This window comes from Sorangium sp. So ce204 (genome assembly GCF_051526795.1).
Classification (GTDB): Bacteria; Myxococcota_A; Polyangia; order Polyangiales; family Polyangiaceae; genus Sorangium; species Sorangium cellulosum_B.
In genome coordinates this window covers 6,414,034-6,471,704 of record NZ_CP150317.1, presented here as the reverse complement: position 1 = coordinate 6,471,704, position 57,671 = coordinate 6,414,034, and the positions used below count along the sequence as shown (strand labels likewise).

Below are 57,671 nucleotides of genomic sequence, written 5' to 3'. Positions count from 1 at the left end.
CCGCCTGCACCGGGCAGCTCGGCGATCCGTCCTCGGGCGCGGCTGTCGGCGAGACAGGCAGCGACGTTCCCCCGCCGCAGGCCGACGGGAGCTTGCCGTACGCGGCGCCCACGCCCGCCTCCGCGGCGCTGCGCGCCCGGACATGGCTGCTCACCCCGGAGGAGTACGGTCGCTCCGTCCGGGGCTTGCTCGGCGTGTCGATCGACATTTCGGACCCGGAGCCCGTGCCGGACAACGGCATCTATCCGAACATGTCCACCAGCGGGCTCGTCCGCGTGACCCTGGCCGAGCAGTACGCCGCCAAGGCCGAGGCCGCGGTGCTCGCGCTCAGCGAGCGGCAGCTCAGCGCGCTGATCCCGTGCGGCAAGGTCGACGCGACGTGCAAAACGGACTTCGTGCGCGCGGCGGTCAGCAAGGCGTTCCGGCGGCCCGCGACGGCGGAGGACCTGACCAGTTATGGCGAAGTGTTCGATCTCGCCGCCGAGTCCGGGGATCCGGCGCTGCCGTTCCGCTGGGTGCTGAAGGGCGTGCTGAGCTCCCCCTATTTCTTGTACCGGACCGAGATCGGCGCGCCGAGCGACGAGGCGAAAGCGGCGTTCCGGCTGACGGACCACGAGATCGCGACCTTCCTTTCGTACAGCGTGCTCGGCGAGCCGCCCTCTGCGACGCTGGTCGCCGCCGCCGATCGCGGCGAGCTGGCCGATCCCGCGCTGCTTCCCGGTCACATCGACCAGCTGCTCTCGACGCCGGGCGCCGCCGACCAGCTCGGTCACTTCCTCGTCCAGTGGTTGCGGCTGCACACGTTCGAGGCCGAGGTGGAGAAGTTCGAGGACGTGTTCCCCGGCTTCGCCGATGTGAAGGGGGCGATGTTCGCCGAGACGCAGAGCTTCCTCCGCGCGAACGGAGGCATGGAGGGCTCGATCGCGAGCCTGCTCACGGCGCCTGTACCCGAGGTCGATCCGGCGCTCTCCGCGTTTTACCGCAGCGACGCCTCGGGCGCGACGGACACCGCGCGGAGCGGCCTGCTCTCCCTCGGATCCGTGCTCTCGAAGACCGCCAAGCAGTACCTCACGTCCCCGACGCTCCGCGGCCTGTTCATCCGCGATCAGCTGCTGTGCCAGCACATCACGTTGCCCGACAACTTCACGCCGCCGCCGATCGAAGAGAGCGAGCTTCGCATGGCCCCGAAGACCACGCGCGAGCTGTACGATACACACGCCGCGCAGCCGGCCTGCCGGAGCTGCCACGCGTTGACCGACAACGTCGGCTACATGCTCGAGAATTTCGACGGGGCGGGCCGCTATCGGACGCTCGAGCAGTACAGGAGCCCGTCGCTCACCGAGCCCGTGGCCGCGCCGCAGCCGATCAACGCGGTGAGCCTGCTGCTCAACACCGACGTCGACGGCGAGTACGACAGCGCCGCCGGGCTGGGGGAGGCGCTGTCGCGCAGCAGCTGGGTCCGCGAGTGCGTGGCGCGGCAGGCCTTCCGCTTCTATTTCGGCCAGGTCGAGTCGGCGCGCGGTATTCCGCCGGTCGTGCGGGGCACGGCGGCGCTGGATCGCACCGGTCTCCTGCGCGACCTGCTCGTGGCGCTCCTCTCTTCGCCGAGCACGCTGGAGCGCGTGCGCGACTAGCTACGGCCATCGAGGATCGAACATGCCCAGGCCCTTCGACGTATCCAGACGAGACATCCTGAAGACGGCGGCCGGCGCCATCTTCCTGGCGCCGCTGCTGCGCCACCGCGAGGTCGAGGCGCAGACCGTCGTGCCCAAGCGGCTGGTGCTGATCTTCACGCCCGACTCGCACCCGCCCGAGTGGTGGCCGACCGGCAGCGGGTCGAGTTTCCAGCTCCAGGAGCCGCTCGCCGATTTCCGTGGCCTCGAGAGCAACATGCTGTTCTTGCGCCGGCTCGACCATGCCTGGACGGTCGGGAATCACCACGAGGCCGGCATGGCGCAGCTGTTCACGGGCGCGCGCTTCATCGACGAGAGCTCGCACCACGCGAACGGCCCCTCGCTCGATCAGATCCTGCTCAAGAGCTCCGACCTGCGCGGCGGCACGCCGATCGCGAGCATCCACCTGTGCGTCGCCGATCGCGGCGGCGCCGACAAGCGCCATATCATCTCGTACAGCGGCCCCGGCCAGCCCATGACCCACACGGCCGACCCCGCGCGCGCGTTCAGCACGATCTTCAGCGGCGTCACCTTCGACGGCGCCGCGCCGACGCCCGCGCCCGGCGGCATGTCGGACGCCGTCGCGGCCGCGAAGCGCAAGGCCGACCAGCGCATCCTCCAGATCAACACGGGCGAGCTCAAGACCATCCAGGGCTTCCTCGGCCAGGCCGAGCGCCAGAAGCTCGAGCTCCACGTGGAGGCGCTGTTCGAGCTCGAGAAGCGCATCGCGGGCATGGGCGGCGGCACGTCGGTCCCGGCCGGCGCGGCGTGCGAGCGCGCGGACACCTCCGGCTACAACGGCAGCACCAGCAACGCGACGACGATCACGCGCTGGGCGCAGATCCAGGCCGACATCATCGTGAGCGCGTTCACGTGCGATCGCACGCGGGTCGCGGACTACCACTTCAGCTTCTCCGGCGGCCACCACGAGGGCCTCCTCGGCTTCAGCCAGAGCTGGCACGACGTTGTCGCGCACGTCAGCCGCACGAACGACAGCGTCAGCGTCGGTGGTGAGTCGATGACAACGCGCCAGGCCTTCATGCTGTTCGATCGTTTCTGGGCGAGCCACATCGCGTACCTGGCGAAGCGGCTCGCGGGCATCCGCGAGGGCAGCGGCACGATGCTCGACAACACGATCCTGCTCTGGGGCGTCGAGAGCGGCACGAACCACAGCCACAACCCGCGGGACATGCAGTACCTGGTCATCGGCGGGAAGAACCTGGGCGTGAACGTGGGCCAGTACATCAACAACACCACCGCGCAGAGCTCGAACAAGCTGCTCACGTCCGTGATGAACGCGCTCGGCCACGCCGCGACCGGCATCGGCATCGAGCCGAACTGCGGACCGCTGCCGGGCTTCCTTGCCTGAAACCCGCTCGGGGGCGGCGCTCGCTCCAGACCGTCCTCTCTCGCGCGAGAAACCGGGAAGAATCCACCGGGGCCCCGTGTTCCATCGGCCATGGCGCGACGTGTGATGGGCTGGGTCCTGATTCTGTTCACGCTGGCCTTGGTGGGGTGCGATCATGCGACCAAGGCGGTCGCGCAGGCCGCGCTCGAGCGGCGAGGTCCCCTGTCGATCGTGCCGGGGGTGCTCGATCTCCGCTACGCCGAGAACCGCGACATGGCCTTCAGCCTGCTCCGGGGCATCCAGTCGCCGGCGAAGGTGGCGGTCCTCCTGGTGTGCTCGATGATCGTGCTCGGCGTGGTGCTCCTGGGCTGGTGGAGCAGCCGCCGCGCTTCGGTCACCGAGCAGGCCGGGTACGCGCTCATCGTCGCCGGCGCGCTCGGGAACGCGATCGATCGCGGCGTCCGCGGCTATGTCATCGACTTCATCCACCTTCACCGCTGGCCGGTGTTCAACGTCGCTGACATCGCCATCGTCGCGGGCGGGATCCTGCTCGGGATCGCCATGTTCCGGCGCGCGCGCCAAGAGCCGCGCGAGGCGTCCTGAGCTTCGCCTCGTGAGACCGTCTCGCCCAAGCATGCCTTGCCCGGCGCTCCCGCCGATGCAGGATCCACGCGCGGCTCCGAGCTGAACCCTCCGACACAGAGCTGCCCACCGAGGCACACGCGACCTTCCACGGTGCAGAAAACCCTCTCGATCCGTGGGATCCCCCGGCGTGGCCCACGCGTTTGCCATCCGCGCCCTTGAGAGGTGGCGCTCATGTTGAGATGCTTTGGGATGGCTGCTCGGCGTTCGACAACGAGTCTGCTCTGTACGAGCCCCAGCAGATGCCGATCTCCTGCGCGGCGCAGCCGGACAATCCATTCGCGGCGAAATGCCTGCGGGCCGTTGCCGCTCACTCCGGAGCGTTCGAGCTCGCCCTCGAGCTCTTCGGCGCGGCCACGCGTGAAGATGGTTTGTGCTCGTCCGCTGACGAGCCGTTCGCCGTCAAACAGGGATTCTCGTACCCCGACGTCACGGCGGTCGCGATCGCGGTCGACTGAGGTCGCGACCTCGAGCCAGCCTTCAGCGTATGGATCGGGCGACACCCTTCTGCGGCGTCTGACCCTCCGAGGACGTGCGCTGGATGCGCCGCGTCGGAGAAGTTCATGCGCAACAGGCCCGCGATCTGCGCTAGGTTGTGGCGGCGCGCGGAGGCGGGTCGATGGCACTGGGCAGGAGCATCCGGATCTATCTTGATGGCGGAGAAGTATCTGGTCTTCGCCATGCAGAGCTTGTGAACTGGACAGGGCAGGCGCTGCTCTGTCCGCGCAACCGAGTGGCTGAGCTAGCTCGCTGGGAGGCCGCCGTGCGGCGCCCGGGCGTCTACTTCTTGATCGGCGCCGAGAACATAACGCGGAGAGACGTTTACGTAGGTGAAGCCGAGGTCGCGGTGAGTCGCATCAAGCAACATTTGACAGGGCAGGAGTTCTGGCAAGAGGTTGTGATATTCACGAGCAAGGACGAGAACCTGACCAAGGCTCACATCAAGTATCTTGAGGCGCGCATCATCCAGCTGGCAAAGGCAGCCGGCCGCTATCGCCTCGACCAGAACGAAGCTGTGCCGGTCGTGCTGCCGCGCGCCGACAGGGACGCGATGGAGGAGTACCTCAACAACGCCAGGCTGTTGCTCGGTGCGCTCGGCCATCGTATCCTCGATCCTGTCGTCGACCAGCCGACCGGTGGAGACTACCGGAGCGTCCAGCTGTTCTACTCCGTGCGAGGAGCGAGCGCGACGGGCACCATCGCGGACGATGGCTTCGTGGTCTTTAAGGGCTCCACCGCGCTGGCGCAGGTCCACGAGAGTATTAGGCAAAGCGGCTATCTGGCGCTCAAGGAGGGCTTGATCAAGGACGGTAAGCTCATGAAGCGAGGGGACCTCCTCAAATTTACGTCCGATGTCCTGTTCTCAAGCGCAAGCGCGGCGGCCGCGGTCGTGTACGGGAACGCTGCCAACGGCCGCGTCTGCTGGAAGACCCAGGATGGCAAGACACTGAAAGAGCTGGAGGAGGAGCAGGCGGGCCGCATCTCCTCCGGTTCGATGTCCGATTTGTCCCAAGAAGATTAGCCGTCCGGTAGCGCCGCTGGGCTCAGTCGCAGAGCAGCTTCTTGAGCCCATCCGCGGTCTTGGCCTTGGCGCCCGCCAGGGCGGCGGAGGCGATCTGCTGCGTCTCCTTGGCCCTGGAGCAATCGTCAGGGCGGTTGGGCGCCTGCTCCAGCAAGGGGCCTAGCTTCTCCGTGGGACCTTTCGCGTGCTTCTTGATGCAGAGCACGGGCTCGCCTTCGTGAACATAGTACCGGCGCTGCGTGACGCTGCTCGTCGTCGCCGGCTCGTCCGGCGTACCCCTCGTCCCGTCGAAGGCCCAGGATCCATCGTCGTGCAGCGCGAAGACCAGCTGGCCCTGATCGTAGTAGAGCTGGTACGCCGACTCGCCGTGCCCCGCGTCGGCGGCCGCGATCTGCGCCTTCTGGATCGCGCCGTCCGCCTGGTACAACCGGAGCTCGCCGCGTCCCTCGCCGCCGGCGCACTCGAAGCGGAGCTCGCTTCGTGTCATGTCCTTGCGGGCCTGGATGTCCTGATACCGGGCCCTGATCTTCTGGGTCCGCGGATCGTCGAGGCTCACCTTGGAGCTACCGGCGGTGTCCGTGGCGGCCTGGGGTGCTGGCGCGGGCGCCGGCATTTCTGCGGCGGAGGTGCCGGCCGGGGGCGTGGTCGCGCCGGGCGCCGGAGCTCGGCCTGGCTCTGCAGGAGCCGTGGAGACGCACGCCGACGGGGTGGGAGAAGGCGGGCTACACCCGATGACGGCGGCGACCAGCAGGGTGATGGAGGATCGGCTCATGAGGACCCAGAACGCCTGGTGCGACCGTCCCATTCGGGGTCGGGTTACCCGCCCTTGCGTCGAAACTCCACGAAGAACCGCACCGGGCCGTCGGGGTCGACGTGGTGCAGCACCTCGGGGACGACGATCCCTGGGCTCTCCGGATCGAGGGAGAGCTCTCGACCGCCGAGCCCATCGATCCGGTAGCGGAGCCGCCCCGAGACCACGTGGATCACGCCCCATACGCCGGGCTTGGTGGAATGGTTCCTTCGCAGGCCGGAAGGGATCGTGGCCTCGTCGAACTCGGCCGTCCGACTGTACGCGATCAGCCCGTCGGGCATCTCGATCCGATCGCAGCGCACGCAGTCGAGCTCGGTGCCGAGCATCGATGCGCGGCCCTCGGACGTGACGACCCAGGGGCGCGAGAAGAACGGCGGCTTGTGCCGGACGTGCTGGCCATGTCCACAGCTCAGCTCGGCCACCCAGTCGTTCGCATCGTCCTGGTGGTAGCCTGTGATCGATCGGCGCATCGTCTCGATCTACTGACCGCCTTCTGGATGGTTTTCCACTCGATCTGCGCGCGGCGTGTCCGGAGCGAGCTGCGCCTGCGCCTGCGCTTGCGCATCGTCCACCTTCCGGTACACGCCGGATCGCGTCCTCGCTAGGATCACGCGCCCAGCAGCGCGCGCATCGCAGGCGCGATGACCTCCGCGACCGCGCGGCGGTGGGAGGCGGCCAGCGCCGCGCCGTCAGGGCGCCCGTGCGCGGCGAGGGCGTCGGCCTCGGCGTCCGGCGCCGTGGCGGCCGGAGGAGGCGAGGCGAGGGCCGCCTCGAAGGCCTCGGAGACCGCCCGGCGCACCGGCTCGCCGCCCGTCTGGAGCGCCCAGGCCACGAAGCGCCACGCGAGCTCGGCGTGCCGGGCCTCGTCCTCGGCGATCGTGGCAAGGGCGCTCCGGACCGCGGCGTCCGTGGCGAGCGAGAGCTGCTCGCTGGCTTGCAGGGCGGCGAGCGTCTCGCCGACGCAGCCCTCGCGGACGGCGCGCGCCGCGAGCTCGGGCAGGCCCGAGGCGACCTCGACCCGCCCGCCGAACGCGAACGGCGCCGGCGCGAGCGCCGCGCCGGCGTACGCGCTCGCCAGGCCGAAGCAGAGCGCCGCGTGGCGCACCTCGTCGCCCGCGGCCTCGTGCGCGGCAGCGAGCATGTCCGGGGGGGCCCCGACCGCCATCAGCTCCAGCGAGAACCGCGCGAAGGAGGCGACCGACGCGTGCTCGAGCAAGGCGTCGCGGAGCCATGCCTCGGCCAGCGCGGCGCGGGTCGACGGCGTCAGCGCCGCCACGTCCGAGCGCGCCGCGGCGCCCCACGCGCTCGCCGCTCGCCGCTCTGCCCGCGCAGTGCGCGCGCGCTCGCCCACGAGGAACGGGCGGCCTGTGCCGCCGCAGGTCGCGACGAACTCGTAGCAGCACTCGCTGCCTCGGAGGACGCCTTCACCGAGGCTCGTGTACCAGCACCCCGCGGGCGCACCCGGCGGCGAGCCCGGGACGGAGGAGCCGTAGGGGTCGAAGGTTGGGCACGTGCCCGCGGGTGAGCCGCCGATGCCGCCCTCGCCGGCAGCCCCCCCTTCGCCGGCAGCCCCCCCTTCGCCGGCAGCTCCCCCGACACCGCCCTGTCCTCCCTGTCCCGAGGGCCCCACGGCGACACAGATCGTTCCTTCCTCGGTCCACTGGACGCCGCCTGCCTGGATTGACGTGAAGCCATTGCCCCCTGGCCCGCCATCCCCGCCCATCCCTCCGCGTGCCCCCGAGCTCTCGTCGCCCGACGCGGGCCCACCGCCTCCGCCCGACGCGCGCTCCAGGGTGACGTCGCCGCCGCAGGCGGCGCCTCCAACAGCCACGTTGAGCGTCGCGGTGGCGAGGATCGCGCGTGTCAGCTGGTGAGCGAGCGCGATCCGAAATTGAGCCGGAGAAGAGGGGAGACTGGCCATGGTGCCAGAGAATAGCAGCATCCGTACCAGCGCAGGATCCGCGGGCGCAGCCTCTCAGCGCGGGATGCCCGGCACAGCATGGCACAGGCCTGGTCTGCATCGATTGCGCCGCTGGCGCGGCGAGCCCTCGCGGCGGCGAACGGCGGTCGCCGCTGGTATAGAGCCGCTCATGACCCTCCTCCGAGACGTCCTTTCAGCGCTCGAGTCGATCGCGCCGCTCCGGTTCGCGGAGCCCTGGGACAACATAGGCCTGCTCGCGGGCGACCCGGCGCGGCCCTCGTCGGCGGCGCTCCTCGCCATCGATTACACCCCCGAGGTCGCCCGGGAGGCGCGCGATCTCGGCTGCGATCTCGTCGTCGCCTACCATCCGCCCCTCTTCGAGGCCGTGAAGCGCGTGGTCGCGCCGAGCCCGATCTTCGCGGCCATCCGCGACGGCATCGCCCTCTACTCGCCCCACACCGCGCTCGACGTCGCCGAGGGGGGCACCAACGATGTCCTCGCCGACGCGCTCGGGATCTCGGCGGACCGCGCGCCGCTCCGGCGAGCGCCAGCCAAGGCGTGGCAGCACAAGCTGGTCGTCTTCGTCCCGGAGGATCACGCCGACGCCGTGGCCGACGCGCTCGCCGAGGCGGGCGCGGGCCGGATCGGCCGGTATTCGCGCTGCAGCTTCCGCACGCTGGGGACGGGCACGTTCTTCGGGGAGGAGGGCGCGAGCCCCACGGTCGGCGAGAAGGGCCGGCTCGAGCGCGTCGCCGAGGTGCGGCTGGAGATGGTCGTCCCCCGCGACCGGACCGCCGCGGTCGTGCAGGCGATGCGCGCCGCGCACCCGTACGAGGAGGTGGCGTTCGATCTCGTCGAGCTCGCCGCCGAGCCGCTCAGGGCCGGCATCGGGCGGATCGGACCGCTCGCGGGCGCTGCGCCGGTCTCCGAGCTGCTCGGCCGCATCAAGGAGGGCCTCGGGGTCGACGCGCTGCTCGTGGCCGGCCCCGAGCAGCGCGCCGTCTCCCGCGCGGCCACGTGCGCCGGCGCGGGCGGCGCGCTCCTCGAAGACGCCATCGCGCAGGGGGCGGAGCTCTACCTGACCGGCGAGCTGCGCCACCACGACGCGCTCCGCGCGGCGAGCGCGGGCGTCACCGTGGTGTGCGCGCTGCACTCGAACAGCGAGCGCGCCGCGCTGAAGCGCCTCGCCGAGCGCCTGCGCGCCGCGGTGCCGTCGCTGCGCGTCGCCCTCAGCGCGCGCGACCGGGATCCGTTCTCGATCCGCTGACGGCGCGCGGCGCTGCGCCGGGAGGGGGGCGGGGCGCGGAACACGCCAGGGCTCAGCGGCGCGCCCGGCTCACCGGGGTCCCTGGCTCCGTCGGGACCCACCGAGAACGGCGGTGCTGGCGAAGATGTGCAAAGCCGCTGGACGAAACAGCCCCCCGCGATCAGCTTGCCGGCCTTCATGCGCGACCACGGCACGCCACCCGCCCCCGATCTGCGCGCGGACGCTCTTGCGCCCTCGCCGCCCTCGCGCCGCGGCGCGGGCGTCTGGTCCACGCTCCGCGACGCGGTCCGCGGCGGCGAGCACGACTTCACCACCGGCTCCATCGACCGGGCGATCGCGCTGCTCGCGATCCCGATGGTCATGGAGATGCTCATGGAGTCGCTCTTCGTCGTGGTCGACGTCTTCTGGGTCTCGCGGCTCGGGGCCGACGCTGTCGCCGCCGTCGGGCTCACGGAGTCGCTCCTCGCGCTCGTCTACGCCATCGCGCTGGGCCTCGCTGTCGCCGCGTCCGCGACGGTCGCGCGGCGGGTCGGCGAGGGGCGCCACGAGGAGGCGGCCGCCATGGCGGGGCAGGCGATCGTGCTCGGCCTGCTCATCTCGCTGCCCATCTCGGCGGTCGGCGCCCTGCTCGCCCCGCGGCTGCTCGCGGCGATGGGGGCGACGCCCGGGGTGATCGCGATCGGCGCGCCGTTCGCCTCGATCATGCTGCTCGGCAACGCGACGATCCTGATGCTGTTCGTCATCAACGCGATCTTCCGCGGGGCGGGCGACGCGGCGCTGTCGATGCGGGTGCTCTGGCTCTCGAACGCGCTGAACATGGCGCTCGGCCCGTGCCTCATCTTCGGCCTCGGCCCGTTCCCGGAGCTCGGCGTGGCCGGCGCGGCGGTCGGGACGACCCTTGGCCGCGGGACCGGCGTCGCGCTGCAGGTCTTCTTCCTCACGCGCGGCAGCGGCCGGGTGAGGGTGCGAGCGCGGCACCTCGTCCCCGACCCGGGGGCGCTCGCGGCGTTGCTGCGGCTCTTCGCGAACGGCGCGCTGCAGAACGTCATCGCCATGGCGAGCTGGAGCGGCCTTGTGCGCATCATCGCGCCCTTCGGGAGCGCGGCGCTCGCCGGGTACACGATCGGGATGCGCGTCATCGTGTTCGCGATCCTGCCGGCGCTCGGGCTCTCGAACGCCGCCGCGACCCTCGTCGGGCAGAACCTTGGCGCGGGGCGCCCCGACCGGGCCGAGGCCGCCGTGTACCGCGCGGGCATCTGGACCACCGTCATGCTCGGCGCGGTGGGCGTCGTCTTCGCGGTGGGCGCCCGCGCCATCGTCGGCGCGTTCACGGACGACGCCGAGGTGCTCGGGTTCGGCACGCAGACGCTGCGGATCCTCTCGTGCGGGTTCCTGTTCTACGGCTTCGGCCTTGTGTTCACGCAGGCGTTCAACGGCGCCGGCGACACCTGGACGCCCACGCTGCTGAACTTCGTCTGCTTCTGGCTCTGGGAGATCCCGCTCGCCTGGGGCCTCTCGGGCGCCGCGGGGCTCGGCCCGGCGGGCGTGTTCGTCGCGATCGCGGTGGCGTTCTCGACGTTTGCCGTCGCGGGCGGGCTCGTGTTCCGCCGCGGCGCGTGGAAGCTGCGGCGCGTCTGAGGCGCCGCGGCGGGCGGCGGCGGGGTCGAGCGGGGCGGCGCCAGGCTATACTGAGCCATGGAAGCGCACCGCCTTGAGGCGACGGTTCGGCCGGATGGGACTCTGACGATCGAGGGGCTGCCGCTCGGCCCCGGGACGAGCGTGGAGGTGATCGTGCTCGTCAAGGAGCGGCCGCAGTCTTCGGCATACCCGCTGCAGGGAACGCCATACCGCTTTGACAATCCGTTCTCTCCGGCAGAGCCCGGAGGGTGGGAGGCGGAACGATGATCGTTCTGGATACCCACGTCTGGGTATGGTGGGTCCAGCGCGATGAGCGCCTCACCTCTGCCTGGGCGGAGTTGATACGGCGGAGCGAAGCGAATGGCCTCGGGGTGAGCGCGATCTCCTGCTGGGAGGTGGCGAAGCTCGTCGAGCGCGGACGGCTCGCGCTGCCGTGCGACATCGACGCCTGGCTCAGAGCTGCGCTGGCGTATCCCGGCGTGCTGCTCCTGCCGCTCACGCCGAGCATCGCAGCTGAATCGACCCGGTTGCCCGGCGAGTTCCACAGCGATCCTGCGGACCAGATCCTCGTGGCCACGGCTCGGATTCACGGCTGTCCTCTGCTCACCGCGGACGCGAAGATCCGCGCGTATCCGCATGTGAACCTCGCCGACGCATGTTAGGCGTGCGTCGACATTGAATCGCACGTCGAAGCGGTCGCCCGGCGCCGCTACCGCGCCGGCCGCGCGAGCCAGGCCTCGATGAGCTTCCGGGCGATGCTGAGCGGCGGCGGCAGGAGCGGCAGCGCGTCGCGGTGGAACCAGCGCGCGTCCTCGAGCTCGCGCGTGTCGACGCGGAGCTCGCCGCCGGCGTAGCGGGCGGTGAAGCCGACCATGATCTGGTGGGGGAAGGGCCACGGCTGGCTGCCGAAATAGACGATATCGGCGACGTCGACGCCCGTCTCCTCGTGGACCTCGCGCGCGACGCACGTCTCCAGCGTCTCGCCCGGCTCGACGAACCCGGCGACGAGGCCGTACATGCCCGCGGGGAACCGCGCCTGGCGCGTCATCAGGACGCGCGGGCCGTCCTCGACGAGCACGATCGTCGCCGGCGTGATCCGGGGGAAGTAGTTGCTCGCGCAGCGGAGGCAGCGTTTGACGCGCTCGTCCTGCCCGGCCTCGAGCGCGGCGCCGCACGCCGCGCAGTACTGGTGCGCCTTGTCCCAGTGCTGCACCTGGTACGCCGTGCCCGCGATCTCGAACAGCTCCGGATCGATGCGCCCGTGGAGGCGCCGCAGCGAGACGTAGGCATACCCCGCCGGCGCCGGCGCGCCCTGCGCGAGCTCGGCGGAGCGGCAGGCGCGCCCGTCCAGCTCGCCGAGCGGCTGCGCGCGCGTGACGGAGACGCCGAGATCGGCGAGATCGGCCGCGATCGGGAGGTCGAAGCGATCGCCGCCGCCGTCTTCCGACGCTCGCGCGCGGACGAGGAGATCGTCGCCGTGGAACGCGAACCACGCGATCTCGGCGGGCGCCGAGCTCGGACGGGCGAGCCCGGCGCGGAAGCGGGAGGACGGCATGACGTTACCTGGGGAAGAGCCGCCCGGGCTCCCCGTCGAGGCGTCGCTCACGTGAGCCGATCGGCTGCATGCGGGGGAGCCTAGCGCCTCGATGGTGGGAGGGATACCGCGACGTCGCGGGAGCGTAGCGACTCGCTGCCAACGTGAGCGCAGAGCGCCCTCGCGGCGAGAGATCAGCGAAGCGGAGGCCCATGGCCTCGGGCCGAATGCCACACCGCCATGATCGTCACGGTCCGGGTCGTGTCGTTGACGACGTAATACACGTGGTAGCTCGTTCGTGGCAGCAGGACGCGGCGCATGCCGTCGACGTCGCTCTCCTCGTACGATGTGCCTGCGTCAGGGAACGCGCTGAGACGCGCCGTGGCGGCGGTGAGCTCGTCTCGGAACAGCGCCGGGTTGCTGGGCCGGTTCTCACGCCACCAGCGTGAGACGGTCTGCATCTGGGCACGGGCATGCGCCGTGCTCTGGACGCCGTAGCGCTTCACTCGGGAGGACCTGCTCTCTAGAGCCCCGCCAGCACGTCCTCGACCGGTACGACATCGCCTCGCTCCAGCTCGGCCCGAGAGGCTCGCAGCGCTTCATGCAGCTGGGCACGGTCGGCAGCGTCCAGGCTGTCCTGTTCTTCCACGAGCACCATGAGCTCGACCTCGGTGTCATCGGGCAGATCGAGCGGGGCGTCGACGAGAAGCCGACCACGCGAAACCCGGCCACGTACCAGGACGCTCACCCTGTCGAGCCTACGCTGTCCGCGCGCGTTCGCCAAGCGTGGGCGCACGTTCGCACTCCGGCTCCGTGGAACGCGAGCTCGGGCTCCGTGGAACGCGAGCCCGGGACGGAGGCGCGCTGTACTGCACGGAATCCCTGCAGCGAGCTGGGCTGCGCTCGGGATCGCCTCAAGCGGGCGCACCGGACCCCGGACGGGCTTCGGGTCGAGGTTGCGGGCGTCCCGCCGCGGGCTCACGCAGGGCCGGCGAGCGTCGCGGCCCAGGCGAGCGCCACGAACGCGACCTCGACGTCGTTCTTCTTGGGGACGAGGCGCTTCGTCTCGATGCCCTCGCCGGCGCGCAGCGGGAGCTGCTCCAGCGCCGCGAGCTCGGCGGCCTGCGCGGCGTGGAGGTCGCGGAGCGCGGCGTCCGCCTCGGTCCACTCCTGCCGCGCGCGCTCGAGCTTCGCGGCGGCCTTGTCGCGCTGGGTCCCGGCGCGCCGGGCGGTGTCCCGGCCGGCGACGAGCCCGAGGAGCGCGGCGCCCACGGCGCCGGGGAGCGCGGCCACCTCGGCCTCGGCCTCGCCGTACCGCGCCTTCGCGACGGCGATGCGCTCGCCGAGGCGCGCGATCCTGGGCGCGAACCGGCCGACGACCTGCTGCTGCTCGGCGGCGGCGAGCCGGGCCGCGGCGGCGCGGCAGCGGGCGGCGAACGCCTCGAGAGGCTCGCCGTCGTCCTGCGCGAGCCCGAGCTCCTTGTGGACGGCCACCGCGGCCTCGGTCGTGCGGTAGGCGTGCTCCCGGAGCGCGCGCGCCGCGGCCTGCGCGGTGGCGCGCTTCGCGAGCGGGGCGGGCAGCTCGGCGAAGCGGGCGCCCGCGGCGGGCGCCGTGGCGAGCAGCGAGGCGTCGAGCCGGGCGACGCGCGAGAGATCCGGCCTGCCGTCGGGCAGGAGCGGGGCGGCGAGGAGCTGGCTCCGGTTGAGGGCGACGCCGAGCTTCGTGTCGCGCAGGTGGGCGATCACGGAGGCAGCAACCCACGGGATGTACCGGAAGCCCTCCGGCGCGGCGGCAGGGGCGTGCGCGTAGAGGCTCCGCCAGCCCTCGGGAGGCGGCGGGGGCGCGGCCGCAGCCGGCGGGGGCGTCGGCGCCCTTGCGCCGGCTTCCGCGCGAGCGGCCCCGCTGCGCCGCGCGGGCTGCGGTGCGGGCGGCGCGTGGCGCGGGTCGAGGACGACCGTGCCGCCCGGGCCCACGGCCGCGCGCTGGGCGGGGCTCGACGGACCGGGCGACGCACGCTTCGGAGCGGGAGGTGCGAGCCTAGGATCCAGAGAATCAGCTCTGGGATCTGGTTGTTTTGACCTTGCATCCAGAGAATCAGCTCTGGGATCTGGTTGTTTTGACCTTGCATCCAGAGAATCAGCTCTGGGATCTGGTTGTTTTGACCTTACATCCAGAGAATCAGCTCTGGGATCTGGTTGTTTTGACCCAGGATCGAGAGAATCACGTGTCGGCCTGGGCGTGGCGCGTGTCGGATCGGGCGCAGGCGCAGGCGGCGGGGGAGGGGAGATGCTCCGGACGAGGCGACCGATCTCGCGCCGGGTGACCGGGCCACGCAGCCACGACAGGCTGAAGCGCGTCTCGGCGAGGAACGACGGCGGCTGCATGTGGACGTCGCGCACGAAGAACGTGCGCGGGGGGAGCGCCTTCAGCGTGGCCGAGAGGGCCGCGGCCCCGACGCCGCCGGCGCCGCCGTCCGCGCCCGAGAGCCCCTCGACGACGCGCTCGCGGTCGGCGTCGGTCTGGAGCCGGCCCACGAACCACGCGCCGGCGTTCGAGAGCGCCTTGTAGTCGAGGTCCATCGGGTTCTGCGTGGCGAGGACGACGCCGACCCCGAAGGCGCGCGCCTGCTTCAGCAGCGCGAGCAGCGGCCGCTTCGTGGGCGGGTTCGCCGGGTGCGGCGGCAGGAAGCCGAAGACCTCGTCGAAGACCACGAGGGCGCGCAGGTCGCTCGTGCCCGGGAGGCCGCGCACCCACGAGAGCAGCTGATCGAACAGCAGCCCGAGGACGAGGAGCCGCTCGTCGTCGTCGAGGTGCGCGACGCTGACGATCACCGCCGGGGTCTTGCCGCCGCCGCTGCCTGCCTGCGGCGCGAGCCACGCCGCGACGTCGAGCGGCGCGCCCTTGCGCCAGGTGGCGAACGTGGGCGAGGCGAGCAGGGTGTTGAGCTCGCGGGCGAGCGCCTGGCGCTCCTTGGGGGCGAAGAACTCGTCGACGCCGAGGGCGCCCACGGCGGCGATCGGCGGATCGGCCAGGTCCGCGAGCAGCTCCTCGAGCCCCGCGGCCCGCCGCGCGCGCAGCCGCCGCTCGGCGAGGTGCGCGAGCAGCACGTGCTCGCGGCTCCGGGCCGGATCCGGGTCGCGGCCGACGAGCCGGAGCAGGAGCGACAGCGAGGCCGAGAGCGCCTCGCGGGCGGCCTCCTCGTCCTCGTCCCAGAGCGGGGAGGGGGCCTCGAGCGCCGACAGCACGTGGACCGGCTCGCCCGCCGTGGTGCCCGGCGTCAGCAGGCGCGGGGCCATGCGGGCGCGGAGCGCGGCGACGTCGCCCGACCCGAGCCCCGACGAGGCGAGGCCGTCGCGCCAGCGCGCCGCGAGCCCCTCGGCGACGTCGGCCGTGGAGCGGCCGTCGCGCGCGGCCGCCGAGGGGTCGATCCACGGCTCGAACTCGGCCGCGGAGAGCTCCGGGAACGTGAAGAGCAGGTTGGGCAGGTCGCCCTTCACGTCGACCATGAGCACCGGGACGCCCGAGCGCAGCGCCTCCTCGACGAGGACCATGACGAGCCCGGTCTTGCCGCTGCCGGTCATGCCGACGACCACGCCGTGGGTCACGAGGTGGTGCGCCGGCAGCTCGAACGGGCGCGCGCCCGCGGCGCCGGGATCGCCCGAGAGCGGGCGGGAGCGGCCCAGGGTGAAGGGGCGGGTCGGCATGAGGGCGGGCTCGTGCCATGGCGAGAGGGATGTCGCAATGCCGGAGGGGGCGGGGAAGGCGTCGCAGGCGAGGGGGTGCGGGCAAGCCCGGCGTCGTCGCGTCGCGCGTTCTCGCGACGGGTGGCGAACGTGACGCGCGGCGGGACCCCCTCGAGCACGGCGCCGCGTGCGGTACGCCGTTCTTGCGTTTGCCGCGCCTCGCGAGGGAGTCACCATGAAGTTCGCGCGACGGCGATGGCGCCGGACGCGCTAGGCTCACCCGAGCCAACGCTGCGCGAGGTGCCATGTCGTCGATCACCCTCGACGTCCCTGACGAGGTTGCCGAGAAGCTGCACGCTCTGGCGGATCGATTGCCTCGGATTCTCGACCTCGGGCTGCGTGCGCTGAGCGCGGAAGCCTCCTCGGAGTACGAGGGGGTCGCGGATATCCTGGAGCTCCTGGCGACCTTGCCGACGGCCGAAGAGGTGCTGGGCCTCCGGGCAGCCCCGACGCTGCAGCATCGGATCCAGGAGCTCCTGGAGAAGAGCCGCCGCTCAGGGCTCAGCCCCGAAGAGCAGCTCGAGTGGGAACGGATCGACTACATCGAGCATCTGGTCCGGATCGCCAAGGCGAAGGCGGCGATGAAGCTCAAGGACAGATGAGCCCACGCAAATCACGGCCGCGTTGCGGCGGCTCGTCGGCGAGCGAGCCGGGGGTCGCTGCGAGTACTGCCTCATCCCGGAGCAGATGACGCTGGCGGCGCACGAGATCGATCACATCGTTGCGCTGAAGCATGGTGGCGCGACCGCACCGGAGAATCTCGCCCTCTCTTGCGTCCTGTGCAACAAGCACAAAGGGACTGATCTCGCTTCCATCGATGTGGAGACCGGGGAGCTCACAGCCTTGTTCAACCCGCGGCGGGACGCCTGGAGCGATCATTTCGAGGTGCATGGGGAGGAGCTCGTCCCGAAGGCCGCCGTGGCACGGGTGACGGTGCGCCTGCTCCAGCTCAACCACCCGCGCCGGCGCGCGGAGCGACGGTTGTTGGTCGCGGCAGGGCTGCTCCCGGGGCCGCGGTAGCTGCCAGGGGCGAGCGCGGGGGGGCGCGTGAGGACGTCTGGGCCTCGCGCGCCGCGCGTGGCCGATGGCGCCCACCATGGGAGTGATGGAAGGTGCGCGGCCTGCCTACGGCGACCCTCGCGACCGCGTTCCGCTGCCCCCGCATCCGGCCGCCCCCACCCCCGACGTCCCGCATCTTCGCGTCAAAAAAAGCGGGAGCGCGGCTATAGTGTGCCCATGGAGGTCGGGCCATCGGAACCGGATGCCCCCGCGTCAACGGCGGGCATCCCAGCGATAGGCGAGGTCTTCGCGCAGAAATACCGCCTCGAGCGCAGCCTCGGCCGGGGCGCCATGGGCGTCATCTTCGCCGCCGAGCACGTCTCGCTGCGCCAGCGCGTGGCCGTCAAGTTCCTCCTCCCCCGCGCGATGACGCTGCCCGGCGCGAGCGCCCGCTTCCTGCGCGAGGCGCGCGCCGCGGCGGCGATCCGCAGCGAGCACGTCGCCCGCGTCATCGACGTCGGCACGGGCGATCTCGGCGTCCCCTACCTCGTCATGGAGTACCTGCGCGGCCGCGATCTCCAGCGGGAGATCGAGGCGCGCGGGCCCTTGCCCGTGTCCGAGGCGGTCGATTACGTGATCCAGGGCTGCGAGGCCATCGCCGAGGCGCACGCGCGCGGCATCGTCCATCGGGACCTCAAGCCGGGGAACCTCTTCCTCACGACCGGCGCGACCGGCGCGCCCATCGTCAAGGTGCTCGATTTCGGCCTCTCCAAGTCGGCCGCCGCCGAGGACGACGGCAAGCTCACGGCGTCCGAGATGATGCTCGGCTCCCCCTGCTACATGTCGCCCGAGCAGGTGCGGTGCTCGAAAGACGTCGACGCGCGCACCGACATCTGGTCGCTCGGCGTCATCCTCTACCAGCTCCTGACGGCGCGCTTTCCCTTCGAGGTGTCCAGGATCTCGGCGCTCTTCGTCGCCATCGCCATGCAGGCGCCCACGCCGCCGCGGGTGCACCGGATGGATCTTCCGGCCCGGCTCGAGGACATCATCCTGCGCTGCCTCGAGAAAGAGCCGGAGCTGCGCGTCCAGACCGTGGCGCATCTGGCGCGCGAGCTCGCGCCGTTCGGCTCGGAGCACTCCGCCCGCGCCCTGGCGCAGATCGAGGCGATCGCCCGGGGCAAGGCCTTTCCGTCGTCGCGGCCCCTCGGGCCCTCGGGCGACGGCGTCGCGAGCACGCTGCCCGCCGCGGCCAACGACGGCCCGGGCGCTTCGTCGACCCTGCCGGACGCGCCGGACGCCGAAAAAGGGGCGGGAGCCGGGGCAGGTCCCTGCTCGACGGCGCTCGCGCCCGGCGGCGACCACGTGACCACCCTGCCCAGCCAGGGCGCTGCGGCGGCGACCTCGTCCAGCGCCGACGCCCCGTCCAGCGAGCGTCGCACGCTCCCCCTCGTGGCCGTCGCGGAGCGGCCCACGCTGGCGCTGGCGCGGAGCAGCGGCCCCACGACCCCGGCGCAGGACAGCAGGCCCACGCTGAAGATGGTGCGGAACGACCGGTCCTCGCACGGGGGGAGCGCCGAGGACGGCCCCACGCTGACGATGCCCCGGAGCGACGGCCTCGCGCTGAAGATGGCGCAAGGCAGCGGTTCCGTGCTGGCGACAGCGCAGGGCAGCGGCGCCGCGCTGAAAATGGCGGAGGACATCGGCCCCGCGCCGGCGACGGCGCAGGACAGCGGCGCCGCGCTGAAGACGGCGCAGGACAGCGGCATCGCGCTGAAGGCGGCTCCCGAGGACGGCCCGACGCTGACGATGGCGCGCGATGAAGGCCCGACGCTGACGATGGCGCGCGAGGAGGGCCCCACGTCGGCGATGGCGGGCGAAGAAGGCCCCACGCTGACGATGGCGCGCGAGGACGGCCCCACGCTGACGATGGCGCGCAAGCGGGGGGCGCCGCCGCAGCAGCTCGGCGCGGGCAAGCGGGCGGTGCCGCTGACCCAGCCGGACGGCCAGCCGGACGGGAAGGAGATCGCCTGGAGCCGGCGCGAAGGGACCGAACGCCGCCGCGAGCGGTGGCGCTCCCGCGCGTTCCGCTGGCGCCGCAACGCGGGCGCGTGGATCGCGGCCGCCGCAACGCTCCTCGCCGCGGTAGCGCTCGCCGCGGCGCGCTGGTCGGCGAGCTCGAGCGCGCCGGTGGCCGCCAGGTCGCCGGCGGGCCAGGACGCGCCGATGACCCTCGCGGGCACGGCCGGCCCTGCGCCGTTCGGCACGCCCGCGCCCTCCGGCGTCGCGCCGGCCCCGGAAGCGCCCTCGCAACCCGCGGATCCGGCCGGGGCCGACGCGCCCTCCGCGGTCGACGCTGCCGCCACGACGCCCGAGCCCGCAGCGGTCCCTGAACACCGCCCGCAAGGGGTCCGGCCCCCCAAGGTGCGGCGGCGGCCCGGCACCCTCGCGCCCTCGCGCTCGCGCACCGTCTCGCCAGAGCGCGACGTGTACGGCGGAGGCGCCGAGGACGTGTACGAGGACCTGGAGACGATCCGCGACAAGCGGTAGACCCGGCCTCGCGCTCCCCGCGCGGGCGGCGTCTCCACACCGGCGGGCCGCAGGGACAGGCATCATGGCGAAGAAGAAGCTCTCGGCCCGCGCCGCCCGGCGCGAAGGCGATCGCACGTCGGCGAAGCTCACCCGCGATATCGAGCGGCTCGCGCTGCTCGAGCCGGGCCACACCCCCGGGCGCGCCATCCCCCTCGACGCGGCCTCGCAGGTCGAGGTGGCCGCCCGGTCGATCCCGTGCCCGCGCTGCCGCGGCGCCTTCCGCGTGGAAGACCACACGGCCGAGACGCTCGACGGCGTCCGCCTCCGCGTCGCGAAGGTCGCCTGCAGCGCGTGCGGCGCAGGCCGATCGCTCTACTTCCGGCTCGGCGCCGCCTCGCTCAACTGAGCTCGTCGATGGGGGATCAGTACCGCGGGACGCTCTCGTCGATGTGGATCGACCACGCGTCGATGCCGCCCTGGAGCGAGGCGACGCGCTCGTGGCCGAGCTTCTCGAGGAGGGCGGCGGCCGAGAGGCTCCGGACGCCGTGGTGGCAGTAGGCGACGACCAGCGCGCCCTCGCCCGGCGCGACCTCGTCGGCCCGCTCGACGAGCTCGTTCAGCGGGATCAGCGTGCTGCCCGGCAGCGCGGCGATCTCGTGCTCGCCGGGCGTGCGCACGTCGAGGAGGTACACGGGCTCGCCCGCCTTCAGCTTCAGAAAGAGGTCTTTCACGGAAATCTGTTGGACCATGGCCGTGCTCGCCATCCCGCCGTGGACGGCGCTGTAAAGGCTTCTACCTAATCCAAAGAGCTCCCCCGGAGCAACCGCCGCTCATCGGCTCGTCCGATCGGTCGGAGCCGTCTCGCTCGTCTGGTTCGTCTGGTTCGTCTGGTTCGCCCGATCCTTGGCCAGCGCCGCGATCACCCCGACGAGCTCGGCCGGATCCAGGGGCTTGGCGACGTGCGCCTGGTACCCGGCGCCGAGCGCCCGCGCCTTGTCCTCGGCCCGCGCCAGCGCGCTGAGCGCGACGGCCGGCGTCGCCCCGCCGAGCGCCTCGTCGAGGCCCCGCACCCTGCGGATGAGCTGGAAGCCGTCCTCGCCAGGCATCCCGAGGTCGCTGACGAGGACGTCGGGCCGATCCTGCGAAAGGATGGCCAGCGCCTCGGCGGCGGATCCCGCGGTCGTGACCGTCGCCTCGCACTCCTCCAGCACGCGCTGGGCGACCTCGCGCGCGTCGGGCTGGTCGTCGACCACCAGCACCCGCATGCCGGCGAGCGACGCGCCCGGGTAGTCGGCCAGCGCCTCGGCGCACGCCTCGCTGGGGCGCTCCGCCGCGTCGGGCGCCTGCTGCGAGACGCCGGCGAGCGGCAGCGTCACGGTGAAGGTCGCGCCCAGGTGCTCGCCCTGGCTCGCGACCTCCACGGTGCCGCCGTGCAGCTCGACCAGGTGCTTGACGATCGACAGGCCGATGCCGAGCCCGCCGTGCTTCCTCGTCGAGGACGCGTCCGCCTGCCGGAAGCGCTCGAACAGGTGGGGGAGGAACTGCGGGGCGATGCCCATGCCGGTGTCGGTCACCGACAGCGCGGCGTGCGCGCCCTCGCGCCGCAGCGCGACGTCGATCCGCCCGCCCGGGGGCGTGAACTTCACGGCGTTCGACAGGAGGTTCCAGACGACCTGGTGGATCCGCGCGGGATCCCCCCTCAGGGAGCTCGCCTCGGGGTCGATGCTCGAGGCGACCGCGATCCCCTTGGTCTCCGCCGCGAGCTGGATCGCCTCGATCGCGCTCTGGATGACCGTCGGCAGGTCGACCGGCTGCACGTCGAGCCGCAGCTTCCCCGAGACGATCCGGCTCATGTCGAGCAGCTCGGACACCATGTCGGCCTGGAGCCGCGCGTTGCGCTCGATGACCTCGAGCCCCCGCGCGAGCGTCTGCACATCGGGCGCCCGGCCCCGCAGGATGCGCGCCCAGCCGAGGATGGCGTTGATGGGCGAGCGCAGCTCGTGCGAGAGCGTCGCGACGAAGTCGTCCTTGACCCGGCTCACCCGCTCCGCCTCGTCGCGCGCGGCGCGCTCGCTCTCGAGCAGCTTCTGGCGCTCTTCCTCGGCCAGCCGCTCCGCGGTGACGTCCTCGGTGATCCCCATGAACGAGTCCACGCTGCCCTCGGGCCCGAGCTCGGGGATGATCCGGGCGCGGAACCGCCGCCCGCCGAGGCTGAACTCCATCCGCTGCGGTCTGGCCGTCGCGAGCGCCTCGCGGCACGCGGCCTCGCTCACCTCGATCACCTCGGTCGGGAGCCCGTTGTCGTGGGGCGTCCTGCCGATGTAATGCTCCGGCGGGAACCCCATCACCGTCCACGAGGTGGGCGACATGAAGGTGCAGCGCAGGTCGAGGTCCAGGCGGTAGATCACGTCGGGCGAGTTCGCCATCAGCGACGCGAGCTCCCGCTCGCGCGCGCGGAGCTCGTCCTCCAGGCGCCCGCGCTCCGCGATGACCCGCTGCGCCTCGTCGAGCGCCGCGCGGAGCCGGCCCTCGCTCTCGCGCAGCGCGTCCTCCGTGCGCTTGAGCCGGCTGACGTCGAGACAGATGCCGACCCAGGCGGTGATCTCGCCTTGCTCGTCGCGGACCGGGACGCCCCGGTTGAGGACGGGGTGGACGGCGCCGTCAGGGCTGACGTAACGGAGCTCCTCCTCGAACGGCTCACCCCGCCGTACGCACTCCTCGAAGATCGCGACCTTCTGCCGGTCGTCCGGGTGCAGCGTCTCGATCCACCCGTGACCCGAGCATTGCTCCTGCTTTATCCCGGCCATCTGGAGGAACGCGTGGCTGCTGTAGATGTTCTGTCCTGCCGCGTCGCTGACCCAGAGGCCATAGTCGATGGACTCCCCGATGGCGCGGAAGACCTGCTCGCACCGCTGGACCGCCGCCTCCGTCTGCCGGAGCGCCGTCATGTCGAGCACGATCGCGAAGCCGGCCTCCTCGTACCGCTCACCGGGCAGCAGACAGCCGCTCACCAGCATCTTGAGGCGCCTGCCGTCGCGCAGCACATAGGTCCTCTCGAAGGGCGTGAACGTCCACCGGCTCGCCCGCAGCTCCGCCAGGGCGCGGTCGCCGGCGGCGCGATCCTCCGGCGACATGTCGGCATCCCAGCGGACCAGGCCGGCCGCGACCTCTTCCCGCGTGTGGCCCACGAGCTTCAGATAGGCGTCGTTCGCCTCGATGATGCGTCCGTCATGCGTCCAGAAGGCCATCGGGGCCATGTTGCTGTGGAAGATGTTCCGCAGCTTGGCCTCGCACTCCGCCAGCGCCTGCTCCGCGGCGAGCGCCCGCTCCTCCGCGTTCCTCGGCTCGGTGATGTCCTCGACGAACACCACCGCGCGATACGGCCTCTGCCGGACGTCACGGACGAAGACGCCGGTCACGTGGAGCGAGCGGACGTCGCCGTCCTTGCAGCGGCAGCTCATCTCGAAGGTGAGCTCCTCCTCGTCGGCTTCGAGGAGCGAGCGCCACGCGGCCAGCGAGCCCGCGCGGTCTTCCGGCAGCGCGAGATCCGACAGCTTTTTCTGGAGCAGCTCGCCCTCCGAGTAGCCCAGCAGCAGGCAAAGCGAGCTGCTGACGCGCAGGATCCTCCCGCTCGACGCGTCGATCCGCGCGGTCCCCCTGCTGGGCGCTCGCGTCGCCCAGGCTGGTTGTCCGGCCGTTTCCCCCATCCGCCGCTCGCCCTGATCCTCCATGCACCCGCCCGTTCGGCCGTGGTTGCATGGCGTTCCCCCCTGGTGTTTCGTCCGGCCACGCTATCACGATCGCGTGACGCTGCGGGCGGCATGGTGCCCCGAACGCCACCGTCCTCTTCTCGTCCGGCTTGCCTGGGCGGGGCCTGCTGCGTCCGCTCCGCCTCTTCCGTCTGCCGTGTCGGCCGCGCCAGCGCGACAGCGGTGTCGGTTGCGCCTGCCGCGTCGGTCCCGCTCCTATCGCGCGTCGCGGGCGATCCGGCCTGGACATGGAGGAGTTTGCTTGCATTCTCGCTGAAACCAGGCTTCTGCATGGTGGGCCCGCGCCCATGGGCGCGCGCCCGACAGCCGCCATGGATCAAGCCGCCGCCCCGCTCCTCGCTCGCCTCCCGCCGTCGCCTCACGACTTCACGGCCGACGATCTCCTGAACGGCTTCCTCGACTACGTCGCCGAGCGGGGGCTCGAGCTCTACCCGGCGCAGGAGGAGGCCATCCTCGAGATCTTCGGCGGCAAGAACGTGATCCTCAACACGCCGACCGGCTCGGGCAAGTCGCTCGTCGCGGCCGCCATGCACTTCAAGGCGCTCGCCGAGGGGATGAAGTCGTACTACACGTGCCCGATCAAGGCGCTCGTCAGCGAGAAGTTCTTCTCGCTCTGCAACGACTTCGGCCCCGAGAACGTGGGCATGTTGACGGGCGACGCGGCCGTGAACCGCGACGCGCCCATCATCTGCTGCACCGCGGAGATCCTCGCGAACATCGCGCTCCGCGAGGGCGAGAAGGCGCTCTGCGACTACGTGATCATGGACGAGTTCCACTACTACTCGGATCGCGATCGCGGCGCGGCCTGGCAGATCCCGCTGCTCACGCTGCCGCAGGCGAGGTTCTTGCTCATGAGCGCCACGCTCGGAGGCACCGAGTTCTTCCAGGAGGAGCTCACGCGCCTGACGGGCGAGCAGACCGCCGTGATCAAGTCGACCGTGCGCCCGGTGCCGCTCGACTTCGAGTACCGCGAGACGCCGCTCCACGAGACCGTCGCGACGCTCGTGAAGAGCGGCAAGGCGCCGATCTACATCGTGAGCTTCACGCAGCGGGGCTGCGCCGAGGAGGCGCAGAACCTGATGAGCCAGGACTACTGCACCAAGGAGGAGAAGCGGGCGATCACCGCCGCCCTCGCGGGCGCGGGGCCGGGCTCCGCGTTCGGGGGCCCGTTCAAGTTCTCGAGCCCCTACGGCCGCGAGGTGCAGCGCTTCGTCAGGCACGGGATCGGGCTCCACCACGCGGGGCTCCTGCCGAAGTACCGGCTGCTCGTCGAGAAGCTGGCCCAGCAGGGGCACCTCAAGATCATCTGCGGCACGGACACGCTCGGCGTCGGCGTCAACATCCCGATCCGCACGGTGCTGTTCACGAAGCTCTGCAAGTTCGACGGCGAGAAGACGGCCATCCTGAGCGTGCGTGACTTCCAGCAGATCAGCGGCCGGGCCGGCCGGAAGGGGTTCGACAACCAGGGGAGCGTCGTCGCCCAGGCGCCGGAGCACGTCATCGAGAACATGAGGCTCGACGCGAAGGCGGGGAACGACCCGGCCAAGCGGCGGAAGATCGTCAGGAAGAAGCCGCCGGAGAAGGGCTATGTGCACTGGGACCGGCAGACGTTCGAGAGGCTGATCCAGTCGCCGCCCGAGCCGCTCGTGTCCCGGTTCCAGGTCACGCACGGCATGCTCGTCAACGTGCTCGGGCGCGAGGAGGGCGGCTGTCTGGCGCTGAAGCGGCTCATCCGCGGCACCCACGATCGGCCGGCGGTCCGGCGCCAGCACGGCAGGACGGCGATGCTCCTCTTCCGCTCGCTCGTGGAGGCGCGCATCATCGAGTTCGTCCCCAGGGAAGACGGGCCGGGCAAGCGCCTCCGCATCAACGCGGATCTCCAGGAGGACTTCTCGCTGAACCACGCCCTCTCGCTCTACGTCCTCGAGACGGTGGGCAAGCTGGATCCCGACAGCGGCACCTATCCGCTCGATCTCTTGACGCTCGTCGAGTCGATCCTCGAGAACCCCGACCTCATCCTGCAGAAGCAGCTCGATCGGCTGAAGACCGAGAAGCTCGCGGAGCTGAAGGCGGCGGGCGTGGAGTACGAGCAGCGGATGGAGGAGCTCGAGAAGCTCGATTATCCGAGGCCGAACCGCGAGTTCATCTACGGGACCTACAACGACTTCGCGCGGCGGCACCCGTGGGTGGGGCAGGAGAACATCCGTCCGAAGGGCGTCGCGCGCGAGATGTACGAGCAATACCTGTCGTTCAGCGAGTACATCCGGGAGTACAACCTGGAGCGGGCGGAGGGGCTGCTCCTCAGGTACGTCTCCGAGGTGTACAAGGCGCTCGTCCAGACGGTGCCCGAGTACGCGAAGGACAGCGACACCATCGACATGATCGCCTATTTCCGGGCGCTCATCCGCGGCGTGGACTCGAGCCTGCTCGACGAGTGGGAGCGGCTGCGCGACCCGTCGTTCCAGCCGCGCGCGGCGGCGCCGGGCGGCGCCGTGGAGCAGGCCGCGTTCGACGTCACGCGGAACGTCAAGGAGTTCACCGTGCTCGTGAGGAACGAGCTCTTCTTCTTCCTGCGCGCGCTGGCCCGCCGCGACTACGAGGTCGCCGCCGAGATGGTGGAGGGGGAGGAGGCGCCCTGGACGGCGGATCGGCTGGACGAGGCGCTCCGAGGCTACTACGCGGAGCACGCCGCGATCCGCACCGATCCGGCGGCCCGGAGCCCGAGCAACACGATCATCCAACCCGCCGAGGACGGCGGCTCCTGGGTCGTCCAGCAGATCATCGCCGATCCGGAGGACCACAACGACTGGATGCTCGACTGCAAGGTGGATATCGATCGCTCGCGCGAGGCGGGGCGGCCGGTCATCGTGCTCCGGCGCATCGCGAGCTGACCGAGAGGGAGCGGCAGCGCTGGCGGGGATCGACCATCGCATGGGATGCTCCAGGGCCGAGACGGAGCAACGCGCGGAGAAGGGTAGGGTTGAACGATGCTGAGGCGGGTCCGCCTGGTACGGTTCAAGAACTTCGAGGACGCGACGCTCTCGCTGGGTCCGTTCACGCTGCTCGTCGGGGCGAACGCGGCGGGGAAGAGCAACGTGCGCGAGGCGCTCCGCTTCCTGCACGGGGTCGGGCGTGGGTACACACTGGCAGAGATCTTCGGGGGCAAGTACACGGCCGGCGAGCGGCAATGGGACGGGCTGCGCGGTGGCGTGCGGGAGGCGAGCTTCCGGGGGGCGGGGAGCTTTGTCCTCGAGGTGGACATCGATCTGGCCGTCGAGGGGGGTGATGTCCATGATGCGGGACGATACTCCATCGAGGTGGAGATAGCTCCGCTGCCACGGGTTGCCTCGGAGTCGCTTCGCTCTGGCGGGACGAGCCCCATCCTCGTTTACGAGGCACGACCGTACCGCAATACGTCGGGAGGACAGCTGTCGGAACAGCTGATCATCACGGTCAATGATCCCGACTCGATCGAGGGGCCCGACTCCTGGATACAGTCCGAGCGCTCGGATGCTCCCGCGCTGACGAGGCTCCTTGGCGAGCCCCCTGACGCCGTCATCAGCGCCGAGCGCGCGCTCGGGTCGATGCGCTTCATCGACCTCGCTCCCGCCGCCATGTGTCAGCCGAGCGTTCCGGGACAAGCCAACCTCTCCGATCGTGGGGAGAACCTGTCCTCCGTCCTGCAGACCCTTTGCTCGCGCGAGGACACCAAATCGGAGCTCCTGCACTGGCTCCGCGCGCTGACGCCGATGGACGTGGTCGATCTGAAGTTCCCAGCGGATCTTCGCGGGCAGGTGCTGCTCGTCCTCGTCGAGAAGGACGGGACCGAGCTGTCCGCGTACAGCGCCTCGGAGGGCACGCTGCGCTTCCTCGGCCTCCTCGCCGCCCTCCTTTCACCGGAGCCGACGCTCTTCTTTCTCGAGGAGATCGAGAGCGGCCTCCACCCGAGCCGGCTGCGGCTCCTGCTCGACCTCATCAGCGCACGGGCGCGCGACGGCCGCGTCCAGGTCGTCGCGACGACGCACTCGCCCGCGCTCCTCGCGCAGCTCGACGACGAGCTCCTCGCGCACGCATCGCTCGTCTACCGGCTGGAGGGAGAGCCGTCCGGTCGCATCGTCCGCCTCGTCGATGTCCCCGACGCGGAGCGCGTCCTCCGCGGCCACGATCGCGGTGATCTGCTGGCGTCGGGGTGGTTCGAGGACATGATGGAGTTCGCCGCATCCCCGAGGGAGCCCACGAAGCGAGCTTCTCCCGAGGAGAGCGGGCCGTGAACGTCTTGATCATCCCCGAGGATTCACGCCGGGACAAGGAGCTGCTCAGGCCCATCATCCAGGCGCTCATGGCCGAGCTGGGCAGGCCCAAGGCCAAGGTTCGCGTCTGCGAGCAGCCGGTGCTCGGCGGTGTAGGGGAGGCGCTCAAGTGGGAGCGCATTCACAAGATCCTCGATCGCTGGGGAGGCCAAACCGATCTCTTTCTGCTCCTCGTCGATCGCGATGGTGCGCAGAACGCCGGGCGGCGAGCCGCCCTCGATTCGTTGGAGCAGCGGAGCGCCGCCGTGCTGGCGGAGGGGCAGGCTCTGCTCGGCGAGCTCGCGATCGAGGAGATCGAGGTCTGGGTGCTCGCGGGGCACAACCTCCCCTCGGAGTGGAAATGGCTCGAAATTCGCGCCGATGCTCACCCGAAGGAATCCTTTTTCGCGAGCTTCCTGACACAGCACCGCAAGATGGCTGCTGATGCTGCTGGCCGGGCTATCGTCGCGGAAGAGGCGGCGCGCTCGATACGACGTATCCTCCAGCTCTGCCCGGAGGACCTCGGGCGCCTCGCCGCGCGGATCCGCGCGCGGATCTGACCCGGACGACGCGGCCGGCAGCACTGTTTGACATCTCGGCGGCAGCGGGAGAGATAGCGGACATGCGAAGTCCGCTGCTCCCCGCTCGCTGGTGGTCGCTCTCCGTTCTCCTGGCCGCCGCCTGCGCCCCGCCCACCGGCTCGTCCCCGCCGAGGGCCGCCTCGCCCGCCAAGGCCGCTTCGCCCGCCAAGGCCGCCGCGGCGGTGAAGCAGGCCGCCTCGCCGGACAAGACGCGCATCGCCGGGCCGGAGGCGAGCCGGATCACGTACGCCCACCTCGGCCGGCAACCGCCGCTCGGAGCGCGGCTGCCCCGGGCGATCCAGTACGCGCCCGGCGGCAAGCTGATCACCTACCTCCAGCGGCAGGCGGACCGGCCGGAGCAGGCGCTCTTCGCCTTCGACACGGCGTCGCGCGAGACACGGCAGCTCGTCGCCTCGGGCGACCTGCTGAAGGACGCGAAGCCGCTGTCCCGCGAGGAGGAGCTCCGCCGCGAGCGACAGCGCATGTTCTCCAGGGGAATCACGGCCTATTCGTGGGCGAAGCGGGCAGAGGTCCTGCTCATCCCCTTCGGCGGCGACCTCTTCTTGCGCGACGCGCGCGACCCGAAAGGGGCGATCGCGCGGCTCACCGACACGCCCGCGCCGGAGATCGATCCGAAGGTGTGCGACGGCGGCGAGCGCGTGGTGTTCGTCCGCGGGCGCGAGCTCTTCATGGTCGACGTCGCCTCGCGCCGCGAGACGGCGCTGACCCGGGGGGCGCCCGAGGGGGTGTCGCGCGGCCTGAGCGACTTCAACGGTCAGGAGGAGTTCGATGAGCCGAGCGGCTTCTGGATCTCCCCCGGCTGCGACCGGGTGGCTTACCTGGAGGTCGACGAGCGAGAGGTCGAGAAGGTGCCAGTCCTCGGCTTCCGCGACGGCAAGGAAGATCTCATGATGGCGCGTTACCCGCGCGTCGGCGGCAAGAACCCCCGCGTCCGGGCGGGCATCCTCGATCTCGCCACCAGGAAGACGACATGGCTCACGGGGAAGGGCGGCGATGGCGAAGGCGAGCGCTACCTCGGCCGGTTCGCCTGGGCGGAAGACGGCAAGGCGCTCTGGTTCCAGACCCTCTCGCGCGACCAGAAGCGCCTCGCGCTCCTCCGCGCGACGCCGCGCTCGGGCGAGGCCGCCGAGGTCGTCGTCGAGACCTCGCCGACGTGGGTGGACTTCGCCGACATGCGGCTCCTCGAGCGCTCGCCGAGGTTCCTCTGGTCGACCGCCGAGGGCGGCCACCACCACCTCGCGCTGCGGGACGCCGGCTCGGGCGCCGAGCTCGCGCGGCTCACCGCGGGCGACTGGGACATCACCTCGCTCCTTCCGCCGGACGAGGAGCGCGGCCTCGCGCGCTTCGTGGCGACCAAGGACGGCCCGACCGAGCGCCACCTCTACGCCGTGCCGCTCGCGGGCGGCGAGCTGAAGCGGCTCACGTCCGACCCGGGGATGCACCAGATCACCGTGGATCCGAGGGGACCGGGGTACGTCGAGCTCCACGCGGCCCTGGATCGCCCGTGGAAAGGGGCGGTGAGGGGCGCGGACAACGCCGAGCTCGGCGCGCTGCCGGCGCCCGTGGACCGCGAGCTCGCGGAGCTCGAGCTGCGCGCCCCCGAGATCGTCGAGGTGCGCGCCGCGAGCGGCGACACGCTCTACGGCGCGCTGCTCGCGCCGCGGAGGATCGAGCCCGGCCGCCGCTATCCGGTCGTGGTGAGCGTGTACGGGGGGCCCGGCGTCCAGACGGTGTTCAACTCGTGGTCGCCCTGGCTCCTGTGGAATCACCTCGCGGACCGCGGGGTGGTGGTGTTTCAGCTCGACAACCGCGGCTCGGCGAACCGCGGGCGCGCGTTCGAGTCCGCCATTTACGGGCGCCTCGGCGAGGTCGAGCTCGCCGACCAGATCGCGGGCCTCGATTTCCTGAAGACGCTGCCTTACGTCGACGCGGGCCGCGTGGGGATCTACGGCCACAGCTACGGCGGCAGGATGGCGCTGGAGGCGCTCCTCATGGCGCCGGACCGCTTCCACGTGGGCGTCGCGGGATCACCGGTGAGCGACGATCGGCTCTACGACACGGGCTACACGGAGCGGTACATGGGTCTCCTCGGCAAGGAGGCCGCGCGGTACGAGGCGACCGATCTCACGAGGCGCGCGGGCAACCTGCGCGGGAAGCTGCTCCTCATGCATGGGCTCATGGATGAGAACGTGCACTTTGCGCACACGGCGAAGATGATCGAGGCGCTGATGGCCGCGGACAAGCGGTTCGACACCCTCGTGTTCCCGGGCGAGCGGCACGGCTACCGGTCGCCGGCCGCGAGCCATTACGCGAACCGCGCCATCGTCGAGTACCTGACAGAGCACCTCTGATCGCCGCGCGCCGCGCCCGGCCGGCGCGCTGCCCGCCGCGCAGGCGCGGCGCGCGGCGGCCTGCGAATCGCATGCGCCCCGGTCGGAGGCATCCATGAAGAAGCTTGCACAGACGAACAGGGACAAGGCCATCGACCTGCTCAGCGAGCGGCTGACCTTCGAGCGCGCAGGCGTCAAGCTGTACGACTCCATCGTGGAGAAGATCGGCCGCGCGGCCGATCCTCTCCTGATGACCCGGCTCGGTCAGCTCAAGGAGCACCGGGACCAGGAGAAGGAGCACGAGGAGTGGCTCGAGACGCAGATCCGCGCGCTGGGCGGGGACGCGCACGCCGAGACGGACATGTCGCGGCTCGTCGCGGTCGAGTCGCGGGGCATCGAGCAGATCGTGCTCGACGGGGACATGAACCCGACCCACCTCTTCCACGCGCTGCTCACCGCGGAGCTCGTCGACAACGCCGGCTGGCAGCTGCTGCTCGAGCTCGCCGACGAGGCGGACGACAGCGAGGCGAGGCAGGCGTTCCGGCGCCGCCTGCACGAGGAGGAAGATCACCTGATCTTCACGCGCAAGGTCGTCGAGCGGCTCACCCGCAAGGAGCTGCTCGGGCCGCCAGGCGAGCTGTTCACGACGGCGCACCCTGTGTGATCCAGCGCCGGACGGCGCGTGTGGCGGAACTGGCGGGCTAGGCTCGCTTCGCGGCGGCGGCCTTGGCGGGCTTCGTGGCGGCCTTGGTGGGCTTCGCGGCGGCCTTGGCGGGCTTCGCGGCGGCCTTGGCGGGCTTCGCGGCGGCCTTGGTGGGCTTCGCCGCCGGCTTCCTGGCCCAGATGCTCTCGATGTAGGCGGTCGCGTCGGGCGTCTTGCAGCTCGTCTCGCCGTGGTCGATCTCGACCTTGCCGATGCGCCGCGCGGCCGTGAGCGCCATGCCGCGCAGCGGCTCGTTCCTCCCGCCGATGCTGATGAGCGCGCTGTTCATCCCCTCGCGGGCGCGGTTCTTCGCCCGGTGGATCGACGCCTCGATCACCGAGAGCCGCTCCTCGAACACGCTGTCGGGAACCGACGGGTCCTCGGTCGCGAGCAGGCCGAGGAGCGTCCAGCCCGCGCGGCCAATCCACTCGTCGCTCGACGCGGTCCAGCGCGCCATCGCGTCCCGGGCGAACGGCGTCTTCAGCGCGACGCGCTTCATGAGCAGATCGATGAGCAGCGGAGAGCGCAGGCCGTCGAGCCACGCCTCGAGCTTGTCCCAGGTGAAGCGCTCCGGATCGGCGATCGCCACCGCCAGCGTCCTCGCGTCGCCGTTGCCCGTCGCCCACAGCGCCTCGGCGAGCTCGTGGTCGCGCTTGATCCGCTTCTCCAGCGCGTTCATGTGGGCGAAGCTCACGCCGAAGAGCGGATCGGTCATCCCGTGGCGCCGGTACACCTTGCGGTTCTGCTCGGTGCCGAGCCGCTCCAGCTCGCCCATCACCTTGGCAAAATCCATGGGCCACACCTAGCCCTTCTGGCCATCGTGCGCCACGGCGCGCTCGCCCCGCCGCGCCCTCCGCGGCGCCGCGGCCTCGGCCCGCTCCGCGAGCGGCCGCTCACCCCGTCGGCGGCAGCCGCCCCCGCGTCGGGCTGGCGCTCCTTGTCGGCCCGTTGCCCTCACCGGTGCCCAGCAGCGCCCGGCGCACCAGGGCGCCCCGCTCCTCGGCCACCCGGACTCGCTCCTCGTAAAGGGCCAGCAACAGCGGCTGGTTCCGCTCCGCCGCGCGCGCCACCATCCGCCGCGCCAGCGCCGCGCTGTCCTCGATCGTGCGGAGCGCGATCCACAGCGCCGCGTCGAGCGCCGAGGCCTGCTCGTCCTCCAGGCCCTCCGGAGAGTAGCGATGGCCGACCTTGCACCTGAACTGGAGCGTCGCGCCGTCGTCGCGCCGGACCAGGTTCCCGCCGCACCCCGGACAGGTGAAATCGCTCTCGATCGCATCCACCGTCGCCCCCCCTGTCGCCGATCGCCGCTCTGCCGGGGCTCCACCGGCCTCCTGCTGCACCAGATCCATGAGGAGCGGCGCCAGCTGCGCCAAGGGGACACTGTGGTCCACCGGGACGTTGTCGAGCGCGCTCTGCGGCATCTCCGAGAACAGGGCGTCTTTCGGATCCTGGACCACGGCGATGCCGCCGTAGCGCTTCACATCCATGAGCCCGGCCGTGCCGCAGTCGCGCATGCCGGAGAGGACGACGCCGATCACGCGGTTGCCGTACGCCGCCGCCGCGGTCCTGAACAGCGGGTCCACGGCCGGCCTGTGCCCGTTCTCGCGCGCGCTGTGCACCACGCGCACCACGCCATCTCCGAGCAGGAGATGGTTGTCCACCGGCGCGACGTAGACCCGCCCTCGCTCGATCGGCTCGCCGTCGACCGCCACCCCCACCTGCAGCCGGGTCGACCGCCCGAGGATCGTGGCGAGCATGCTCCGCGCCGTCGCCGGAAGGTGAAGGACCACGAACAGAGACGCTGGCAGTTCGGCAGGCAGCCCCCCGAGAAGCACGATCAGCGCCTCCACGCCTCCAGCCGACGCCCCGATCGTGATGATGTCCGGTTCCGGCACAGTGCGCCTCGCTGAGGAGAGGGGGAGAAGCGAAGCAGACGAGAAGACGAGAAGAAGAGGAGAGGCGCGGCCCCGCTCGCAGGCGCCGCCTACGAAGGCGGGCGGACCACCCGCGCCATGGTGGAGAGGAGCACACCCATGCTCGCCGGCTTCTGGATGACGGCCGCCGCCGAGAGCTGCTCGGCCGCTGTCCGGAGATCATCGGGCGTCCGCGCCGAGAAGAGCACGATGGGCGGCCGATCCGACACGCCCCGCAGCCGCTCGATCAGCTCCTCTGTCGTCGCGCCGGACACGGTCAGATCGAGCAACGCGGCGTCGTAGCGCCGCTCCGTCAACGCGGCGATCGCCTGGTCGGCGGTCTCGGCCGACTCGACGGCATAGTCGGCCATCCCCAGCAGCTCCCGGAGCATGTTGCTCGAGTCCAGGTCGTCTTCCACCACCAAGATCGTCCCCTTCATGGGCCTGGTCCCTTCCGCAGCGCCGCTCGACCGGCCGCGCGCGAGCGCAGGAGAGCGGCGTCGATTCAGCGCATCCGTCGTGTGCTTGTCGGTCCTCGATCAGCGGCAGCCTGACCGTGAAGGTCGCCCCCTTGCCTTCCGTGCTGCGCACAAAGATCTGGCCGCCGTGCGCCCTGATGATCTCCCTGCAAATGAAGAGCCCGAGGCCCATGCCTCCGCCGGAGGGGTGGCCGCCTCTCTCCACCTGGTAAAAGCTCGAGAACAGGTGAGGCAAGTTGGCCGCGGGGATCCCCGGGCCGTAGTCCTCCACGTCCAGCTCGGCGCCCCCGCCTGCGCGCCGCAATCGCACCTCGACCTGGGGGGTGCCGTTCGCGTGCTTGAAGGCGTTGACGATCAGGTTCATGAGGACCTGCTCCAGGCGCGCGGCGTCGCCCTTCACCACGAGCGGCTCCGCGGTGCCGGGGGGCAGCACGACGTGGATCTTCGGCGTCGCCGAGAGCGACTGGGCGCCCTCGGCGGCGCTCGCGACCAGCGGGACGAGGTCCACGTCCTCGAGCTGGAGCTCGAACTTCCCGGTCTGGATGCGGCTCGCGCTCACGAGATCGTCGACCAGCCGCGCGAGGCGCTCGCTCTGGTTGCGGGCGAGCGAGGCGAAGCGGTGAAGGCGTGCGTCGCCGTCCCTGGGGAGCAGGCTGAGCAGCATGTCGAGGTAGCCGTGGAGGGGCACGAGCGGCGTGCGGAGCTCGTGGCTCGCCATCGCGATGAAGCGATCCTGCAGCTTGCGGAGGCTCCGGTCCGTGATGTCGCGGAGGACGATCACGCCGCGCTCGGCCGTCTCTGCGGGGCGCGGGCTGCCGGTGGCGATGGGCTGGCCGGTGGCCTCGAAGTTCCGGCTCGCGCCGCCCGGGCCGGGGATGGAGAACTCGATCTGGAACTTCTCGCCTCGCGCGGCCCGCTGCTCCGGCGCGTCGTGGGCGGGCAGCAGCCGGCCCTTGTCGTCCATCGCGACCGGCCGGCCCTCACCGAACATCGTGAAATACGCGTCGTTCGTGAGCACCGGACGCCCGGCGCCGTCGACCACGAGGAGCGCGTCGCCCATGCTGTGCAGGATCGCGGAGAGCCGCGCCCGCTCGTTCTCGATCGGCGCGGACAGCTCCTGGATCTCGCGGCTCCTCGCCTCGAGATCGGCGTTCGTCGTGTTCAGCTCCTCGATCGTCGCCTGGAGCTCCTCGTTGACGGTCTCCAGCTCCTCGTTGGTCGCCTGGAACTCCTCGTTCAGCGTCTCGACCTCCTCCATGGCGGCCTGCGCCTCCTCGGTGGAGACCATCAGCTCCTCGTTGAGGGCGCGGAGCTGCTCGTGCGCCGACGTGAGCTCCTCGTTGGCCCGGAGCAGCTGACGGTTCTGCTCCGAGAGCCGCCGGATCATCAGCCTGTCCGCCTCGCCGGCGCGCTCCGCCTGCGCGCGCGCGGCGGCCTGCGCGTCGAGCTCGGAGCGCAGGCGATCGCGCTCGGCCGCCGTCCGATCGAGCTCCGCCCGGAGCCGCGCCCCCTGGGCGATCGCGTCGTCGCTGGCCTCCCGGCGCCGCACGGCCGCGGTGACGTCCTCGATCACCAGCAGCGCGACGGCGAGCTTGCTCGGGTCGAGCTCGATCTGGGGCACGACGCAGGAGAGCTGGATGGTGGTCCGCTCGCCTTGCGGCGTCGGGTCAAGGGCGATCTCGATCGGGTCCCGCGCCTCGCCCGGAAGGCGGCGTCGATGGCGTCGAGCAGCGGCCGGTGGGGGATGACCTGCGCCAGGTGCACGAAGTCCTGCCCGAGCGCCGTGCCGTGGATGCCGAGCAGGCGCCGCGCGGCGAAGTTGATCTCCAGGATGTCGTAGCGGCTGTCGATGACCACGATGCCCTGGCGGAAGCCCGAGAGCAGCAGGTCGATGGACAGGCGGGCGCGCGGCTGCTCCCTGAGGGGCCGCATGTTCATGAGGGGGCTCTTGCCGCGGGGAGCGCGCCTGGGCAGCACGGGGGGGAGGGAGGGACCGGGGGGGATGAGGATGCGCTCGCCGCGGCGCACGTAGATCTTGTAGTGGATGTCGTTGGGGACGAAGTACTCGCTGAGCGGGCTCGTCGTCTCGGCCTTGCCGAGCACGAGGTAGCCGCCTTCTCGCAGGGAGAAGGCGAAGAGGTGCAGCGTGCGGCGCTGGAGGTCGCTCGTGAAGTAGATGAGCACGTTGCGGCACACCACCAGATCGAGGTGCGGGAAGGGCGCGCGCTGGCCGAGGTCGTGCTCGCCGAAGACGGTGAGGCTGCGGATGCGCTTCTTGACCTGGTACTGGCCGTCGACCGCGACGAAGTACCGCTCGACGAGGTCAGGGGGCAGGTCCTCGACGGCGCTCGCCGCGTAGATCCCGCGTCGGGCGAACGCGATCGCCTCGCTGTCGACGTCGGTCGAGAAGATGCGGACGTTGAAGGCGTCGAGCTCGTCCCCGAGCAGCTCGCTGACCAGGATGGCGAGCGAGTACGGCTCCTCGCCGGTGGCGCACCCGGCCGACCAGATCCGCAGCGCCTTGTTGTCGCTGCGGGCGTGGGCGATGAGCCCGGGCAGGATCACGTCCCGGAGGTGCGCGAAGAGATCGGGGTCGCGCATGAACTCGGTGACCTTGATCAGGAAGCTGTTGATGAGCCGCGGGAGCTCGTCGGGGTGCTCGGTGAGGTGCTGCCCGTAGGCCTCGATGGACTCCGTGTTCGTGGCCGCCATCCTGCGCCGGAGCCGGCGCAGGATGGTCGCCTGTTTGTACTTCCTGAAATCGATCCCGCTCCGCTCGCGCACGAGATCGAGGAGCTCCTGGAGCCGCTTCTCGTCGTCCGCGGGGGGCTCGATGTACGTGCCCGCGAGCAGATCGTTGAGGATGGGCCCGATCCGATCGAGATCGGCCACGATGTCGACGGTGCTCGGGGCCAGCGACTCGGGCATGCCCGGGAAGCTCGCCGTCTGGGGATTCTCGATGATGACGGTGCCGCCGCCCTTTTTGACGTGGAGGGCGCCGGCGCTGCCGTCGGAGCCGTTGCCGGTCAGGATGACGGCGACGAGGCCCTCGCCGAAGACCTCCGCCGCGGTGCGGAAGAGCATGTCGACGGACGGCTTGGGTCGATCGGTGCTGTCGGGCCGGAGCCGGAGCTCGTGGTCGCTGATCTCCACGTCGCGCCCCGAGGGCACGACATAAACGACGCCGTCCTCGAGCGGGAGACCGTGGCGACGGTGCGGACGGGCAGCGCGCTGCGGCGGGCCAGCACGTCGACGAGGTGGCTGGGCCGCCGGGGGTCGAGGTGCTGGGCGATCACGATCGGCGCCGGGAATGGAGCCCTGAACGTGGAGACGAGCGTGCTGAGGGCCTGGATCCCGCCCGCCGAGCAGCCGATCACCACGAGCTGAGGTTTGATGCGGGGGTCTGCCATGAGTCTGTAATGAGCTCTTATATACGAGAATCTCAGGACGGATGAGGTGCGACGGGGCGGTTATGGTCAAAATATGGTCAAAAAATAAGGGCGCTCCTGAGCCTGGTGCAGCGCTTGGTCAGGCGCGTGTCCGGCGGGCGCGGCGGTGTCGCGCCTCCGGAGGGGATTCGAAGAAGGACGAGAATTCACTGACAGCCGCAAGAGGATGGAGTGAAGAGCTCGCGATTCGCCAAAAGAGCTCGTGATTCGCTCCAGGAGCTCGCGACTCGCGGGCCGCCCTTGTTGGCCATTGCGCGCTCGTCCCGAATTTTGTCATGCAGAGTTCTTCCGGGGGGCGCCTGTCGGCGCGGCGCGGGGGCGAAAGGCGCAGACCGCGCCGGGGGCGTCGGGCCGTCGGTGGCCCTGGAATCGTCACGGAGCTCCGTCGCGGCCGGTGTGGGGCCGTGGTACGGGGGGCCCTCCGCGAGGCGTTCGACCGCGAGGGCGACGAGCGGTACTCTCCCTGGAGGAGCGACGCATGGCCTTTCAGAGCGACACCTCGTTCGTCCCGATCCCGCCGCCCGGCGAGGACGAGCTGCCGTACGACGACGGGGAGCCGATGGAGTCCGAGCGGCATCGCAAGCAGATGGACCTCCTCATCGAGGCGCTGGATCTGCTGTGGAAGGAGCGCGACGACGTGTACGTCGGCGGCAACATGGCCATCTACTTCAGCGAGCTCCAGGCAAAGAAGAACGACTTTCGCGGGCCGGACGTCTTCGTGGTGCTCGACACGGTGAGGCGCGAGCGCAAGTCCTGGGTCGTCTGGCAAGAGGACGGAAGGACGCCCGACGTGGTGATCGAGCTGCTCTCGGAGAGCACCGAGAAGGTGGATCGCACCGACAAGATGCGGATCTACGCGAAGCTGCTGCGCGTGCCCGAGTACTACCTGTTCGATCCGTTCACCGGCGTCCTCGAGGCCTACGCGCTCGATCTCGCCACGATGGCGTACGCGCCCGTGGCACCCGGCGCCGGTGGCGACGTGGCGAGCCCGCGGCTGCACCTCGGGCTCGGCGTCCGCCGCGGCACGTACCACGGCCTCGAGGCCGACTGGCTGCGCTGGCTCGACCCGGAAGGGCGCGTGGTGCCCACGGGCGAGGAGCAGGCGCGGGCCGCGGAGGAGCAGGCGCGGGCCGCCGACGAGCGGGCACGCGCGGCGCAGCACGAGGCGACGCTCCTCGCAGCGCGGCTGGCCGAGTACGAGCAGCGGTTCGGCAAGCTGCCCGGCGGCGGCTAGCTCTGGTCGGAGGCTGCCGGGAGCCTCCCGGGAGAGCTGAGGCTCGACCCGGAGGCTCTGGACCGCCGTGATGCCCGCCTCATCGACGCTGTTCGGGGTGTTCCGGGCGAGCGGCCGCCTCGCCTCCGTCCTGGAGCGCCTCCGGCAACGCCGACGCCACGGCGGACCTGCACGCCTCCATCGCGGCGTGCAGCGCCTCGAGCGACGCCCCCGGCGGGTCGAGCGGCGGGTGCACCACGACCCGCACGACGCCGGGCGCGGCGGCATAACGTCCCTTCGGCTGCAGCGCGCCCGCGCCGTCGATGGTCACCGGCAGGACGCGCGCGCCCGCGGCCGAGGCGGTCCGGAACGCGCCCAGCCGGAAGGGCAGGAGCCGGCCCGTCGCGCTCCGCGTTCCCTCGGGGAAGAACATCGTCGACCACCGCTGCGTCACGTTGCGCTGCGCCTCGCCGAGATCCGCGAGCGCGCCGCGGGCGCGCCCCCGGTCGACGGGCGTGTGGCCGTACAGGCGCATGCCCCAGCCCAGCACCGGCACGCGGAACAGCGCGCGCTTCGCCAGGAACCGGAGCGGCGTGCGCCCCTGGAGCACCACGAGCAACGCGAGGATGTCGAGCGTGCTCTGGTGGTTCGCCACGATCACGTAGCGCTCGCCCGGCCGCGCGTTCTGGACGCCCTCGGCCTCGATGCGCACGCCGACGAGCCAGAGCGCCCCGCGCGCCCACACGACCGAGAGCCGATCGTGCATCCGCTGCCGGGGATCGAAGGGGAAGCAGAGCAGCCCGACGGGGAGCAGCACGACGAGGAACACCATCGCCCAGGTGTGGGCGAGCGCCGTGCGCACGACCTCGACAGGGCCGGCCGGCGCGGGCCGCGCAGCCTCCGCCGTCACTTGGCGACCGGCGGGGCCTCCGGCCCGTCGAAGCGGGGGACGAAGCCCTCCACCGAGGCCAGCGTCTCCAGCAGCGTGACGTGGCGGAGGCGCGGGATCGCCACGATCGTCGGCCCGCCGAGCTCCTCCTCCGGGACCGCGATCGTCGCCGCCGCCGCGAGCTCCGCCACCGTCGCGCCCACGATCTGCGTCGTGCCGACGTTGCACGGGCCCGCGCTCCGGACCTCGCGCGGCGGATCGGCCCAGTACGCCCGCGGGTGGCCCTGGAACGCCGCCTCGGCCGGGACGCGCGGCCAGAACGTCGGATCCGTCAGGCCGAGCTCCTCGACGAGCGCCGCGCGCTCGGCGCGGACGCCGCGCGCAGCCCCCCCGTCGCCCAGCGCGTCGAGCGCCTCGGCGTGACGCTCGAGCGCCGTCACCAGCAGCGTCCGGTTGCCCGACGCGCGGATGAGATCGAGCGTCTCCCGGCCGTACGCGGCAAGCTCGCCGGCCTGGCCGGCGCCGCTGGCGTCGTCGGCGAGCAGCGCCAGCGCGTGCATCCGGCCGACCCGGCCGAGGCTCACGGCGTACGCGTCGCCCGTCCCCGCCGAGCCGATCTCGATCGCCCGCTCGTAGGCGGCGAGCGCCTCGCGAAGCAGGCCCTGCACGAAGTACACGTCGCCCAGGTACCCCTCCGCCCAGCCGCGCCCCATGCCGATGCCCAGCACGCCGCTCAGGTTGACCGCGTTCGCGATCAGCACGCGGGCCCGCGTGAGCTGGCCCATGTGGAACTGGTGCCGGCCCGCGTACATCGTCCCCATGTACAGGTAGAGCCCGCTCAGGCCGTGCTCCTCGGCGTACGAGAGCAGCTGCGCCGTCGACCGGACCCCGAGATCCCAGTCGAACCGGCCCTCCGCGAGCACCGCGTGGTAGAACCACGTGCCGAGCAGCCGCACCGGGTCGCGCAGGCGCTCGGCGAGGCGCGCGGCGTCCGCGGCGTTCTGCTCGGCCTCGGCGTAGAAGCCGGACTGGCTCAGCGCGACGCAGAGGATGCCGCGCGAGTGGCAGAGCTCGACGTACTCGCCCGCCGCCTCCGCGAGCTCGCAGCCGCGGCGGAGCGGCTCGGTCGCCGGGCCCACCTTGCCGGCCGCGCACAGCGCGCGCCCGAGGATGTTCGCCGGCAGGCACTGGTACGGGCGCAGCTCCGGGCTCGCGCCGATCGCCTCGAGCGCCTTGCGGCTGTGGGCCACCGCGTCGGCGAACTCGCCCCGCACGTAGTGCACGCGCGACAGCGCGCTGGAGAGGGCCGCCGTGACGAGCGGCGTCTCCGGCAGCGCCCCCTGCGTGCGGCGGAGCAGATCGAGCGGCTCCGCCGTGCTGCCGAGCAGGCACGCCACGCGCGCGAGCTCGTGCGCGCAGCGCGCCCTGAGCTCGATCCGCGCCGGGTCGAGCGGCAGCCGCTCGAGCAGCGCGAGCGCCTGCTTCAGCCGGCGGCTGGCGCCGTGCGGATCCTGGAGCCGATCGGCCTCGCTCGCCGCGAGCAGGTACGTCGACGCGGCGCGGTCGAGCTCGCCGGCGCGCTCGACGTGGTGCGCGAGCGTCCCCGGATCGCCGCCGCGCAGCTCGATGCGCCGCGCGATGCGCCCGTGGTAGTCGGGGCGCTCCTCGGGCGGCACGCGGGCGGCGAGCTGCTCGCGCGCCGCGTCGTGCGAGAACGACGCGAGGCCCCCGTCCTCGCCGAGGCAGACGTAGTGCGCCGCGGCGTCGCGCAGGGCGCTGTCGACCTCCGCCGGGTCGAAGAGCCCGAGCTCGACCAGATCGTCGCGCAGGAACTGGCGGCCGATGAGCGCGGCGACGCCGAGGACCTGGACCGTCGTGGGATCGAGCGCGTCGATGCTGCGCGAGAGGACGTCCGAGACCGACGCGGGCGCGAGGTAGTGCGCGTCGGCGCGGGAGATCTCGAGCGCGCCGCTCCGGCTGCGCTGCAGGAAGCCCTCGGTCTCCATGTTGCGGACGACCTGGATGTTGAAGAGCGGGTTGCCCGCGGCGAGCAGCGGGACGCGGCGCACGAGCTCCTGGACGAGGTCGTCCCCCGCGCCGCGGCCGAGCGCGGAGAGGAGCGCCCGGTTCGCCTCGGGCCGGAGCGGGCCGAGGTCGAGGCGCTCGACGTCCTTCCACGCGAGCCACCCCGCCGCGCGCGGCGTCATCGGCGACGAGCCCGGGCCGCGCAGCGCGGACGAGCCGGGCGGAGGCAGCGACGAGCCGGGCGGAGGCAGCGACGAGCCGCGCGCGAAGGGCGGCCGCGCGGTGGCGAGCAGCAGCACCGGCATCTCGCCGAGCTGATCCGAGAGGCGCAGCAGCACCTCCTGCGTCGCCTCGTCGGCCCAGTGCACGTCCTCGATCGCGAGGACGACCGGGATCTCCTCGGAGATCGCGCCGAGCAGCCGCAGGATCAGATCGGCGATCCAGCGCGTTCCGCCCGGGCCGATGGCGCCGCCCTCGTCGGCGAGCCCGACCGCGCGCGTCAGCTCCGGCACGAGCCCCCGGAGGAGGGCGGCGTCGTCGGCGATGACGAGGCTCACCAGCCGGCGGATGCGCGCCGCCCGGCTGTCGCCGTGCCGCTCCAGCCAGAGCGCGATCTGCGTCAGCGCCTCGCGGATCGCGGAGTAGGGCACGAGCCCGGAGAGCTCCCTGCACCGGCCGTACGCGACGATCGCCGTGCCCGCCTGCTCGGCGCTCCGGAGCAGCTCGGCGACGAGGCGGCTCTTGCCGACGCCCGTGTCGCCGACCACCACGGCCGGCCGCGGCTCGCCGCGCACCGCGCCCTGGACGAGCTCGATGAGCCGCCCGAGCTCCTGCTCGCGGCCGACGAAGGGCGCGTCGTGCGCGTCGTCGAAGGTCTCCGGCGCGGCGGCGTCGCGCTCGGGCGCTTCGTCCTCGGCCCCGGCCGGGGGCTGCGAGGTGCCGTGGAGCGTGACGTAGTAGAGCTCCTTGAGCCGCGCGCAGAGCCGGGCCGCGCTGGAGAAGCGCCGCGCCGGGTCGCGCTCCAGGAGCTCCTCGACGAGCGCGACGACGGGCGCCGGCGTCTCGGGCGCCGCGTGGGCGAGCGGCACGAGCGTGCCGTAGACCTTCTGGTTGATGACGCTGTTGACGGTGCCGTCCGAGAACGGGAGCCGGCCGGCGAGCAGCTCGTAGAGCATGACGCCCACCGCGTAGAGGTCCATCCGGGGGCTCGGGCGCCCGAGCGCGCCCCGCTTGAGGCACTCGGGCGCCAGGTACGCGATGGTGCCCGCGTTGACGCGCGTGTGCTCGGGCTGGAAGCTCACGGTGAGCGTCGCCAGGCCGAAATCGAGGATCTTGAGCCGGGGCTCGTACGGATCGGTGAGGACGATGTTGCTCGGCTTGAGGTCGAGGTGCAGGACGTTGAGCGCGTGGCAGTGCGCGAGCGCCTCGGCCACGCGGCGCGCGATGCGCAGGGCCTCGATCGTGTCGAGCGAGCCCATCCGCGCGAGGTACCGGTCGAGCGTCTCGCCCTGCACGAGCTCCATCGCGAGGTAGAGGCCCACGCCGTCCAGGACGCCGTAGGAGGAGAGCTTGACGAGCGAGGGGTGGCGCAGGCGGAGCAGCGCCTCGATCTCGTTCTGCTGGGCGAAGAGCTGCCCGGCGTTCTGGGCGCTCACGTCCTTGAAGATCTTGATGGCGGCGTCGTTTCCGGCCCCGTCACGGCCGCGGAACACGGCGCCGAAGCCGCCCTCGCCGAGGCGATCCTCGATCGTGTACTCGCCGATCCTGGCGCCGCGCTCGATCAAGGGATCGCCGACCATCGCTCCTGCCCTTCCGAGTACCCCGTCATCGTTCGCCGACGCACCATGATACTCCGGACGAGCGCCGCGACAGCGCGCAATGGCCTGGCAACCTCCCGAAGGCACGCCGCTTTGACGGCTTGCCGCATCGCGGCTGTCTGGCCAAGAAACCTGCCGGCAACGTTGGACGGCGCATCCGGCGCCGATCTCGGCCATCATGCCCCGCGGCCGGAAAGGTGAGCTCGCATCCAGATTTGCGCCGAGGGCCCGGGTTCGGCGCCTGAAATGACGACGGCGGCAGCCCCCAGGAGAGGACCGCCGCCGCGTCCGCGCTCAGGCCGCGCCGGGGATCAGGTCCCGCCGCTGGCCGAACCGCTCGCCGAGCCGCTGACGCTCGCGCTCGCCTTGATGTTGACGTCGATCGAGGCCGTCGCGCTGGCCGACGCGTCGACCGCGGCCGCGACGCAGGCGACCGCCTTGCCGCCGGCCTTGAGCGCCACGTCCTTCACCTCGACGCCCGCCTTGCCGACGCCGGACACCGCCGCCGCCAGCTTCTTGCCGGAGCCGAGCTGCACCTTCGCGATCGCCGGGAGCGACGTCCGGAGCGCGGCGACGAGCTTCTGCGCGTCGGCGTTCACCTTGCCGTTCGCCACGATGCGGACGTTCGGCGCGTCGCACTTCGCCTCGCCGGCGGTCTTCGCCGTGCACTGCATCTGGCAGCTCGGGTCGACGCTCGGGGGCTTGAACTCGCCCGAGCACTTCGGCTCCTTGATCTCGGCGCTGCAGCCGCCGGAGCACGAGCCGGAGCACTTCGCCGCGGCCTTGACCTCGCAGGAGCCGGAGCAGCTGCCCTCGCAGGTGCCCGAGCACGACCCCTCGGCCTTGGCGTCGCACTTGCCCTCGCAGGTGCCGGCGCAGGCCGCGCCCTTCGAGTCCTTGCCGTCGCACTTGCCGTCGCACTTGCCGCCGCAGGTGCCCTTGAAGCCGACGTCGCACTTGCCCGAGCAGCTCGCGTTGCAGGTGCCGGTGCACGCCGCGCCGGCCTCGACGCTGCACTTGCCCTTGCACTCGGCGTCGCACTTGCCGCTGATCTCGCCGCCCTCACAGCTCGCCTCGAGCTTGCCGGGCTGCACCGGCGAGCCGCACTCGCCGAGGCACGTCTGCATGGCGGTGATGTCGGCGTAGCACTTCGGCGGATCGATCTGGACGGTGATCTTCGCCTCGGCGTTCGCCTTCACGGCGGCGTTCACCTTGGCCGAGACCGCGCCGCAGACCTTCTCGGCGCCCTTGCCGCCGCTCGGATCGGCCTTGAGCTCGGCGTCGCTCATGCCGAGGTCCTTGCCGAGCTTGCCGCACGAGGCGATGAGGTCCGCCTCCATGGCGACGGTGAGCTTGTCGAGCGACGCAGCCGCCTCGAGGAAGCCCTTGATCTTGCCCTCGACCTCGGCGCCGCCGTCGAACTTCAGGTTCGCGATGCCGCCGTTCTTCATCTCGTCGCAGCCGCCCGCGGCCGACGCCAGGTCACCGGCAGGGCCGGGCAGGCTGTCCGCGCCGGGGAACCCCTTGCCGCCGCAGTTCACGAGGAGAGGCGAGGCCAGCCCGAGAAGGGCCACGGGCATCGCAAACAACTTCCATCGATTGACGCTCATCTCAGAATCCCTCCGGCACCTCGATCGGTACCCCATGGAGCGCGGACCCTACACCAGCAGCCGCGACCTTGAAAGCTGGGACAGCCGCGATCCTGCGCGACGGTCACTCGCAACGCCGAGCAGCCCCGCACTGCGGGCTCCAGCGACGGACGGCCCTCATTGCCCCAAGTCAGGATGGCTGTAAAGAATCAAGCTGAGCTCATCGCGCGGGGACGGCGGTCCGCATCGCAGGTGGCGCGGGGCGTTTCACCTGGATATATCGCGCGAGGCGCTACCCCTGGCGCACGGCATTTCGCCCGCGGCGCACTGCGCCTCGCGCGCCCCGTCCCTCGCTCGCCGCGCCCTCTCGGGCGCCGCTCACTCGTCGTCCTCGTCGAAGGGGAGGTTCAGCTGGGCGAGCGGGCGCGCGCCGACCGTGGGCCCGCCCTGCTTCTTGAAGAGCAGCTGCTCGCGCGCGATGTCGGCCTCGATGAGGTCCTGGTTGTCGTACGCGAACGCGAGCGCGTCGAGCACGCGCGCCGGCCCGAGGTTCGGGTACCGCTTGAGCAGCGTCTCCACCGACGCGCCGCCGCGGTGCCACGCCCAGAGCCGCCGGACAGGGACGCGCGACCCGAGGACGTGGGGGCTTCCGGCGAGCACCTGGCTATCGCATCGCACGTGGGGGTGGGGGACGCGGATTCGCGGGAGCACCGGCGCGGCCATCGCGCGGAGGAGCCTAGTACCGGTCGCGATCGGATGGAAGGGCGCCGCGAGCCGGCGGGCACGCTCGGCGCGGGCGCCGGGCTGCGCGGGCGCTGAGCTCTCGCATCGTTCCGCCCGCGCCCGCGCGCGCGATCGGGACTACCCTACGCCGCGGAGGCGCGCGAGCATCGTGCCCGTCGTCGTCACCGACCGGAGCTCACCCACCATGACCCAAGCCGAGAAGAACCCGCTTCGCGAAGGGATGCCCGAGGAGCGCACCGCCTCGCCGGCCGCGCTCGTCATCTTTGGCGCCTCGGGCGACCTGACGCGGCGCAAGCTGCTGCCCGCGGTCTACAACCTGACGCTCAGCCGGCTCCTCACCGGCGGCTTCGCCGTCGTCGGCGTGGCGCGGCGCCCGAAGCCGGATTTCGCGAAGGAGATGCGCGAGGCCGTCGGGAAGTACTCGCGGCGCCCGCTCGAGGAGGCGACCTGGAGCGAGCTCGAGAAGGGGATCAGCTACGTCCAGGGGGCGTTCGACGAGGCCGAGACGTACACCCGGCTCGCCGCGGAGCTCGAGCGGCTCGACGCCGAGCGCGGCACCCGCAAAAACCGGGTCTTTTACCTCGCCGTCGCCCCCGACCAGTTCGCGCCCATCGTGCGCGGCCTGCGCGCGGCGAACCTCGTCGCGCCGCCGTCGCACGAGAAGGGCGCGCCGTTCCAGCACGTCGTCGTCGAGAAGCCGTTCGGCGAGGATCTGGAGAGCGCCCGCGCCCTCAACCGCGACCTGCTCGCCCACCTCGCGGAGTCGCAGATCTACCGGATCGACCACTACCTCGGGAAGGAGACCGTCCAGAACCTCCTCGTCCTGCGGTTCGGCAACACGATCTTCGAGCCGCTCTGGTCGCGCCAGCACGTCGATCACGTGCAGATCACCGTGGCCGAGGAGATCGGCGTCGAGGGCCGCGGCAAGTTCTACGAGAAGGTCGGCATCACGCGGGACATCGTGCAGAACCACGCGCTCCAGCTGCTCACGCTGGTCGCGATGGAGCCGCCGTCGTCGTGGGACGCGGACGCGGTGCGCGACGAGAAGGTGAAGGTGCTCCGCACGCTGCGGCCGATCGCGGGCCCGGACGCGCTGTCGTCGACGGTGCGCGGGCAGTACGGGCCCGGCATGGTGCGCGGCGAGAAGGTGCCCGGCTACACGGAGGAGCCGGACGTCGCGAAGGACTCGGCGACGGAGACCTACGTCGCGATGAAGCTCCACCTGGACAGCTGGCGCTGGGGCGGCGTGCCGTTCTACCTGCGCGCCGGCAAGCGCCTGGCGAAGCGGGTGGCCGAGGTGGTGCTGCACTTCAAGCCGCTCCCGCACGGCCTGTTCAAGGGCGCCCCCGGCGCCACCGAGGAGCCGAACGCGCTCGTGATGCGCCTCCAGCCCGACGAGGGCATCTCGCTCCGCTTCGCGGCGAAGATCCCGGGCGGCGGCATCGCGATCCGCGGCGTCACGATGGATTTCCGGTACGGCGCCGCGTTCGGCTCCAGCACGCCCGAGGCGTACGAGCGGCTCCTGCTCGACGCGTTGCGCGGCGACGCCACGCTGTTCACGCGCGCCGACGAGGTCGAGGCGCAGTGGGGCTTCGTCGATCCGATCTTCGAGGGGTGGCGGACGCAGAGCGCGCCGATCGCGCGCTACGCCGCGGGCAGCTGGGGCCCGCCGGAGGCCGACGCCCTCGTCGAGCCGTCGTCTTCTGACGATGCGCACGTGCGCGCTGTGTGCGGGGCCGGCGACGGGGGGAAGGCCCCGGAGCGGGCGTGGAGGCGGCCGTGAGCCGCGTCGCCGAGGTCATCAAGCGGGTCGAGTCGGAGCTCGCCGAGTTCTGGTCGGCGCCCGACGAGTCGCGGGCGGAGCCGGCCCCGAAGACGCGCGCGTCGACCCTCAATTTCGTGGCGGTGGGGAGCCGCGCCGAGGTCGAGCGCCTGAAGGAGCAGGCGGAGGACCTCGCCGAGACGCACGCGGGCCGCACCCTGCTCATCACGCTGGACGACCGGCTCGACCCGCTGGGCGTCCAGGCCGACTGGTCGGCCACGTGCCGCCGCGCCGGCGAGGTGCCGATCTGCTACGACCGCGTGGAGCTCACGCTCGGGGTGGCCGCGGCCGAGCGCGTGGCCTCGGTGGTGAGCGCGCTCACGATCTCCGACGTGGCCGTGATCGTCGAGCTCGCGCCCGGCGCGCCGAACGTGCTCGGCGACGCGCTCGCGCCGATCTGCGATCGGCTGGTGTTCGACTCGGCCGAGACGTGCATCGAGCGCATCGCGGAGGTCGCGCGCGGGACGAGGGCGCCGCTCGCGGACCGGGCGTTCGTGCGGACGTTCTCGTTCCGCGAGCTCGTGGCGCGGTTCTTCGACGACATGCCGGAGGCGTGCCGGGCGATCCGGCGGGTGGAGATCGCGCGCAGCGCGGGGGCGAAGCCGGATCCGGCGGCGCTGTTCCTCGGCTGGATGGGCTCGCGGCTCGGCTGGACGTTCGAGTCGCGGGGGCCCGCGCCGTCCGGCGGCGGCGTTGTCGGCCGCGCCCGCGGCGCGGACGGGGCGCCGATCGAGATCGCGCTGATCGACGGGCCGCCGCCGGCGGACGCGCAGGCGTGGCGGCGGCTCGACGGCGTGCGCCTGTGGACGTCGCTGCGCGGCGAGCCGCTGGCGCTCGGCTGCGTGCGGCTCGACAAGGCGCCCGGCACGGTGCGGTGGACGATGGAGGGGGCGCGGTCGGCGGAGCACCTGCACCCGCTCGGCTACCGGGACGAGACGTGGGTGCTGGCGAAGACGATCGACTCGCTGGAGGGCGATCGGCTGCTGCGCGAGGCGGTGCTCGCCGCGGCGAAGTGGAGCGCCCTTTGACGAGGGCCGAGAGGAGGACCGAGATGAACGGTGGTGAGGAGACCCTCGTCGCGGCGGACGCGGCGGAGCTCTCGCGGCTCGGGGCGGAGCTCATCGCGCGCGCCATCGCGGCGGCGGTCGACGCGCGCGGCGTCGCGCGCGTCGCGCTGTCGGGCGGGAGCACGCCTTCGGAGGCCTACCAGCGGCTCGCGGCGATGTCGCTCCCGTGGGCGCAGACCGAGTGGTTCTGGGTGGACGAGCGCGCGGTCGCGCCCGATCACCCCCGCTCGAACTACGGCGCCGCGCGCCGGGATCTGGCGGCGGCCCCCATCCCGGAGGAGCGCTTCTTCCGCATGGAGGGCGAGTCGCCGGACCTCGCCGGGGCCGCGGCGCGGTACGAGCGGCTCCTGCGGGCGCGGTTCGGGGTCGCGTCGGCGGTCTCGTTCGACGTGATGACGCTCGGGATCGGGGACGACGCGCACACGGCCTCGCTGTTCCCCGGGACGGGGGCGGCGGGCATCGAGGACCGCCTGGTCGCCGCGATCCCGGCGCAGCCGGACAAGGGGCTGGAGCCGCGGCTGACGCTGACGGCGCCGGTGATCCAGGAGGCGCGGCTGAAGGTGCTCCTGGCCCGCGGGGCGGGCAAGCGCGGGGTCGTGGCGCAGGCGAAGCGGCCCGGCCCGGCCGACGAGGTGCCGGCGCGGGTCGTGCGCGGCGGGCCCGGGCGCCTCGTCTGGCTGCTCGACGCCGCCGCCGCGCCGGCCGGGTAACGTCACGTCACGACGGGGATCGCGCACTGCTCGCGCAAGAACTCGGCGAGCGCCTCGGTCTTCATGAAGCCGCGGTCGCTCCCGTCACGCAGCCGGACGGTGGCGCCCTTGGCCTCCACCTCCTTGTCCCCGATGACGAGCATGTGCGGGATCTTCTCGACCTGCGCTTCGCGGATCTTCGCGCCGAGCTTCTCCGAGCTCCGGACGAAGCCCGCCCGGATGCCGTGAGCGCGCAGCGCCTGGGTGACCTGCTCGGCGTGGTCGTTGTGCTTGTCCGACACCGTGACGACGCGCGCCTGCTCCGGTGAGAGCCACGCCGGCAAGGCGCCCGCGTGGTGCTCCAGGAGCACGCCGATGAACCGCTCGATCGAGCCGAGCAGCGCCCGGTGGAGCATGATCGGCTGCTCGAGCTCTCCCTTGGCGTTCACGAACCCGAGCGTGAAGCGCTCGGGGTTGTTGAAGTCGTACTGGAGCGTCGAGCACTGCCACCTTCGCTCGAGCGCGTCGACCAGCTTGATATCGATCTTCGGCCCGTAGAACGCGCCGCCGCCCGGGTCCACCGTGTACTCGAGGCCGAGGGCCTTCAGGGCCCCCGCGAGGGTGCTCTCGGCCTTGGCCCAGTCCTCCAGGCCGCCGACGTACTTCTCCGGCCGCGTCGAGAGGTTGATGTCGAACTGCTCGAACCCGAACGTGCGGAGCATCTTCAGGATGAAGCGGAGCACGCGGTGGATCTCCTGCTCGACCTGGTCCGCGCGGCAGAACAGGTGCGCGTCGTCCTGGGTGAACCCCCGCACGCGCATCAGGCCGTGCATGACGCCCGCGGCCTCGTACCGGTACACCGTCCCGAGCTCCGCGAGGCGCATCGGGAACTCGCGGTAGCTCCGCGTCCGGCTCTTGACCATGAGGATGTGAAACGGGCAGTTCATCGGCTTGCAGCAGTAGTCGTGGCCGTCCACCGACATGGGGGAGAACATCCCTTCCCGGTAGAAGTCCCAGTGGCCCGAGGTCTTCCACAGGTCCGCCTTGGCGATGTGCGGCGAGTAGACGATGTCGTAGCCCTCCTCGAGGTGCATCTTGCGCCACTGGTCCTCGATGATGGTGCGCAGGAGCCCGCCCTTCGGGAGCCACATGACGAGGCCGGCGCCGATCTCCTCGACGAAGTGCGGCTCGAAGTGCACCTCGACGTCGGCGTCCTTCCGTGCGCTCACCGCGGCCCTGAAGGCGCTCTTCGACTCCTGCGCCGCCGCGCCGCGGAGCCGGACGTGCAGGCGCGGGCGCGCCTCGTCGCCGCCGCCCGCGCCGCCCGCGCCGCCCGCCAGCGCCTTCGGCGCCTCGCCGAACTTCACCGTTCGCCGGAGGGTCCGCCCGGGGAACGCCGAGGCCGCGGCGCCGAGGGTGTGCTCCACGAGCGCGCGGTCGAGGGGCGCCTCCGCGTCCACGCCGACGTAGAGGTCGATCTCGTCCTTCTCGGAGTACGCGTGGGAGTCGTAGCGCTCGGAGACGAGGTAGAGCTCGAGATCCCGCCCGAGCGTCCTGTGATCGCGCTTCTTCGCCTCCTCCAGGCGGCGCACGTACTTGTCGAGGTCGTCCTTGTTGGGGAAGGCCACGCCGCGCACGCGCTGGAGCGACTGCTTCGTGGCGTCGGCGCGCCAGTAGGCCGCCGAGGACGACGTGATCTTCAGCCCCTTGATGAACCCCGCGTGGGGCAGGTGCGGACCGCGGCAGAAGTCCACGAACTCGCCGCAGCGGTAGATCGACACGCTGTCCTCGGGGATCCAGGACAGGATCTCCGTCTTGTAGTCGTTCTTCTGCCCGAGCCCCTCGAAGACGCCCAGCGCGTCCTTCTTGGGGACGAGCTGCCACTCGAACTTGATCTTCTGCTCGATGAGCTTCTTCACCTCGGCCTCGATCATCTCGAGGTCGGAAGGGGTGAAGGTCCGACCGGCAACGTCGAAGTCGTAATAGAACTCGTCACCATGGTTCTTCGGGCCCATCGTGACCTTGGCGCCCGGGAACAGCCGCAGCACGGCCGTCGCCAGGAGGTGCTCGGCGGAGTGGTTGATCGTGTCCCTGCCCTCGGGCGTATCGGCCTTCAGCAACTCCAGCTTCGCGCCGTCCCGGAGGGGCACGCGCAGGTCCTGGATCTCCCCGTCGACGCGCGCGACGACGACGGCCTCGGCGAGCCTCGGCGAGATGGCCCGGGCGGCGTCGAACGCCGTGGTGCCCTCCTCGAGCGCGAGGACCTTCCCATCAGGTAGAACGACCGAAGTTGCCATGACGTGACCTTCTTTTCTCTTTCCCCCGACTGTACGAGCGTCAGGTGTACCGGTCTTAAAGCACCATGGCACCAACGTGTCAACGCCGCGAGGCCGCGCGCGGCCGCTCGATTCGCGCTCAATTTGCGCTCGATTCGCGCTCGATTCGCGCTCGATTCGCGCTCGATTTGCGCTCGACTCGATAGGAGGCATGGAGTCGCGCGCGCGACTCCATGCCTCCGTCATGGGCGCGAGGACACGGGGCGTCAGGGCCTCCGGGCCGCCGCGCGGGCCCGGGGCTGCTCCGCGGCGGCGAGCTCTCTGGCGACGGCGAGCGCGCCCCGCACGCCGACCAGGGGATCGGTGATCACCGCGACGGGCACCTCCTCGAGGAGCGGCGTGAGGCGCCCCTTCTTCACGAAGGACTTCATGAACAGCTCGCGCCTCTGGGGGACGAGGTTCCTCGCGATGTTCCCGAGCACGAAGACCCCGCCGAGCGCGAGCTCGCGCAGGGCGAGGTTGCCGGCCTCGGCGCCGTAGATCTCGACGAACAGGTCGACCGCGCGCGCGGCGGGCCGGAACGCGCGGGCGAGCCCGAGCTCGGCGATCGCCGCGTTGCGGTCGCCCTCGGCGAGGCGGCGCTCGATCGCGCGCGGCACGCGGGCGGCGCGGGTGAAGAAGTCGAAGAGGGCGCCGAGCCCGTCGCCCGAGAGGACCCGCTCGTAGCTCACGTGGTCCGGGTGGCGCTCGGCGAGGAACTGCCACAGCTCGACCTCGACCGCGGAGCGCGGGGCAAAGTCGGCGTGACCTCCCTCGGTCGGGAGCGTGACGTGGCGGGCGCCATTCCAGAGGAGCCGGGCCTCGCCGAGCCCCGTGCCGGCGGCGATGACGGCCACGTTGTTCCCCTTCGGCCGCGGCCTGCGCTCCGTGAGCGGCTCGATGGACGCGCGGGCGACGTGCAGGCAGCCCGTGGCGCCGACGACGAGGTCGTTCACCAGGAGCACGCGCGCGATCTTGAGCCGGCGCGACAGATCGCGCTCCGCGAGGCGCCAGGGCAGGTTCGTGACGGTGGCGACCTGGTCCTTGATGGGGCCCGCGACGCCGAGCACGGCGACGGCGGGGTGAGGGGCGTCGCTGCGCACGAGGAACGGGAGGGCGATCTCCTCGAAGCTCGCGTGGTCGCGGCTGCGGAAGACGGCCTCGGAGAGGGGCCGTCCGCCGGAGGCGCCGTAGAGCGCGAGCCGGGTGTTGGTGCCTCCGATGTCGCCGACGAGCAGCGACGGGGCCCCCGATCTGTTGGTCCTTGCCACGCGGGCGCCCTGCCAGCGCCGTGCCCCGGCGGCAAGGCGATCGAGCATCGAGCGAGCGCGGAGATCGAGGATTCCGGGCGGGCTCGAGCGCGCTCGAGCGCCCGGAGGCGACGACGCGCGGCTCGCGGGCCGCCTGCCGAGGCCGTTTCACGTCCTGCGCCGCTTGACCGGCGGCCTGCCTCCAGCCGAGAGTGCCTGCGTGCAGCGGCTGTTCCCCGCGCTCCTGGTCGCGCTTGCCGGCCTCATCGCTCCCGCCGGCGCTGCGTTCGCCGGGCCGGCGCAGGCCGCGTCCGCGCCGTCCCAGGCTGCGCGCGCCCCCTCGCAGGCCGCGCCCGCGCCCTCGCAGGCCGCGTCCGTCCCCTCGCGGGCCGCGCCCGCGCCCTCGCGGGCCGCGTCTGCGCCCTCGCGGGCCGCATCTGCGCCCTTGCGGGCTGTGCCCGCGCCGTCGCAGACCGCGCCCGCCGCCTCGCAGACCGCGGCCGCGCCCGCCCCCTCGCGGGCTGCGCCCTCTCCCTCGCAGCTCGCGCCCCCGCCGGCCTCGTTCGAGCCCACGCAGCCCGCGCCCCCGCCGGATTCTTCGGTCCAGCCGCCGCTCGTACAGGTCTTGCCGCCGCCCGCGGAGGCGCCTCCGGCGTCCGCGCAGGTCGTGCTGGCGCCCGCCCCGGTCCCGCGGCCTCCCGCGCCGCGGCCTGCGCCGGTCGCGCCGGCGTCCGCGCTGGTCGGGCCGCCGGCCCCCGCCCCTGACCAGGGCGAGCCGGTGGCTCCCGACCCCCCGCCGCCGCCTCCCGTGGTCGAGCAGCCCGAGGCGCGCGTCGAGCTGCTCGGCAGGACGGTCTTCGCCGTCCGCGTGCACCGGGGCAGCCTCTCTCCTCCGGAGCGCGCCCGTGAGGCGGCGCGCGTGCTGGAGCGCGCCGCCCAGGAGAAGGCGCTCCCCGAGATCCGCGTCGACGAGCGGGACGGCGTGGCGGTCGTCTACGTCGGCGATCGCCCGCTCGTCTACCTCGGCCCCGAGGACGCGGCGGCGGCGGGCCACCCCACGGTCGCGGCCCACGCCGCCGCGGTCGCCGGCACGGTGCGCGACGTCCTGGCCAAGGAGCAGAGCCGGAGCCGCCTCGCGACGAGCGTCTTCTCGTTCTCGCTGCTCGTCTTCTCCGGGCTGATCGCGCTGCTCCTGCTCCGCAAGGTCGGCGAGCTCGTCGAGCGAGGGCGCGCCTGGGTCGCCGAGCACCCGGAGCGGCTCCCGGCGCTGCACGTCCGCGGCATCGAGATGCTCCGGCCCGCCGCGTCGCAGGGCGCGCTCTCGGTCGCGCTCGGCGCCGCCGGCGTCCTCGTCCGGCTGGGCATCGCCTACATCTGGATCCTCTTCGCGCTGTCCCTGTTCGCCTCCACGCGCGGCACCAGCGAGAAGCTCACCGGCTTCGTGCTCGCGCCCCTGTCGGAGCTCATGGGGCGCATCGCGCGGAGCGTCCCGGTGCTCGTGCTCGCGATCCTCGCGACGCTCGCGGTCATCGTCCTCATCCGCTTCGTGGGGCTGTTCTTCGGGAGCGTGGGCCGGGGGGAGACGTCCCTCGGGTGGCTCCCGTCCGAGCTCGCGGTCGCCACGGGCGTCCTCGTCCGCTTCGGCATCCTCGTGGCCGCGCTGCTCCTCGCGGCCCCGCTCATCACCGGCACCGACGAGGGGGCGCTCACGCGGATCGGCTTCGTCGTGCTCGCGGCGGCCGGGCTCGCCAGCACGCCGCTCATCGCGTCGGCGGCCGTCGGCCTCTCGGTCATCTACGGGCGGCGCCTGCGCGTCGGCGACGTCGCCGACGTGGGCGGCCGCGCCGGGCGGGTCCGCGAGCTGACGCTGTTCGAGGCGCGCCTCGAGGACGAGGACGGCTGCGTCGTGCGCGTGCCGCACCTGCTCAGCCTGTTCCACCCGACGCGCATCCGCGGCCGCCCTCCGATCGTGGCCGTCGAGATCAGCGTCGACCCCGCCGCCGATCTCGATCGGGTGCGCGAGCTGCTCCTGAAGACGGGCTCGGGCCTCGGCAGCCGCGCCCGCGCCGCGCTCGTCGCGATCGACGAGGGGGGCGCTCATTTCCGGGCCACGATGGCCTGCGACGGCGACGACGTGCGCAGCCGCTGGCTCACCGCGGTCGCGCAGGCCCTCGTCGCCTCGGACATCCGGCTCGGGCGCGCGCCGGCGTCCTCCGGCGCCGCGAGGCGCGCCGCGCCCGCGCCGGTCGACCGGAGCGCCGCCTCGTGAACGCCATCTGGCTCCTGATGGGGCTCCTCGTGCTGTCGTACCTCGGCAGCTCGCTCGTCAGCGGCCGCGTGCTCCGGGGCATCGGCCTCCCTTCCGGCGCCGAGTACGTCGTGCTCGGCTTCGTGCTCGGGCCCTCGGCGCTCGGGCTGCTCGAGCCCTCGTCGATCGCCGCGTTCGAGCCCGTGGCGGGCGTCGCGCTCGGCTGGCTCGCGGTGGTCGTCGGCCTCGACTTCGGCTTCGTCGGCAGCCGCCGCGTGCGGCCGTCCCGGATGGCGCTCTGCGTGCTCATGAGCCTCCTGACCGGCGGCGCGGTGGCCGCCGCCGTCTGGTCCGCGGCCGCCCACGTCGCTCCCTCGCTCGATCGCGGCGATCGCGTGCTGCTCGCGGCGGGCGTGGGCGCCGTCTCCGCCGAGACGACGCGGCACGCGGTGCTGTGGGTCACGCAGCGCTACAGCGCGAGCGGCAAGCTCTCGGACCTCATCGCCGACATCGCCGACTGCGACGATCTCGGCCCGCTGCTCATGATGGGCGGCGCGTTCGCGCTCGTCCCGCAGGCGACGGTCCAGTGGCCGATCCCGTTCTGGGGGTGGACGGTCGTGACGGCGCTCATCGGCGTGGTGCTCGGGCTCATCGCGGTCGTGCTCCTCGGGAGCGATTTCCGCCTGATCCAGAGCTGGGGCGTGCTGCTCGGGGCCTCGCTGCTGACGATGGGCACGAGCGCCCGGGTCGGCCTGTCGCCGCTGTTCGCGGCGTTCGCGATGGGCGTGACGATCGCCGCCTTGTCGAGGCACCGCGACGAGATCGTCGCCATGGTCGCGCCGACCGAGCGGCCGGTCATCCTGCCGGCGCTCCTGCTCGCGGGCGCGCACGTGAACCCGAAGGCGGCGCCGTTCCTGCCCTGGATCGTGGCGATCGCGCTCGGGGCGAGGCTCGTGGGCAAGCTCGCGACCGGGCTCGTCTTCCGCGTCGTGTCGCCCGACGCGCGCGAGACGTCGCCGTGGCTCGGCCTCGGGCTGCTCTCGTCCGGCGCGGTGGCGATGAGCGTCGGCCTCGCCTTCGCGCTGCGCTTTCCGGGCCCGGTCGGGCACACCGTCCTCTTCGCCGCGGCGGCCGCGGCCGTGTTCGGCGAGCTCGTCGGGCCGCAGACGCTCCGCGCCACGCTCCGCAAGGCCGGCGAGCTCGCCGCGCCCGATCGGGAGTCGCTCTACTTCGGCCGCGGCCTGGCCCGCGCCGGGCGCGACGCCGCGCCGGGCGATGGCGGCGAGAGGGGCGGCCCGCCGTCGCCCGCGGCGCAGCGTGGGGGAGGGATGAGGAATGAAGAGGTGTCGCCGTGAGCGCTGCAGCACTCCCTGACGTCGAGCCTGCCTCGCCCGCGTCGCCTGCCTCGCCCGCCGGCCCGGCCGCGCCGGCCGATCCGGTCGCGCCCGCCGAGCAGCAGGGCGCGCCCTCCGCGCGCCACCACGGGTCGGCCCCCAAGGGGCCGCTGAACCACCTCACGCACGCCGTCGCGCTCGTGATCCTGTTCGGGCTGCTCTACGCCACGACGCGCGCGGTCCCTCACGAGCAGGGGCCCGCGGGGGCGGTCGCTTCGATCGGCTTCCTCCTGCTCGCGGGCACGCTCGCGAGCGAGCTCGTCGAGCCGCTCCGCCTGCCGCACATCTCGGGCTACATCTTCGCGGGCATCATCGCCGGCCCGCACGTCTTGAAGCTCGTCGACCACCACGCCGTGGAGGAGATCTCGCGGGTCAACACGCTGGCGCTGGCGCTCATCGCGCTCGCGGGCGGCGCCGAGCTGCGGATCGACATCGTCAAGAAGAGCCTGAAGAGCATCCTCCTGCACAACCTCGTCCAGACGGCGCTCGTCTTCGTGGCGATGACGGGCGTCTTCTACGCGGCGCGCTCGCTGGTGCCGTTCGCGGCCGAGCTCTCGACCACGGCGGCGTTTGGCGTGGCCGTCCTGTGGGGCGTCATCGCGGTCACCCGCAGCCCCTCGGCCGTGCTCGGGATCCTCTCCCAGACGCGCGCGACCGGCCCCGTCGCGATGCACACGCTCGCGTTCGTGATGACGTCGGACATCATCGTCATCGTCGTGACGGCGGTCGCGCTCTCCACGGTGCGGCCGCTCATCGAGCCGGGCGCGACGATGTCGATGCACGAGATCGAGCTGCTCGGCCGCGAGATCCTGGGGAGCATCTCGATCGGCACGACGCTCGGCCTCGCGCTCGCGGCCTACATGCGGCTGATCGGCCGCCAGCTCATCCTCGTGTTCGTGGCGCTCGGCTTCGGCGCGACGGAGGTGCTGCGGTACCTCCGCTTCGACGCGCTGCTCGTGTTCGTGGTGGCCGGCTTCGTCGTCGCGAACCTGTCGAAGCAGGGCGAGAAGCTGGTGCACGCGGTCGAGGACGCCGCGAGCGTGGTGTTCGTGCTGTTCTTCGCGACGGCCGGCGCGCACCTCGACCTGCCCCTCTTGCGGCAGATGTGGCCTGTCGCGCTGCTCTTCGGCGTGTCGCGCGCCCTGGTGACGTGGGTCGCGAACCGCATCGGCAACCGGCTGGCGGACGATCCGCCGCTCTTGCGGCGGTGGTCGTGGTGCGGGCTTGTCTCGCAGGCCGGGCTGACGCTCGGGATCAGCCTGACCATCGAGCGCGCGTTCCCGAGCCTCGGCGCCGGCTTCCGCGCGCTCGTCGTCGGGTGCGTGGCGCTGAACGAGGTGTTCGGCCCGATCCTCTTCAAGTACGCGCTCGACCGCGCCGGCGAGACGGCGGTCGAGGCCTCGCGCGGGTCGCTGCCGAACCTCGGGCGCCACGGGTGAGCCGCGG

General features: G+C 72.1%; 42 protein-coding genes and 3 pseudogenes (1 of these 45 running past the window's edge). 24 read left to right on the top strand and 21 right to left on the bottom strand.

The annotated features are described in order from the left end of the window. The 5 genes from WMF22_RS24055 to WMF22_RS24035 form a co-directional block, all read left to right on the top strand. On the top strand, positions 1-1,634 hold the 3' portion of the coding sequence (locus tag WMF22_RS24055; protein ID WP_438037157.1) for a DUF1588 domain-containing protein. Its footprint begins 49 nt before the window's first position; 1,634 of the gene's 1,683 nt are visible here — the last part of the coding sequence; the start codon falls outside the window, past its left edge; its stop codon occupies positions 1,632-1,634. 22 nt (positions 1,635-1,656) lie between these two features. Beyond that, positions 1,657-3,042, top strand: coding sequence for a DUF1552 domain-containing protein (locus WMF22_RS24050; RefSeq protein ID WP_438037156.1), 1,386 nt, complete (start codon positions 1,657-1,659; stop codon positions 3,040-3,042). 90 nt (positions 3,043-3,132) lie between these two features. Next, positions 3,133-3,624 carry a signal peptidase II gene (lspA, locus tag WMF22_RS24045; protein WP_438037155.1) on the top strand — a complete coding sequence of 164 codons (492 nt, stop codon included), beginning with the start codon at positions 3,133-3,135 and terminating at the stop codon, positions 3,622-3,624. A gap of 281 nt (positions 3,625-3,905) precedes the next feature. Beyond that, a complete protein-coding gene (locus tag WMF22_RS24040; protein ID WP_438037154.1) occupies positions 3,906-4,121 on the top strand; it encodes a hypothetical protein in 216 nt (71 codons plus the stop codon). 161 nt (positions 4,122-4,282) lie between these two features. Next, entirely contained in the window at positions 4,283-5,185 is a 903-nt protein-coding gene (locus tag WMF22_RS24035; RefSeq protein WP_438037153.1) for a GIY-YIG nuclease family protein, read from the top strand. Positions 5,186-5,207: 22 nt separating this feature from the next. Here the strand turns inward: WMF22_RS24035 and WMF22_RS24030 are convergent, their stop codons facing one another. From WMF22_RS24030 to WMF22_RS24020, 3 genes are all read right to left on the bottom strand, one after another. Then, the gene (locus WMF22_RS24030) at positions 5,208-5,957 is read right to left on the bottom strand and encodes a hypothetical protein (protein ID WP_438037152.1); all 750 of its coding nucleotides are present in this window, start codon (positions 5,955-5,957) and stop codon (positions 5,208-5,210) included. Between the two features lie 44 nt (positions 5,958-6,001). Continuing rightward, positions 6,002-6,466, bottom strand: coding sequence for a DUF3565 domain-containing protein (locus WMF22_RS24025; RefSeq protein ID WP_438037151.1), 465 nt, complete (start codon positions 6,464-6,466; stop codon positions 6,002-6,004). Positions 6,467-6,603: 137 nt separating this feature from the next. Next, positions 6,604-7,827 (bottom strand): ferritin-like domain-containing protein, encoded by a 1,224-nt coding sequence (locus tag WMF22_RS24020; RefSeq protein ID WP_438037150.1) that lies wholly within the window; start codon positions 7,825-7,827, stop codon positions 6,604-6,606. A 259-nt stretch (positions 7,828-8,086) separates the two neighbouring features. Here WMF22_RS24020 and WMF22_RS24015 point away from each other — a divergent pair, with 259 nt between their 5' ends. The 3 genes from WMF22_RS24015 to WMF22_RS24005 all read left to right on the top strand — a co-directional run bounded on the left by WMF22_RS24015 (position 8,087) and on the right by WMF22_RS24005 (position 11,484). Then, positions 8,087-9,184: a Nif3-like dinuclear metal center hexameric protein gene (locus tag WMF22_RS24015; protein WP_438037149.1), complete on the top strand. Its 1,098-nt coding sequence runs from the start codon at positions 8,087-8,089 to the stop codon at positions 9,182-9,184. 177 nt (positions 9,185-9,361) lie between these two features. Continuing rightward, a complete protein-coding gene (locus WMF22_RS24010; RefSeq protein ID WP_438037148.1) occupies positions 9,362-10,822 on the top strand; it encodes an MATE family efflux transporter in 1,461 nt (486 codons plus the stop codon). A 263-nt stretch (positions 10,823-11,085) separates the two neighbouring features. After that, positions 11,086-11,484, top strand: coding sequence for a type II toxin-antitoxin system VapC family toxin (locus tag WMF22_RS24005; protein ID WP_438037147.1), 399 nt, complete (start codon positions 11,086-11,088; stop codon positions 11,482-11,484). Positions 11,485-11,531: 47 nt separating this feature from the next. Here the strand turns inward: WMF22_RS24005 and nudC are convergent, their stop codons facing one another. From nudC to WMF22_RS23985, 4 genes are all read right to left on the bottom strand, one after another. Beyond that, the gene (gene nudC, locus WMF22_RS24000) at positions 11,532-12,377 is read right to left on the bottom strand and encodes an NAD(+) diphosphatase (protein ID WP_438037146.1); all 846 of its coding nucleotides are present in this window, start codon (positions 12,375-12,377) and stop codon (positions 11,532-11,534) included. A gap of 173 nt (positions 12,378-12,550) precedes the next feature. Further along, complete coding sequence (locus WMF22_RS23995; protein ID WP_437301403.1) at positions 12,551-12,862, bottom strand: type II toxin-antitoxin system RelE/ParE family toxin; 312 nt, start codon at positions 12,860-12,862, stop codon at positions 12,551-12,553. 17 nt (positions 12,863-12,879) lie between these two features. Continuing rightward, positions 12,880-13,104, bottom strand: coding sequence for a hypothetical protein (locus WMF22_RS23990; RefSeq protein WP_437804117.1), 225 nt, complete (start codon positions 13,102-13,104; stop codon positions 12,880-12,882). Positions 13,105-13,334: 230 nt separating this feature from the next. Beyond that, complete coding sequence (locus tag WMF22_RS23985) at positions 13,335-16,061, bottom strand: helicase HerA-like domain-containing protein (protein WP_438037145.1); 2,727 nt, start codon at positions 16,059-16,061, stop codon at positions 13,335-13,337. Between the two features lie 284 nt (positions 16,062-16,345). On the opposite strand from WMF22_RS23985, the gene WMF22_RS23980 reads away from it, so the two are divergent. From WMF22_RS23980 to WMF22_RS23965, 4 genes are all read left to right on the top strand, one after another. Then, complete coding sequence (locus WMF22_RS23980; protein WP_437301400.1) at positions 16,346-16,702, top strand: hypothetical protein; 357 nt, start codon at positions 16,346-16,348, stop codon at positions 16,700-16,702. Between the two features lie 22 nt (positions 16,703-16,724). Then, positions 16,725-17,120 carry an HNH endonuclease gene (locus WMF22_RS23975; protein WP_438037144.1) on the top strand — a complete coding sequence of 132 codons (396 nt, stop codon included), beginning with the start codon at positions 16,725-16,727 and terminating at the stop codon, positions 17,118-17,120. A 216-nt stretch (positions 17,121-17,336) separates the two neighbouring features. Further along, positions 17,337-19,646 (top strand): serine/threonine-protein kinase, encoded by a 2,310-nt coding sequence (locus WMF22_RS23970; protein WP_437301398.1) that lies wholly within the window; start codon positions 17,337-17,339, stop codon positions 19,644-19,646. A gap of 64 nt (positions 19,647-19,710) precedes the next feature. Then, positions 19,711-20,034 (top strand): hypothetical protein, encoded by a 324-nt coding sequence (locus tag WMF22_RS23965; protein WP_012236999.1) that lies wholly within the window; start codon positions 19,711-19,713, stop codon positions 20,032-20,034. Positions 20,035-20,050: 16 nt separating this feature from the next. Here WMF22_RS23965 and WMF22_RS23960 read toward each other — a convergent pair whose 3' ends face one another. Next, complete coding sequence (locus WMF22_RS23960; RefSeq protein ID WP_231865002.1) at positions 20,051-20,359, bottom strand: rhodanese-like domain-containing protein; 309 nt, start codon at positions 20,357-20,359, stop codon at positions 20,051-20,053. A 99-nt stretch (positions 20,360-20,458) separates the two neighbouring features. Continuing rightward, a complete protein-coding gene (locus tag WMF22_RS23955; protein WP_438037143.1) occupies positions 20,459-23,359 on the bottom strand; it encodes a hybrid sensor histidine kinase/response regulator in 2,901 nt (966 codons plus the stop codon). 350 nt (positions 23,360-23,709) lie between these two features. On the opposite strand from WMF22_RS23955, the gene WMF22_RS23950 reads away from it, so the two are divergent. The 5 genes from WMF22_RS23950 to WMF22_RS23930 all read left to right on the top strand — a co-directional run bounded on the left by WMF22_RS23950 (position 23,710) and on the right by WMF22_RS23930 (position 31,283). Further along, the gene (locus WMF22_RS23950; protein WP_438037142.1) at positions 23,710-26,289 is read left to right on the top strand and encodes a DEAD/DEAH box helicase; all 2,580 of its coding nucleotides are present in this window, start codon (positions 23,710-23,712) and stop codon (positions 26,287-26,289) included. Between the two features lie 96 nt (positions 26,290-26,385). Further along, entirely contained in the window at positions 26,386-27,669 is a 1,284-nt protein-coding gene (locus tag WMF22_RS23945; RefSeq protein WP_437301395.1) for an AAA family ATPase, read from the top strand. Beyond that, complete coding sequence (locus WMF22_RS23940) at positions 27,666-28,247, top strand: hypothetical protein (protein WP_437301394.1); 582 nt, start codon at positions 27,666-27,668, stop codon at positions 28,245-28,247. Before WMF22_RS23945 ends, WMF22_RS23940 begins: the two co-directional genes overlap by 4 nt. Before the next feature lie 62 nt (positions 28,248-28,309). After that, on the top strand, positions 28,310-30,640 hold the full coding sequence (locus tag WMF22_RS23935) for an alpha/beta fold hydrolase (RefSeq protein ID WP_438037141.1): 2,331 nt from the start codon (positions 28,310-28,312) through the stop codon (positions 30,638-30,640). A gap of 94 nt (positions 30,641-30,734) precedes the next feature. Beyond that, positions 30,735-31,283: a DUF892 family protein gene (locus WMF22_RS23930; protein ID WP_437301392.1), complete on the top strand. Its 549-nt coding sequence runs from the start codon at positions 30,735-30,737 to the stop codon at positions 31,281-31,283. Between the two features lie 154 nt (positions 31,284-31,437). On the opposite strand, the pseudogene WMF22_RS23925 reads toward WMF22_RS23930, so the two are convergent. From WMF22_RS23925 to WMF22_RS23900, 6 genes and pseudogenes are all read right to left on the bottom strand, one after another. Further along, positions 31,438-32,115 (bottom strand): annotated as a pseudogene (locus tag WMF22_RS23925) (DNA alkylation repair protein); the annotation flags it as partial. Between the two features lie 100 nt (positions 32,116-32,215). After that, complete coding sequence (locus tag WMF22_RS23920; RefSeq protein WP_438037140.1) at positions 32,216-33,217, bottom strand: chemotaxis protein CheB; 1,002 nt, start codon at positions 33,215-33,217, stop codon at positions 32,216-32,218. Positions 33,218-33,306: 89 nt separating this feature from the next. Beyond that, complete coding sequence (locus WMF22_RS23915; RefSeq protein WP_437301391.1) at positions 33,307-33,606, bottom strand: response regulator; 300 nt, start codon at positions 33,604-33,606, stop codon at positions 33,307-33,309. Positions 33,607-33,787: 181 nt separating this feature from the next. Next, positions 33,788-34,678 (bottom strand): annotated as a pseudogene (locus tag WMF22_RS23910) (sensor histidine kinase); the annotation flags it as partial. A 605-nt stretch (positions 34,679-35,283) separates the two neighbouring features. After that, the gene (locus WMF22_RS23905; RefSeq protein WP_438037277.1) at positions 35,284-36,315 is read right to left on the bottom strand and encodes a CheR family methyltransferase; all 1,032 of its coding nucleotides are present in this window, start codon (positions 36,313-36,315) and stop codon (positions 35,284-35,286) included. A 63-nt stretch (positions 36,316-36,378) separates the two neighbouring features. Further along, positions 36,379-37,124 (bottom strand): annotated as a pseudogene (locus tag WMF22_RS23900) (chemotaxis protein CheB); the annotation flags it as partial. A 517-nt stretch (positions 37,125-37,641) separates the two neighbouring features. On the opposite strand from WMF22_RS23900, the gene WMF22_RS23895 reads away from it, so the two are divergent. After that, the gene (locus WMF22_RS23895; protein WP_438037139.1) at positions 37,642-38,397 is read left to right on the top strand and encodes a Uma2 family endonuclease; all 756 of its coding nucleotides are present in this window, start codon (positions 37,642-37,644) and stop codon (positions 38,395-38,397) included. Between the two features lie 79 nt (positions 38,398-38,476). On the opposite strand, the gene WMF22_RS23890 is transcribed toward WMF22_RS23895, so the two are convergent. From WMF22_RS23890 to WMF22_RS23875, 4 genes are all read right to left on the bottom strand, one after another. Then, positions 38,477-39,286, bottom strand: a complete 810-nt coding sequence (locus WMF22_RS23890; RefSeq protein ID WP_438037138.1) for a lysophospholipid acyltransferase family protein — start codon at positions 39,284-39,286, stop codon at positions 38,477-38,479. Beyond that, a complete protein-coding gene (locus WMF22_RS23885) occupies positions 39,283-43,089 on the bottom strand; it encodes a serine/threonine-protein kinase (protein WP_438037137.1) in 3,807 nt (1,268 codons plus the stop codon). The genes WMF22_RS23890 and WMF22_RS23885 overlap by 4 nt, the downstream gene beginning before the upstream one ends. A gap of 329 nt (positions 43,090-43,418) precedes the next feature. Further along, the gene (locus tag WMF22_RS23880; RefSeq protein WP_438037136.1) at positions 43,419-44,717 is read right to left on the bottom strand and encodes a hypothetical protein; all 1,299 of its coding nucleotides are present in this window, start codon (positions 44,715-44,717) and stop codon (positions 43,419-43,421) included. A 357-nt stretch (positions 44,718-45,074) separates the two neighbouring features. Next, positions 45,075-45,356: a DUF433 domain-containing protein gene (locus WMF22_RS23875; protein ID WP_231864998.1), complete on the bottom strand. Its 282-nt coding sequence runs from the start codon at positions 45,354-45,356 to the stop codon at positions 45,075-45,077. Between the two features lie 268 nt (positions 45,357-45,624). Between WMF22_RS23875 and zwf the strand changes: the two genes are divergently transcribed. Genes zwf through pgl form a run of 3 tightly spaced genes read left to right on the top strand, consistent with a single transcriptional unit; the run spans position 45,625 to position 49,039 of the window. Continuing rightward, entirely contained in the window at positions 45,625-47,223 is a 1,599-nt protein-coding gene (gene zwf / locus WMF22_RS23870; protein WP_437301386.1) for a glucose-6-phosphate dehydrogenase, read from the top strand. After that, positions 47,220-48,290, top strand: a complete 1,071-nt coding sequence (locus tag WMF22_RS23865) for a glucose-6-phosphate dehydrogenase assembly protein OpcA (RefSeq protein ID WP_437301385.1) — start codon at positions 47,220-47,222, stop codon at positions 48,288-48,290. Before zwf ends, WMF22_RS23865 begins: the two co-directional genes overlap by 4 nt. A gap of 23 nt (positions 48,291-48,313) precedes the next feature. Next, a complete protein-coding gene (gene pgl, locus WMF22_RS23860; protein ID WP_437301384.1) occupies positions 48,314-49,039 on the top strand; it encodes a 6-phosphogluconolactonase in 726 nt (241 codons plus the stop codon). 2 nt (positions 49,040-49,041) lie between these two features. On the opposite strand, the gene thrS is transcribed toward pgl, so the two are convergent. Next, on the bottom strand, positions 49,042-51,315 hold the full coding sequence (gene thrS, locus WMF22_RS23855; RefSeq protein WP_438037135.1) for a threonine--tRNA ligase: 2,274 nt from the start codon (positions 51,313-51,315) through the stop codon (positions 49,042-49,044). Positions 51,316-51,560: 245 nt separating this feature from the next. Next, positions 51,561-52,604 (bottom strand): glucokinase, encoded by a 1,044-nt coding sequence (locus WMF22_RS23850; protein ID WP_437301382.1) that lies wholly within the window; start codon positions 52,602-52,604, stop codon positions 51,561-51,563. Positions 52,605-52,803: 199 nt separating this feature from the next. On the opposite strand from WMF22_RS23850, the gene WMF22_RS23845 reads away from it, so the two are divergent. From WMF22_RS23845 to WMF22_RS23835, 3 genes are read left to right on the top strand one after another with little or no spacing between them, the layout of a single operon-like run. Next, entirely contained in the window at positions 52,804-54,852 is a 2,049-nt protein-coding gene (locus WMF22_RS23845; RefSeq protein ID WP_437301381.1) for a mechanosensitive ion channel domain-containing protein, read from the top strand. Then, positions 54,849-56,186 carry a cation:proton antiporter gene (locus tag WMF22_RS23840; RefSeq protein ID WP_437301380.1) on the top strand — a complete coding sequence of 446 codons (1,338 nt, stop codon included), beginning with the start codon at positions 54,849-54,851 and terminating at the stop codon, positions 56,184-56,186. The genes WMF22_RS23845 and WMF22_RS23840 overlap by 4 nt, the downstream gene beginning before the upstream one ends. Then, on the top strand, positions 56,183-57,664 hold the full coding sequence (locus WMF22_RS23835) for a cation:proton antiporter (protein ID WP_438037134.1): 1,482 nt from the start codon (positions 56,183-56,185) through the stop codon (positions 57,662-57,664). The genes WMF22_RS23840 and WMF22_RS23835 overlap by 4 nt, the downstream gene beginning before the upstream one ends. Positions 57,665-57,671: the final 7 nt, after the last annotated feature.

What these genes read in the sequence shown, in the direction of transcription:
- WMF22_RS24050 (WP_438037156.1), top strand. Translation starts at nt 1,657, where the DNA reads ATGCCCAGGCCCTTCGACGTATCCAGACGAGACATCCTGAAGACGGCG.
- lspA (WP_438037155.1), top strand. Translation starts at nt 3,133, where the DNA reads ATGGCGCGACGTGTGATGGGCTGGGTCCTGATTCTGTTCACGCTGGCC.
- WMF22_RS24040 (WP_438037154.1), top strand. Translation starts at nt 3,906, where the DNA reads ATGCCGATCTCCTGCGCGGCGCAGCCGGACAATCCATTCGCGGCGAAA.
- WMF22_RS24035 (WP_438037153.1), top strand. Translation starts at nt 4,283, where the DNA reads ATGGCACTGGGCAGGAGCATCCGGATCTATCTTGATGGCGGAGAAGTA.
- WMF22_RS24030 (WP_438037152.1), bottom strand. Translation starts at nt 5,957, where the DNA reads ATGAGCCGATCCTCCATCACCCTGCTGGTCGCCGCCGTCATCGGGTGT.
- WMF22_RS24025 (WP_438037151.1), bottom strand. Translation starts at nt 6,466, where the DNA reads ATGCGCCGATCGATCACAGGCTACCACCAGGACGATGCGAACGACTGG.
- WMF22_RS24015 (WP_438037149.1), top strand. Translation starts at nt 8,087, where the DNA reads ATGACCCTCCTCCGAGACGTCCTTTCAGCGCTCGAGTCGATCGCGCCG.
- WMF22_RS24010 (WP_438037148.1), top strand. Translation starts at nt 9,362, where the DNA reads ATGCGCGACCACGGCACGCCACCCGCCCCCGATCTGCGCGCGGACGCT.
- WMF22_RS24005 (WP_438037147.1), top strand. Translation starts at nt 11,086, where the DNA reads ATGATCGTTCTGGATACCCACGTCTGGGTATGGTGGGTCCAGCGCGAT.
- nudC (WP_438037146.1), bottom strand. Translation starts at nt 12,377, where the DNA reads ATGCCGTCCTCCCGCTTCCGCGCCGGGCTCGCCCGTCCGAGCTCGGCG.
- WMF22_RS23985 (WP_438037145.1), bottom strand. Translation starts at nt 16,061, where the DNA reads ATGCCGACCCGCCCCTTCACCCTGGGCCGCTCCCGCCCGCTCTCGGGC.
- WMF22_RS23980 (WP_437301400.1), top strand. Translation starts at nt 16,346, where the DNA reads ATGTCGTCGATCACCCTCGACGTCCCTGACGAGGTTGCCGAGAAGCTG.
- WMF22_RS23970 (WP_437301398.1), top strand. Translation starts at nt 17,337, where the DNA reads ATGGAGGTCGGGCCATCGGAACCGGATGCCCCCGCGTCAACGGCGGGC.
- WMF22_RS23965 (WP_012236999.1), top strand. Translation starts at nt 19,711, where the DNA reads ATGGCGAAGAAGAAGCTCTCGGCCCGCGCCGCCCGGCGCGAAGGCGAT.
- WMF22_RS23955 (WP_438037143.1), bottom strand. Translation starts at nt 23,359, where the DNA reads ATGGAGGATCAGGGCGAGCGGCGGATGGGGGAAACGGCCGGACAACCA.
- WMF22_RS23950 (WP_438037142.1), top strand. Translation starts at nt 23,710, where the DNA reads ATGGATCAAGCCGCCGCCCCGCTCCTCGCTCGCCTCCCGCCGTCGCCT.
- WMF22_RS23945 (WP_437301395.1), top strand. Translation starts at nt 26,386, where the DNA reads ATGCTGAGGCGGGTCCGCCTGGTACGGTTCAAGAACTTCGAGGACGCG.
- WMF22_RS23935 (WP_438037141.1), top strand. Translation starts at nt 28,310, where the DNA reads ATGCGAAGTCCGCTGCTCCCCGCTCGCTGGTGGTCGCTCTCCGTTCTC.
- WMF22_RS23930 (WP_437301392.1), top strand. Translation starts at nt 30,735, where the DNA reads ATGAAGAAGCTTGCACAGACGAACAGGGACAAGGCCATCGACCTGCTC.
- WMF22_RS23915 (WP_437301391.1), bottom strand. Translation starts at nt 33,606, where the DNA reads ATGGCCGACTATGCCGTCGAGTCGGCCGAGACCGCCGACCAGGCGATC.
- WMF22_RS23905 (WP_438037277.1), bottom strand. Translation starts at nt 36,315, where the DNA reads ATGCGCGACCCCGATCTCTTCGCGCACCTCCGGGACGTGATCCTGCCC.
- WMF22_RS23895 (WP_438037139.1), top strand. Translation starts at nt 37,642, where the DNA reads ATGGCCTTTCAGAGCGACACCTCGTTCGTCCCGATCCCGCCGCCCGGC.
- WMF22_RS23885 (WP_438037137.1), bottom strand. Translation starts at nt 43,089, where the DNA reads ATGGTCGGCGATCCCTTGATCGAGCGCGGCGCCAGGATCGGCGAGTAC.
- WMF22_RS23880 (WP_438037136.1), bottom strand. Translation starts at nt 44,717, where the DNA reads ATGAGCGTCAATCGATGGAAGTTGTTTGCGATGCCCGTGGCCCTTCTC.
- zwf (WP_437301386.1), top strand. Translation starts at nt 45,625, where the DNA reads ATGACCCAAGCCGAGAAGAACCCGCTTCGCGAAGGGATGCCCGAGGAG.
- pgl (WP_437301384.1), top strand. Translation starts at nt 48,314, where the DNA reads ATGAACGGTGGTGAGGAGACCCTCGTCGCGGCGGACGCGGCGGAGCTC.
- thrS (WP_438037135.1), bottom strand. Translation starts at nt 51,315, where the DNA reads ATGGCAACTTCGGTCGTTCTACCTGATGGGAAGGTCCTCGCGCTCGAG.